At 70.3% G+C, this 55,147-nt stretch carries 54 protein-coding genes and 5 tRNA genes (1 of these 59 running past the window's edge); 41 read left to right on the top strand and 18 right to left on the bottom strand.

The annotated features are described in order from the left end of the window. The first annotated feature begins 124 nt into the window (after positions 1-124). From ACTMTI_RS43375 to ACTMTI_RS43360, 4 genes are all read left to right on the top strand, one after another. The gene (locus ACTMTI_RS43375) at positions 125-1,081 is read left to right on the top strand and encodes a hypothetical protein (protein WP_441126644.1); all 957 of its coding nucleotides are present in this window, start codon (positions 125-127) and stop codon (positions 1,079-1,081) included. 72 nt (positions 1,082-1,153) lie between these two features. Continuing rightward, positions 1,154-6,361, top strand: coding sequence for a DNRLRE domain-containing protein (locus ACTMTI_RS43370; protein ID WP_441126643.1), 5,208 nt, complete (start codon positions 1,154-1,156; stop codon positions 6,359-6,361). 172 nt (positions 6,362-6,533) lie between these two features. Beyond that, on the top strand, positions 6,534-7,706 hold the full coding sequence (locus ACTMTI_RS43365) for an FAD-dependent oxidoreductase (protein WP_441126642.1): 1,173 nt from the start codon (positions 6,534-6,536) through the stop codon (positions 7,704-7,706). A 65-nt stretch (positions 7,707-7,771) separates the two neighbouring features. Next, positions 7,772-8,530 (top strand): MerR family transcriptional regulator, encoded by a 759-nt coding sequence (locus ACTMTI_RS43360; protein ID WP_441126641.1) that lies wholly within the window; start codon positions 7,772-7,774, stop codon positions 8,528-8,530. Positions 8,531-8,742: 212 nt separating this feature from the next. Here the strand turns inward: ACTMTI_RS43360 and ACTMTI_RS43355 are convergent, their stop codons facing one another. The 4 genes from ACTMTI_RS43355 to ACTMTI_RS43340 are packed head-to-tail and all read right to left on the bottom strand — an operon-like array spanning position 8,743 to position 13,222. Next, positions 8,743-11,007 (bottom strand): FtsX-like permease family protein, encoded by a 2,265-nt coding sequence (locus tag ACTMTI_RS43355; RefSeq protein ID WP_441126640.1) that lies wholly within the window; start codon positions 11,005-11,007, stop codon positions 8,743-8,745. Next, on the bottom strand, positions 11,004-11,714 hold the full coding sequence (locus ACTMTI_RS43350) for an ABC transporter ATP-binding protein (protein WP_441126639.1): 711 nt from the start codon (positions 11,712-11,714) through the stop codon (positions 11,004-11,006). Before ACTMTI_RS43350 ends, ACTMTI_RS43355 begins: the two co-directional genes overlap by 4 nt. After that, positions 11,711-12,238: a PadR family transcriptional regulator gene (locus ACTMTI_RS43345; RefSeq protein WP_441126638.1), complete on the bottom strand. Its 528-nt coding sequence runs from the start codon at positions 12,236-12,238 to the stop codon at positions 11,711-11,713. The genes ACTMTI_RS43350 and ACTMTI_RS43345 overlap by 4 nt, the downstream gene beginning before the upstream one ends. Positions 12,239-12,274: 36 nt before the next feature. Continuing rightward, positions 12,275-13,222 (bottom strand): LysR family transcriptional regulator, encoded by a 948-nt coding sequence (locus tag ACTMTI_RS43340; RefSeq protein WP_441126637.1) that lies wholly within the window; start codon positions 13,220-13,222, stop codon positions 12,275-12,277. 115 nt (positions 13,223-13,337) lie between these two features. Between ACTMTI_RS43340 and dnaE the strand changes: the two genes are divergently transcribed. From dnaE to ACTMTI_RS43300, 8 genes are all read left to right on the top strand, one after another. Then, complete coding sequence (gene dnaE / locus ACTMTI_RS43335; RefSeq protein WP_441126636.1) at positions 13,338-16,874, top strand: DNA polymerase III subunit alpha; 3,537 nt, start codon at positions 13,338-13,340, stop codon at positions 16,872-16,874. After that, a complete protein-coding gene (locus ACTMTI_RS43330) occupies positions 16,871-17,155 on the top strand; it encodes a DUF6300 family protein (protein ID WP_441126634.1) in 285 nt (94 codons plus the stop codon). Before dnaE ends, ACTMTI_RS43330 begins: the two co-directional genes overlap by 4 nt. 379 nt (positions 17,156-17,534) lie before the next feature. Continuing rightward, positions 17,535-17,605 (top strand) — tRNA-Ala (locus tag ACTMTI_RS43325). Between the two features lie 22 nt (positions 17,606-17,627). Beyond that, positions 17,628-17,700: transfer RNA gene (locus ACTMTI_RS43320), tRNA-Leu, on the top strand. 21 nt (positions 17,701-17,721) lie between these two features. Then, a tRNA-Glu gene (locus ACTMTI_RS43315) sits at positions 17,722-17,794 on the top strand. Between the two features lie 14 nt (positions 17,795-17,808). Continuing rightward, positions 17,809-17,884, top strand: a tRNA-Arg gene (locus tag ACTMTI_RS43310). 13 nt (positions 17,885-17,897) lie between these two features. After that, positions 17,898-17,978 (top strand) — tRNA-Tyr (locus ACTMTI_RS43305). A 323-nt stretch (positions 17,979-18,301) separates the two neighbouring features. After that, positions 18,302-19,120 carry a nitroreductase/quinone reductase family protein gene (locus ACTMTI_RS43300; RefSeq protein ID WP_441126632.1) on the top strand — a complete coding sequence of 273 codons (819 nt, stop codon included), beginning with the start codon at positions 18,302-18,304 and terminating at the stop codon, positions 19,118-19,120. A gap of 42 nt (positions 19,121-19,162) precedes the next feature. Here the strand turns inward: ACTMTI_RS43300 and fdhA are convergent, their stop codons facing one another. Further along, on the bottom strand, positions 19,163-20,389 hold the full coding sequence (fdhA, locus tag ACTMTI_RS43295; RefSeq protein ID WP_441126631.1) for a formaldehyde dehydrogenase, glutathione-independent: 1,227 nt from the start codon (positions 20,387-20,389) through the stop codon (positions 19,163-19,165). 50 nt (positions 20,390-20,439) lie between these two features. Continuing rightward, positions 20,440-21,282, bottom strand: a complete 843-nt coding sequence (locus ACTMTI_RS43290) for an MIP/aquaporin family protein (protein WP_441126630.1) — start codon at positions 21,280-21,282, stop codon at positions 20,440-20,442. Positions 21,283-21,511: 229 nt separating this feature from the next. Between ACTMTI_RS43290 and ACTMTI_RS43285 the strand changes: the two genes are divergently transcribed. The 6 genes from ACTMTI_RS43285 to ACTMTI_RS43260 all read left to right on the top strand — a co-directional run bounded on the left by ACTMTI_RS43285 (position 21,512) and on the right by ACTMTI_RS43260 (position 25,156). Continuing rightward, positions 21,512-22,081 carry a helix-turn-helix domain-containing protein gene (locus ACTMTI_RS43285; protein WP_441126628.1) on the top strand — a complete coding sequence of 190 codons (570 nt, stop codon included), beginning with the start codon at positions 21,512-21,514 and terminating at the stop codon, positions 22,079-22,081. A gap of 25 nt (positions 22,082-22,106) precedes the next feature. Then, the gene (locus tag ACTMTI_RS43280) at positions 22,107-22,649 is read left to right on the top strand and encodes an N-acetyltransferase family protein (protein WP_441126627.1); all 543 of its coding nucleotides are present in this window, start codon (positions 22,107-22,109) and stop codon (positions 22,647-22,649) included. A gap of 149 nt (positions 22,650-22,798) precedes the next feature. Next, positions 22,799-23,371, top strand: a complete 573-nt coding sequence (locus ACTMTI_RS43275) for a DUF5994 family protein (protein ID WP_441126626.1) — start codon at positions 22,799-22,801, stop codon at positions 23,369-23,371. A gap of 142 nt (positions 23,372-23,513) precedes the next feature. Beyond that, complete coding sequence (locus tag ACTMTI_RS43270) at positions 23,514-23,837, top strand: STAS domain-containing protein (protein ID WP_441126625.1); 324 nt, start codon at positions 23,514-23,516, stop codon at positions 23,835-23,837. A 150-nt stretch (positions 23,838-23,987) separates the two neighbouring features. Further along, positions 23,988-24,239, top strand: a complete 252-nt coding sequence (locus ACTMTI_RS43265; RefSeq protein WP_441126624.1) for a hypothetical protein — start codon at positions 23,988-23,990, stop codon at positions 24,237-24,239. Beyond that, positions 24,236-25,156, top strand: a complete 921-nt coding sequence (locus ACTMTI_RS43260) for an RNA polymerase sigma-70 factor (RefSeq protein WP_441126623.1) — start codon at positions 24,236-24,238, stop codon at positions 25,154-25,156. The genes ACTMTI_RS43265 and ACTMTI_RS43260 overlap by 4 nt, the downstream gene beginning before the upstream one ends. A 359-nt stretch (positions 25,157-25,515) precedes the next feature. Here ACTMTI_RS43260 and ACTMTI_RS43255 read toward each other — a convergent pair whose 3' ends face one another. Beyond that, positions 25,516-26,148, bottom strand: coding sequence for a TetR/AcrR family transcriptional regulator (locus tag ACTMTI_RS43255; protein ID WP_441126622.1), 633 nt, complete (start codon positions 26,146-26,148; stop codon positions 25,516-25,518). Positions 26,149-26,268: 120 nt separating this feature from the next. Between ACTMTI_RS43255 and ACTMTI_RS43250 the strand changes: the two genes are divergently transcribed. After that, positions 26,269-27,294, top strand: coding sequence for a hypothetical protein (locus ACTMTI_RS43250; protein ID WP_441126621.1), 1,026 nt, complete (start codon positions 26,269-26,271; stop codon positions 27,292-27,294). Between the two features lie 111 nt (positions 27,295-27,405). Beyond that, positions 27,406-28,959, top strand: coding sequence for an FAD-dependent oxidoreductase (locus tag ACTMTI_RS43245; RefSeq protein ID WP_441126620.1), 1,554 nt, complete (start codon positions 27,406-27,408; stop codon positions 28,957-28,959). Between the two features lie 435 nt (positions 28,960-29,394). Here ACTMTI_RS43245 and ACTMTI_RS43240 read toward each other — a convergent pair whose 3' ends face one another. The 3 genes from ACTMTI_RS43240 to ACTMTI_RS43230 all read right to left on the bottom strand — a co-directional run bounded on the left by ACTMTI_RS43240 (position 29,395) and on the right by ACTMTI_RS43230 (position 31,706). Further along, positions 29,395-29,571, bottom strand: a complete 177-nt coding sequence (locus ACTMTI_RS43240) for a hypothetical protein (RefSeq protein WP_441126619.1) — start codon at positions 29,569-29,571, stop codon at positions 29,395-29,397. A 175-nt stretch (positions 29,572-29,746) separates the two neighbouring features. Beyond that, the gene (locus ACTMTI_RS43235; RefSeq protein ID WP_441126618.1) at positions 29,747-30,541 is read right to left on the bottom strand and encodes an SGNH/GDSL hydrolase family protein; all 795 of its coding nucleotides are present in this window, start codon (positions 30,539-30,541) and stop codon (positions 29,747-29,749) included. Positions 30,542-30,563: 22 nt separating this feature from the next. Then, positions 30,564-31,706, bottom strand: coding sequence for an acyl-CoA dehydrogenase family protein (locus tag ACTMTI_RS43230; protein ID WP_441126617.1), 1,143 nt, complete (start codon positions 31,704-31,706; stop codon positions 30,564-30,566). A 163-nt stretch (positions 31,707-31,869) separates the two neighbouring features. Here ACTMTI_RS43230 and ACTMTI_RS43225 point away from each other — a divergent pair, with 163 nt between their 5' ends. Next, positions 31,870-32,448, top strand: a complete 579-nt coding sequence (locus ACTMTI_RS43225; protein WP_441126616.1) for a TetR/AcrR family transcriptional regulator — start codon at positions 31,870-31,872, stop codon at positions 32,446-32,448. Between the two features lie 46 nt (positions 32,449-32,494). Continuing rightward, positions 32,495-33,106, top strand: coding sequence for a recombinase family protein (locus tag ACTMTI_RS43220; RefSeq protein WP_441126615.1), 612 nt, complete (start codon positions 32,495-32,497; stop codon positions 33,104-33,106). A 50-nt stretch (positions 33,107-33,156) separates the two neighbouring features. Here ACTMTI_RS43220 and ACTMTI_RS43215 read toward each other — a convergent pair whose 3' ends face one another. Beyond that, positions 33,157-33,270: a zinc finger domain-containing protein gene (locus ACTMTI_RS43215; RefSeq protein ID WP_441126613.1), complete on the bottom strand. Its 114-nt coding sequence runs from the start codon at positions 33,268-33,270 to the stop codon at positions 33,157-33,159. 46 nt (positions 33,271-33,316) lie between these two features. Further along, positions 33,317-34,924, bottom strand: coding sequence for a cytochrome bc1 complex cytochrome b subunit (qcrB, locus tag ACTMTI_RS43210; protein ID WP_441126612.1), 1,608 nt, complete (start codon positions 34,922-34,924; stop codon positions 33,317-33,319). Between the two features lie 158 nt (positions 34,925-35,082). Between qcrB and ACTMTI_RS43205 the strand changes: the two genes are divergently transcribed. Beyond that, complete coding sequence (locus ACTMTI_RS43205) at positions 35,083-35,565, top strand: hypothetical protein (RefSeq protein ID WP_441126611.1); 483 nt, start codon at positions 35,083-35,085, stop codon at positions 35,563-35,565. A 142-nt stretch (positions 35,566-35,707) separates the two neighbouring features. Here ACTMTI_RS43205 and ACTMTI_RS43200 read toward each other — a convergent pair whose 3' ends face one another. Beyond that, the gene (locus tag ACTMTI_RS43200; RefSeq protein WP_441126610.1) at positions 35,708-36,433 is read right to left on the bottom strand and encodes a dienelactone hydrolase family protein; all 726 of its coding nucleotides are present in this window, start codon (positions 36,431-36,433) and stop codon (positions 35,708-35,710) included. Between the two features lie 313 nt (positions 36,434-36,746). Here ACTMTI_RS43200 and ACTMTI_RS43195 point away from each other — a divergent pair, with 313 nt between their 5' ends. From ACTMTI_RS43195 to ACTMTI_RS43185, 3 genes are all read left to right on the top strand, one after another. After that, the gene (locus ACTMTI_RS43195; protein WP_441126609.1) at positions 36,747-37,490 is read left to right on the top strand and encodes an SDR family oxidoreductase; all 744 of its coding nucleotides are present in this window, start codon (positions 36,747-36,749) and stop codon (positions 37,488-37,490) included. Positions 37,491-37,619: 129 nt separating this feature from the next. Beyond that, positions 37,620-38,054: an ester cyclase gene (locus tag ACTMTI_RS43190; RefSeq protein WP_441126608.1), complete on the top strand. Its 435-nt coding sequence runs from the start codon at positions 37,620-37,622 to the stop codon at positions 38,052-38,054. Positions 38,055-38,348: 294 nt separating this feature from the next. Then, positions 38,349-39,239: an SDR family NAD(P)-dependent oxidoreductase gene (locus ACTMTI_RS43185; protein WP_441126607.1), complete on the top strand. Its 891-nt coding sequence runs from the start codon at positions 38,349-38,351 to the stop codon at positions 39,237-39,239. A 212-nt stretch (positions 39,240-39,451) separates the two neighbouring features. Here ACTMTI_RS43185 and ACTMTI_RS43180 read toward each other — a convergent pair whose 3' ends face one another. After that, positions 39,452-40,354, bottom strand: coding sequence for a MurR/RpiR family transcriptional regulator (locus ACTMTI_RS43180; protein WP_441126606.1), 903 nt, complete (start codon positions 40,352-40,354; stop codon positions 39,452-39,454). A 65-nt stretch (positions 40,355-40,419) separates the two neighbouring features. Here ACTMTI_RS43180 and thrC point away from each other — a divergent pair, with 65 nt between their 5' ends. The 8 genes from thrC to ACTMTI_RS43140 all read left to right on the top strand — a co-directional run bounded on the left by thrC (position 40,420) and on the right by ACTMTI_RS43140 (position 47,216). Continuing rightward, positions 40,420-41,484 (top strand): threonine synthase, encoded by a 1,065-nt coding sequence (gene thrC / locus ACTMTI_RS43175; protein ID WP_441126605.1) that lies wholly within the window; start codon positions 40,420-40,422, stop codon positions 41,482-41,484. 188 nt (positions 41,485-41,672) lie between these two features. Beyond that, positions 41,673-42,281 carry a biotin transporter BioY gene (locus tag ACTMTI_RS43170; protein ID WP_441126604.1) on the top strand — a complete coding sequence of 203 codons (609 nt, stop codon included), beginning with the start codon at positions 41,673-41,675 and terminating at the stop codon, positions 42,279-42,281. Between the two features lie 7 nt (positions 42,282-42,288). Beyond that, on the top strand, positions 42,289-43,647 hold the full coding sequence (locus tag ACTMTI_RS43165; RefSeq protein WP_441126603.1) for a class I adenylate-forming enzyme family protein: 1,359 nt from the start codon (positions 42,289-42,291) through the stop codon (positions 43,645-43,647). Between the two features lie 91 nt (positions 43,648-43,738). After that, the gene (locus tag ACTMTI_RS43160; protein ID WP_441126602.1) at positions 43,739-44,857 is read left to right on the top strand and encodes a thiolase family protein; all 1,119 of its coding nucleotides are present in this window, start codon (positions 43,739-43,741) and stop codon (positions 44,855-44,857) included. A gap of 73 nt (positions 44,858-44,930) precedes the next feature. Then, entirely contained in the window at positions 44,931-45,605 is a 675-nt protein-coding gene (locus tag ACTMTI_RS43155) for an energy-coupling factor ABC transporter ATP-binding protein (protein WP_441126601.1), read from the top strand. Then, positions 45,602-46,207 carry an energy-coupling factor transporter transmembrane component T family protein gene (locus tag ACTMTI_RS43150; protein WP_441126599.1) on the top strand — a complete coding sequence of 202 codons (606 nt, stop codon included), beginning with the start codon at positions 45,602-45,604 and terminating at the stop codon, positions 46,205-46,207. The genes ACTMTI_RS43155 and ACTMTI_RS43150 overlap by 4 nt, the downstream gene beginning before the upstream one ends. 50 nt (positions 46,208-46,257) lie before the next feature. Continuing rightward, on the top strand, positions 46,258-46,608 hold the full coding sequence (locus ACTMTI_RS43145; protein ID WP_441126598.1) for an ArsR/SmtB family transcription factor: 351 nt from the start codon (positions 46,258-46,260) through the stop codon (positions 46,606-46,608). Beyond that, positions 46,608-47,216: an SRPBCC family protein gene (locus tag ACTMTI_RS43140; RefSeq protein WP_441126597.1), complete on the top strand. Its 609-nt coding sequence runs from the start codon at positions 46,608-46,610 to the stop codon at positions 47,214-47,216. The genes ACTMTI_RS43145 and ACTMTI_RS43140 overlap by 1 nt, the downstream gene beginning before the upstream one ends. A 66-nt stretch (positions 47,217-47,282) precedes the next feature. On the opposite strand, the gene ACTMTI_RS43135 is transcribed toward ACTMTI_RS43140, so the two are convergent. Continuing rightward, complete coding sequence (locus ACTMTI_RS43135) at positions 47,283-48,119, bottom strand: helix-turn-helix domain-containing protein (RefSeq protein WP_441126596.1); 837 nt, start codon at positions 48,117-48,119, stop codon at positions 47,283-47,285. A 103-nt stretch (positions 48,120-48,222) separates the two neighbouring features. On the opposite strand from ACTMTI_RS43135, the gene ACTMTI_RS43130 reads away from it, so the two are divergent. From ACTMTI_RS43130 to ACTMTI_RS43120, 3 genes are read left to right on the top strand one after another with little or no spacing between them, the layout of a single operon-like run. Beyond that, complete coding sequence (locus ACTMTI_RS43130) at positions 48,223-48,945, top strand: SDR family NAD(P)-dependent oxidoreductase (protein WP_441126595.1); 723 nt, start codon at positions 48,223-48,225, stop codon at positions 48,943-48,945. A gap of 8 nt (positions 48,946-48,953) precedes the next feature. Beyond that, positions 48,954-49,346 carry a hypothetical protein gene (locus ACTMTI_RS43125; RefSeq protein WP_441126594.1) on the top strand — a complete coding sequence of 131 codons (393 nt, stop codon included), beginning with the start codon at positions 48,954-48,956 and terminating at the stop codon, positions 49,344-49,346. Then, a complete protein-coding gene (locus tag ACTMTI_RS43120) occupies positions 49,339-49,887 on the top strand; it encodes a YceI family protein (protein WP_441126593.1) in 549 nt (182 codons plus the stop codon). Before ACTMTI_RS43125 ends, ACTMTI_RS43120 begins: the two co-directional genes overlap by 8 nt. A 242-nt stretch (positions 49,888-50,129) precedes the next feature. Here the strand turns inward: ACTMTI_RS43120 and ACTMTI_RS43115 are convergent, their stop codons facing one another. Continuing rightward, complete coding sequence (locus ACTMTI_RS43115) at positions 50,130-50,756, bottom strand: TetR/AcrR family transcriptional regulator (RefSeq protein ID WP_441126592.1); 627 nt, start codon at positions 50,754-50,756, stop codon at positions 50,130-50,132. A 117-nt stretch (positions 50,757-50,873) separates the two neighbouring features. Between ACTMTI_RS43115 and ACTMTI_RS43110 the strand changes: the two genes are divergently transcribed. Further along, a complete protein-coding gene (locus tag ACTMTI_RS43110) occupies positions 50,874-51,530 on the top strand; it encodes a maleylpyruvate isomerase family mycothiol-dependent enzyme (protein ID WP_441126591.1) in 657 nt (218 codons plus the stop codon). 170 nt (positions 51,531-51,700) lie between these two features. Here ACTMTI_RS43110 and ACTMTI_RS43105 read toward each other — a convergent pair whose 3' ends face one another. Together ACTMTI_RS43105 and ACTMTI_RS43100 are read right to left on the bottom strand one after the other, a co-directional pair. After that, entirely contained in the window at positions 51,701-51,859 is a 159-nt protein-coding gene (locus tag ACTMTI_RS43105) for a hypothetical protein (RefSeq protein WP_441126590.1), read from the bottom strand. A gap of 60 nt (positions 51,860-51,919) precedes the next feature. Continuing rightward, entirely contained in the window at positions 51,920-52,087 is a 168-nt protein-coding gene (locus tag ACTMTI_RS43100) for a WYL domain-containing protein (RefSeq protein WP_441126589.1), read from the bottom strand. A 421-nt stretch (positions 52,088-52,508) separates the two neighbouring features. Here ACTMTI_RS43100 and ACTMTI_RS43095 point away from each other — a divergent pair, with 421 nt between their 5' ends. The 3 genes in view from ACTMTI_RS43095 to ACTMTI_RS43085 are tightly spaced (at most 34 nt apart) and all read left to right on the top strand, a layout consistent with a single transcriptional unit that may run on beyond the window. Next, a complete protein-coding gene (locus ACTMTI_RS43095; RefSeq protein ID WP_441126588.1) occupies positions 52,509-53,276 on the top strand; it encodes an ABC transporter ATP-binding protein in 768 nt (255 codons plus the stop codon). Then, positions 53,261-55,078 carry a hypothetical protein gene (locus ACTMTI_RS43090; protein WP_441126587.1) on the top strand — a complete coding sequence of 606 codons (1,818 nt, stop codon included), beginning with the start codon at positions 53,261-53,263 and terminating at the stop codon, positions 55,076-55,078. The genes ACTMTI_RS43095 and ACTMTI_RS43090 overlap by 16 nt, the downstream gene beginning before the upstream one ends. 34 nt (positions 55,079-55,112) lie before the next feature. After that, positions 55,113-55,147, top strand: the beginning of a protein-coding gene (locus ACTMTI_RS43085) for a sensor histidine kinase (protein ID WP_441126586.1). The gene runs 1,174 nt beyond the window's last position; only the first 35 of its 1,209 coding nucleotides appear in the window; it begins with the start codon at positions 55,113-55,115; its stop codon lies off the right edge, out of view.

The following is a 55,147-nucleotide window of genomic DNA, read 5'->3' as shown; positions in this document are numbered from 1 at the left end:
ACGAGGCCCGGAAGACAGCAAACGTTTACGGGCCGTCCATTCAAGATCACCCGAATGGTTGCTGATGATCTTTACGTTTGCGGCGTTTGTGCAATGCCCCCCAACCGCACGTGGAAGGACATCCATGCGCACTTCCGCTCGGGCATTCGTCGTCGCGTTAGCGACAGCCCTGGCACTTAGCAGCGCGAACATCACCTCCACTCCCGCCGTTGCCGCCGATGACCCGGCGCTGGCAGCCCTCACCCAGGTCGTCCCCGAGATCGTCGAGGAGGCCAAGACCGTCCCGCCGACCGTGATCCCCGAGGGCGACGTCCAGCGGCCTTTCGCCGTCGCGACGGACCCCAACCGCACTCTGTCGGTGTCCGTCAGCGAGACCGAGATCGGCATCGGCATGCCCGACGCCACGGGGAACGCCAACCAGCCACTGCCCGGCCTGGTCACGTACACGGCCAAGCAGCCCACCGTGGCCTTCGCCCACCAGCGCACCGGCCAGATCGCCCGGGCCCTGACCATCATCAAGGACGCCTCGGCGCCGACGGAGTACCGCTTCCCGATCAGCGCGCCCGAGGGATCCATGCTGGAGGTCGAGGACGACGACGGCACCGTCCTGATCTACCAGGACGACTTCTACATCGGCGAGATCGACCTGCCCTGGGCCAAGGACGCCAACGGCAACGCGGTGCCGACCTCGTACCGGGTGGAGGGCATGACGCTCATCCAGACGGTCAACCACGCGGGTGCCGCTTACCCCGTGGTCGCCGACCCCGCGCTCAAGCTGCAGTGCGAGTGGTGGAAGGCCATGTGCCGGGTGATCTTCTCGAAGAAGCTCACGAAGAAGATCCACAACGCCTGGCTGTACGCCGGCGCGGCCGCCGCGGCCGAGGTGCTCAAGGCCGCCTGCGACAAGGCCAAGGGCAAGATCAAGCTGGGCTGCAGGGCGATCATCGTGGCCGGCGTCGCCCAGTACATCTACAAGATCCGGGAAGCCTCGAACAAGAACCAGTGCTTCGCGCTCCGCATCCAGCTGCCTGGACCCGTTTTCTGGGGCGAGGTCCGCAAGAAGAGCTGCCAGAGCAAGTAATCCCCGCACTACCCGACGCCCCCGCCGGCCCGGCGGGGGCGTCGCCCTACGCGCACACCTCCCGGAGCACCCATGCCTGCCCTCCTGCCACGGGCCCTCGCCGGCGGCCTCGCCCTGCTGCTTCTCCCGCTGGCCGCGCCCCCGTCACCCGCCGCCGCCGAACCACCCGCCACCTCGCCGTCCCCGTCCGCCGCCGCCGCGAAGCCGGTGGACGACCCGAGCGCCCCCGGCCGTCTCACGGCCGAGCCGAGCGCGCCCGATGAGCCCTCCGCCCGGCTGTCCGCCCGCCTGACCGGCAAGCGGGTCGAGGTCGCCGACGCCCGTACCGAGACCACCACCACCTACGCCAACCCGGACGGCACGCTGACGGTCGACTCGTTCGCCGGCCCGGTCAGGTTCCGCCGCGACGGCGCGTGGGCTCCGGTGGACATCTCGCTCACCAAGGCGCCGTCAGGCGAGATCGTGACCCGGGGCCACGGCCGGGCGCTCAGGTTCGGCGGCGGCCGCGCCGGCGTGGCCCGGCAGGCAGACGCGTCCGGGCCCGCCGATCTGATCACGATCGGCGAGGGCGCCGCCAAGGTGACCATGCAGTGGAAGGGCGCGCTGCCGACGCCGCGCCTGTCCGGTGAGACGGCCACGTACCCGGACGTCATGCCGGGTGCCGACCTGGTCGTCACCGCCACCAGGACGGGCGCCGAGCAGTTCCTGCTGCTCAAGTCGCGCCCGACCGCGCCGCTGACGTACACGCTGGGGCTGAAGGCGCCGGGCCTCAAGCCGCGCCAGGCCGCCGACGGCGGCGTGGAGCTGGTCGACGCCAAGGGCAAGACCGCCGTCACCATCCCCGCGCCGGTCATGTGGGACGCCAGCACGCATCCGATCTCCGGTGAGCACCTGCGCCGCGCCCCCGTGGACATGAAGGTCTCCAGCAACGACCTCGTCCTCACCCCGGACCCTGCCTTCCTGAACGACCCGGCCACGACGTATCCCGTCACCGTGGACCCGTCGCTCAACCTGGGCCAGGTCTTCGACACGTTCGTGCAGGAGGGCTACGGCACCGACCAGTCGGGCTCCACCGAGCTGAAGATCGGCAACAACGGCAGCGGCCAGGTCGCCCGGTCGTTCATCACGTGGAAGACCCCCGGCATCGCGGGCAAGAAGATCCTCTCGGCCACGCTGAAGCTGTGGAACTACCACTCGTGGTCGTGCGACGCCCGCTCGTGGGATGTCTGGTCGGCCGATCGCGCCACGACGGCGTCGCGCTGGCCGGGACCGCACTCGGCCGCCAAGTACGCCTCCTCCAGCCAGACGAAGGGTTATGGGAGCGGCTGCGCCGACGGCTGGGTCACCGCCAACGTCACCTCGCTGGTGCAGCACTACGCCACCCAGGGCTGGAAAGAATCCGGCATGGGCCTGCGGGCCGCCAACGAGTCGGACGAGTACGCCTGGAAGCGGTTCCACTCCGGCAACGCCTCGTCGAAGGTGCCGGTCATCTCGGTGACGTACAACTCCTACCCGAGCACGCCGGTCTCCACGTGGACCTCCCCGTGGACCGACTACAACGGCACCCGCTGGACCAACACGCTGACCCCGCAGCTGCGCAACCACGTGCGCGACCCCGACGGCGGGAACGTGCGCGGCCTGTTCGACGTGTACGCGGGCTCGACGCTGCTGATCGACAACCTCTACGGCGCGTACGTGGCCAGCAACGGCTTCTCCGGCGCGAACGTGCCCGCCGGCAAGCTCGCGAACGGCAAGACGTACACGATCCGGTCGTGGGCCAACGACGGCTCTCTGACCTCGAAGGCGTACCAGACGGCGACGTTCACCGTCGACACCACCAAGCCGCCCGCGCCCAAGGTGGCCTCGGCGGACTACCCGAACGACGGCGGCTGGCACGGCGACGCCGGCAAGGCGGGCACGTTCACCCTCACCCCGGCGAGCACCGACACCGGCTGGATCGCCTACAAGCTCGACAGCGGCGGCACCACGAAGGTGCTCACCACCGGCGCGGCCGTCACCGCCAAGCTGACGCCCGCCACGACCGGCGCGCACACGCTCAGCGTCCACACCATCGACAAGGCGGGCAACGCCTCGCCGGTCACCGCGTACACCTTCAACGTGGGCTCCGGCGCGGCAGTGGCCGTGCTCACCGCTCCGGCCGACGGCCTGCGCAGCACCGGCAGGGTGCCGCTCGCGGTGACGGGCAACGCCTTCACCCAGGCCAGGTTCCAGTACAGGCGGTCCGAGACCGACGCCTGGGCGGACCTGCCGGTGGCGAACGTGACCGGCGCGGACGGCAAGCCGCTGACCGCCTGGCCCGTCGCGGCCCCCAACGGGGTGTCCGGGCTGGTCTGGGACGCCGCGGCACACCTCGGCGGCGCCGCGGTCCAGGTGCGCGCGCTCGTCTCCGGCTCGTCCGGGACCACCGTGGAGTCCCGCCCGGCCGAGGTCGTCGTGGACCGCCGCGCCACCCGGGCCGCCACCAGCCAGGTCGGCCCCGGCGTGCTGAACCTGCTCACCGGTGACTACCGCCTCCAGACCGCGGCGGGCGGCCCCTTCGGCCTGACGCTCACCCGCGCGGCCTCCTCGCGTGACCCCGGCGCCGCGTGGACGCCCGCGCTGACGGTGCTCAAGGAGACCTCGCCCACCTCGGTCGAGCTGACCCGGGCCGACGGCACACCGGTGCAGTTCACCAAGACCAAGGACGGCTGGAAGCCGGAGCCCGGCGCCGAGGACCTGACCCTCACCGGCACGTACACGCTCACTGACTCCCGTGGCGAGGTCACCGCCTTCACCAAACAGGGGGACATCTACATACCTGCCGGCCACACCTACGAGCAGGGCCGTCCGAAGTCGATCACCCGGTCGGGGCACACGCTGGAGCTCGGCTACGACACCGCCGGCCGCCTGGCCACCGTCTCACTCAAGGGAGCGGTGATCGCCCAGTACGGCTACGACGGCGCGGGCCGGCTCTCCGAGGTGTGGGACCCGCGGATCAGCCCGCCGCTGAAGACGGTCTACGGCTACGACTCCGCCGGCCGCGTCACCACGCTCACCCCGCCCGGCGAGCTGCCGTGGACCTTCGGCTACGAGGCCGACGGCCGCCTGCGCTCGGTCACCCGCCCCACACTCAAGCCCGGCACCGCCGACCAGGTCGCGGGCGAGGCGAAGACCACGGTCGGCTACGGCGTCCCGCTCACCAAGGCCGCCGGCGGCCCGGCGGACATGACGGCCGGGCAGGTGGCGGCCTGGGGACAGGCGGCGGCACCCGTGACGGCCACTGCGGTCCACCCGCCGGGCTCCACGACCCGCCCCACCGTGACGTACCTGGACGAGTCGGGCCGGGCGGTCAACGTCCTGACGCCGGGCGGGCACCTGTCCGCCACCGACTACGACCGGTTCGGCCACGCGGTGCGGGTGCTCACCGCCGCGAACAGGGAGCTGTCGCAGCGTCCTGAGACCGACTACCGGCTCGTCGAGCTTGCCATCACCGGTTACGGCCCGGACGAGCGCGCCGAGATGCTGTCCACCCGCTCGATCTACGACGCCTCCGGCCGCCGCAAGCTGGAGGAGCTGAGCCCGGTCCACATCGTCAACCTGGAGTCCGATGTGGACGACCTGCCGGCCGGGTACGCCATCGGCGCCAGGACCCGCACCGTCAGCACGTACGACGAGGGCCGGCCGGCCTCCGCGACGGCCCGTGACCTGCCGACCACCGTCAAGGCCGGCGCCGTGATCGTCGGGCGCGAGTCCAAGCCCGACGTGGACGTCAGGACCACCACCATCACCTACGACTGGGCCACCGGCCGGCAGGTCAGGACGGTCCGCGACCCCGGCGGCAAGGCGGTCGCCGCCGACACCGCCGGGCCCGTCCTCTACGCGGCGGCCGGCGGCGCCCCGTGCGGCGGGCGGCCCGAGTGGGCCGGCCTGGTCTGCCAGGACGGCGGGCGCACCTACACCTACACCGCCTCCGGCCTGCCGCACACGGTGACCGAGGGAGGCACGGTCACCACGATCAAGCGCGACCCGGCCGGCCGGCCCATCGCGACGCAGTCCGGGGGAGAGGCCGAGATCGGCATCGGCTACAGCCGGGCCACCGGCCGGCCCACCGAGCGGTGGCGCGGCACGGAGAAGATCGTGACGGCCTATGACCGGCTGGGCCGGGTCATCTCCCACACCGACGCGGACGGCGGCCAGACCCGCACCGAGTACGACGACCTCGACCGCCCGGTCAAGGTCGCGGACTCGGCCCCGTCCACCAGGGTCTACGCCTACGACCACGCCGCCGAGCCGCGCGGCCTGCCCACCTCGGTCACCGACTCGGCCGCGGGCACCTTCACCGCCCGCTACGACGCCGACGGCCGCCAGATCGAGGGCGACCTGCCGGGCGGGCTGCACGTGCAGTCCCCGTACGACGAGCGCGGGCAGAACTACGGCCGCATCTACACCCGGGACGGCCTGGAGGGCCCGGTGATGATCGACCAGATCGGCCGGAACGTCCACGGGCAGGTGCTGCTGAACATGCGCACCGACATCGGGGCCGAACGGCAGCTCGGCTACGACAAGGCGGGCCAGCTCGCCTCGGCGCTGGACATGGCGTTCCCGGTGTGCACGCTGCGCCGCTACGGCCACGACGGCGCGGGCAACCGGGTCCGGCTGGCCGTGCAGGCGTCGGACGAGGACTGCCCGGTGGCCGACGACTCCACCGCGAGCATCACCACGTACACCTACTCCTCCGACGGCAGGCTGACCGGCGACGGCTACGGCTACGACCCGGCGGGCCGCACCACCTCCCTGCCGGGCGGGCGCACCGTCGCCTACTTCGCCGACGGCCTGCCGGCCAAGCAGACCTCCGGCGAGCGGAGCCTGACGTGGACGCGCGACCCGGCGGGCCGGATCAGGTCGGAGACCACCGAGGCGGGCGCGGTCACCGTCCACCACTACGGCTCCGACGGCGACCGGACCTCCTGGGTCGCCGAGAACGGCGCGGTCGTCCGTCACGTGGCCGGCGTCGGCGGCGACCTGGCCGCGCTGACGGGGGCGACCGGATCGGTGCGTGTCCTGCTGCTCACCGTCGAGGGTCACGTGGGCACCGAGCTGGAGCTCGACAGCGGCCTGGCCACCGTGGTCGGGTACGACGAATTCGGCGTGGCCTCCGCATCACGCCGCTACGGCTGGATGGGCGGCTCGTTCCACCCGACCATGCTGGACGGGACGGTCCTGGTGGAGGGCCGCCTGTACGACCCGTCGCTCGGCCGCTACCTCCAGCGGCCTTACTGAGCCGGCGCGGCCCCGCCTGGGTCTCCCAGGCGGGGCCGCTCGCCGTGTCGAGGGCACTGTTCCAGCGCGAGATGGGACTGTCCGTCATGGCCGGATGGGGCCGGATCTTGGCCTGGCATACCCCGCCCTTATGCTCTACAACTAGTAGTACTACTAGCCGTAGAGGACGGGCATGCGTGTTCTCATTGTGGGGGCCGGGATCGCAGGGCTGGCGGCGGCCAGAGGGCTTCTCGCGGCCGGACATGCGGTGACCGTGCTCGAACGGGCGCCGGCCCTGCGCGACAGCGGCTGCGCGATCACGCTCTGGAGCAACGGCACCGCGGTTCTCGGCGATCTCGGCGTGCGGATGGACGGGGCGGGGCAGCGCATCGAGGCCGTCGACGTCCGTAGCGCCCGGGGGCGCCCGGTGATGGTGGTGGACACCGAGCGGCTGGAGACCCGGTTCGGCGCTCCTGTGGTGGTGATCCCTCGCCGATTACTGCTGGCCCGGCTCGCCGAGGGGCTGCATGAGGGAGTCTTCCGGTTCGGCGCCCGCTTCACCCGCCTCCACGACGACGGCCGGTCGGTACGGATCGAGACCGAGGACGGCGCGGAGTACTCGGGGGACCTGCTCATCGGCGCCGACGGCGTGAACTCCCAGGTGCGCGCGGCGCTCTTCGGCCCCGGCGCAGGCACGGACGCGCTGCCGACCGGTGCGGCCACCTGGCAGGGCCTGATCCCGGCGCCTTTCGAGCTCGGCTCCCGCGCCCTGCTGTTCGTCGGGCGCGAGGGACTTGTCGGGTTGAGCCCCGCGGGCGACGGCCTGCTGCAGTGGCTCATCGACCTCAGGTGGCGGCCGGGCGACGGCTCCGACCACCCGGACCGGGCGCTCGCCGCCCTCCGGACGCAGTACGGGGCGTGGGCCCCGCCCGTCCCCGACCTGCTGGCGGCGCTGTCGGAGAAGGACCTCGAAGTCTTCCCGCACCGCCGGCACCGCGCCCCGCTCCGATGGCGGCGCGGCCGGTGCGTCCTGATCGGCGACGCGGTGCACGCCATGCCCCCCATCCTGGCGCAGGGCGCCGGCCAGGCGCTGGAAGACGTCGCGGCGCTGCTGCGCGGCCTGGCGGCGGCCGATCGTGCGCCAGGTCACGGTCCGGATCCGGCCACGGCGCTGCGCGCGTACGAGAAGAGCCGCCGGCGGCAGGCCATGCTGGCCTCTGCGGCGGCCACCCGGGGCGTCGCCACCGCCGGGCCGCGCACCGTGTTCCAGAGCGAGGCCGCACTGCGCGCGGCCGCTGCCATAACCCGCCGCCTGGCGACGGGGCTGTTCGGGATGCTGATCCGCGGCGTCAGCGGCCGGCTCTGAGACTGCGTCCCGTCCACGGAGACCGGTTTGACATGGACGTGACGTCAAGGTCTTAACTGTGGGGCATGCGGATCGGAGAGCTGGCCGCGCTGCTGGGAGTGTCGACCCGGACGGTGCGCTACTACCACCACCAGGGCGTGCTGCCCGAGCCACGCCGCCTGGCCAACGGCTACCGCGAGTACGGCATGCGCGACGTCATCGCCTTGGCCCGCGTGCGCCGCCTCATCACTCTCGGCCTGAGCCTGGACGAGGCACGCGACGTCATCGCCGAAGACCGCTCCAGGGAGCTGCCCGAGATCCTCGCCGAGATCGACGCGGACCTGGCCAGGCAGGAGGAGGAGATCCGGGTCAGGCGTCAGCGCCTGGCCGAGGTGCTCCAGCGGGCCGAGGCCGGCACGCTGGGACCGGAGGACACCGTCTCGCCCGACCTGCTGGCCTTCCTGCAGACGGTGGATCTGCCCGCGTCGAAGGCGGCGGCTTGGGACCGCGAGATGCTGATGCTGATGGACACCGTGGCGGCGACCCCGGAGCGGGAACGCGCCTTCGCGATGTTCGACACGCTCGCCGCCGATCCCGAGGTGGCGGCGCGCGGGCACGAGTTCTACCGGCGGCTCGACGAGCTGGCCGCCGCCGAGCCCGACGACCCGAGGATCGCGCCCTTGGCGGCGAGGCTCGCCGACTACAGCGTGCGGCACATGCTGGCCAAGCCCCACCCGGGCTGGCCCGAGTGGGACGCCGGGGTGATCGAGCCGTTCCTTGACGGGCTCGCTCCCGCCCAGGCAGAGGTGATCCGGCAGGCGGTCCGCCTCATCGCCGACCGCTGACTCACCACCCCCGCACCTGCCTACTACCGGTGCCCACACCCGGCTCCCGCCGGCCAGGCTGGAGGAGGTGCTGGCGAGCATCGGGGCCGCGATCGACGCGTTCGGGGGCAGCTTCACGAGGCGTTACGCCGCGGTGGTGGTCACCGCGGCGCGAACCGGCGCCGCCCGCTAGGAGCTGCCCCGGCTTGACCCTGCCGGTGGGGACGCCGGCTCTATTCGAAACGCACGTCGTCAGGCGCGGTCATGCGCTTGAGGAGCGGCAGTCCCGTGGCGATCAACAGCAGAGAGGCGAGCAGACCACCGCCGACGGTCAGAAAGTAGGCGGGCCCCGGCAACGCGGCCGGTGCGCTCCTGATCGCGATCTGGTCGATCAGCGGCTGCGCCACGCCGAGCCCCGCGCCCGCCGCGACCACGGCGGCCACCACCAGGGGCAGCGCCGATTCCAGCAGCACCACCTTGGACAAGGTGCGGGTCGGCGTGCCGCACAGTCTCAGCAGGGTGAACGGCTGCCTGCGCTCCATCAGGCCGCCGGCGACCGCCACCAGGAGGCCGCAGCCCGCGACGAGCAGGGTCAGCACCACGATGGCCAGCGCGATGCGCTCCGCCTGGTCCAGCAGGACCGCCCTGGCCTGGGCGACCTCGGCGAAGGTCTGCGGCGTTTCGGTGCTACCCGACCTGGCCAGGTACGTCGCCAGCAGCGTGCGGACCCGCTCGCGGACCGCCGGATCGGCCACGCCGATCAGCACCCCCGCCAGGCCCAGGCTCGTGGCGGGGGTGGAGGTGGCCGGGCTCTTCGCATGGACGAGCGGGAGCTCCCTGCCGATCGTCAGCATGTTGTCGCCGGTCAGCAGGCGCGAGAAGCGGGTCGCCACGGCCCCGGCGCCTGCGGGGCACCGCCCCAAGGCGGGGAAAAGCGCCAGGCTCTCGCACTCGACGACGCTTCTGAGCAGGAAATCCTGCTCGCACAAGACGCCGCGGGCGCATTCCGGCAGGAGCTCGAGGTTGGCCGGAGGCGCGGGGACGTCCGCGCGTGCGTAGACCGGCAGCACGGTGACGCCGGGGTGGGCGCGCAGCTTGGCGAGGAGCTCGGCCCCGGTCTTCGGCGACAGGGCTTGCTCGCCGCGACCGAACGAGGCACGCAGCACGTTGCTCAGCGTGCCGCCCCCTACCTCCTGCTGGCCCGACACGACCGCCGGCACGATCCCGGCGACCGCCGTGCCGATGAAGACCGCCAGCACGATGCCGTTCACGGAGCGGAAGGCCGCCTTCGGGTCGGCTGCCAGCCGCTGCGCGGCCAGCATCGTCGCCGCGCCGTGCGTGAACCGGGCGGCCAGCCGCGCGGCCAGCATCGTCAGCCAGGGCCCGCCCACCACCAGTCCCACCATGATCAGTGCGAGGCCGGTGTCGACCAGCACCGCGTTCGGTTCGTTGTCCGTGCCCCAGAACACCGGCCCCGCGAACAGGCCCAGGCCGGCCGGCAGTGGAAGCATCCGCCACCACCTGGGCGCGGACGCCGGCGCCTTCCGCGCCGCGCCGAGTGGTGAGATCCGTATCCGGCGCAGCGACCACAGGGCGGCGCAGGCGGCCGCGATCGGCACCCCGGCCAGGACGGCGGCGTACTGGAGCGCGGACGGGGCCACCGTCTCGGGGAAGAAACGGGACCCGGTGATCGTCACAGCGGCGACGGCCGGCCGTACCGCCTGGAAGATCGCGACCCCGGCCAGCGTGCCGAGCAGAGCCCCCGCCGCGGCGTCCACCGACGCGATGGCGTTGATCTGCCGGGACGTGGCGCCCACCAGCCTGATCGCGGCGAAACGCGCCTCGCGGCGGGCGGCGGCCAGGCGCGTGGCCGTGCCGATGAGCACGAGCAGCGGCACGATCAGGCCGATCGCGGCCAGGCCGAACCCCTGCCGGTAGAGCGCCGTGGTGTCGTCGGCGACGGGCCCGGTGGCGATGGTGCCGGCCACGACGGTGCCGGCCATGGCGGCGACCTGCTCCGGGGCCTGCCCGATGACGACCACCAGGTCGTCTGGGCCGGACAGCGCCGCCGGGCCGATGAGGCCGGCCCGCGTGCCGGGGAACCGGTCGGCGAGTTGCCCGCGCGGCACCGAGTCCAGCAGCTCGGCAAGGGCGGGGGAGGCGTAGTACCGGCCCGCATCGGGCATTTCCGGGATGCCCGGGATGGCGGGCGCTTGAGGGCCGGGCGCGGCCACGTCCAGCCGCTTGATCGTCCGGCCGGAGTAGGAGTCCCGGCGGTAGTTCCACAGCGTGGCGCCCTGAGCCGTGCCGCTGGGCGCCGAGCCGGTCGTGCACTCCCAGCACGGGCGGCTCGCGGTGGACTGGAAGGCGTTGAACAGCGACAGCGTGGACAGCAGCACCACGACGCCGGTCGCGACCGCCGCGGTGACGAGCGCCAGCCGGACGGCCGCGGCCCTGCCGCCGCGCAGCGACAGCCGCAGCCCCAGCCAGATCGTCATCGGGCGACCTCGCTGGCGTAGGGGTCGGTGACCCTGCCGTCGCGGACGATGACCTCCCGGCCGGCGCAGGCGGCCACGCGGGCTTCGTGGGTCACCACGATCACGGTCGTGCCCTCCTGGCGGGCCAGGCCGACCAGCAGCTCCATGACCTTCTCGCCGGTCAGGGAGTCCAGCGCGCCGGTCGGCTCGTCGGCGAAGACCACCTGGGGCCCGGTCACCAGCGCCCGGGCGATCGCCACCCGCTGCGCCTGGCCGCCCGACAACTCCCCGGTACGCCGGTCCCGTAGATCGGCCAGCTCCAGCCGGTCCAGCCAGGAAACGGCACGCCGGTAGGCCTGCCCGCGTCTGACCCGGCCGAGCAGCAGCGGCAGGGCGACGTTGTCGGCCACGGTCAGCTCCGGCACCAGCTGCCCGAACTGGAAGACGAAGCCGAACGCGGTGCGCCGCAGCTCCGACCGCCTGTGGTCGCTCAGCGTGTCCAGCCGCCGCCCGTCCAACCACACCTCGCCCGCGTCCGGGGTGAAGATCCCGGCCAGGCAGTGCAGCAGCGTCGACTTGCCCGAACCGCTCGGGCCCATGACGGCCACGATCTCGCCGGCCCTCACCGACAGGCTCGCCTCGCGCAGCGCGGGCGTGTGGCCGTACGAGCGCGAGATCCGGCGGGCCTCGATCAGCGGGCTCGGCACGGGAACGCCGTCGATCGTCATGAGCCGCGCACCGTTTCCGCCAGCGCCGCCAACCGGGCCGAGGTGACGTCGATCCAGCGCAGGTCGGCCTCCAGGTGGAACATGCCGTGATCGGCCAGCAGCGCGTCCACCAGCGCGCCGCCGCGCTTGATCTCCGACAGCTCGCGCATGCGCCGCAGGTGCGTGGCCCGCTGAGCGTCCAGGTAGCCCGCCGCATCCTGGCCCAGCATCAGCGCCAGGACGACCTTGGTGAACAGCACCGTCTGCAGGTACGGCTCCGCCGCGACCGGCTCGGCCAGCCACACCTCGACCTCCTGCTTGCCGACGGGCGTGATCGTGTAGCGCTTGCGGTCCGGGCCGGCGCCCGGCTCGCTCTGCCCGGCGATGACCTTGCCGTCCCTGGCCAGCCGGCCGAGCGTCGAGTAGACCTGGCCGAAGGGCAGCGGCTTGCCCCTGCCGAAGTAGGTGTCGTAGTCGCGCTTCAGGTCATATCCGTAGCTCGGCTCGCGATCGAGCAGGCCGAGCAGGGCAAGGGGAACACTCATGCCGGCGACTATATGCCCGGTGTATATACGTGGCGGTTAAGGCCTCGCCCGATCCCGGGTGAAGGCGGCGTGGTCGGCGTCGGGCAGCCACTGATGGGCCGGGTCAAGCGGTCGGCGGCGCGCCACGAGGTGGCGGGTGAGCAGGTCGAGCGCGGGATGCTGGTTCTGCCGGTGCCGCAGCAGCGACCACGGGTAGACGGGCACCGGGGCGGTGATCGGGATCTGGACGACGTCCGGATGCCAGGGCAGCCGCGTTCCCTCTCCGGCGAAGCCGATGCGCCCGCCGGAGCCGATCGTCTCCACATAGTGCTCGTAGCCGAAGTGCGGCCCGGAGGTGTCGATCCGGATGCCGAACGCGGCCCCCAGCAGCCGGTAGAACTCGGCCCACTCGCTGCCCTCGGCGTTGCCCGGCATCCACGCCGTCGCCCCCGCAAGCTCGGCCGTCTCCACGCGCTCCCGACCGGCGAACCGGTGCCCGCGGCCGGCCAGCAGGTGCACCGGCTCCAGGTGCACCGGCACGCAGTCGATCATGTCGTCCAGCGGCCCGGGCACCCGGCACAGGACCGCGTCCACCGCTCCGCGGGCCAGCGCGTCACGCGCGCTCCTGAACCCGTCGGAGGTGACGATGTCGACCTCCACGCCGTCGACGGCCTGATGGAACCCCCTGATCAGATCGATGGAGGCGAGCCGGGTGTCCAGCACGTCCACCCGCAGCGCGCGGCGCCGGCCGCGAAGCAGCTCCACCGCCTGGTCCGCGATGCCGACCAGGGCGCGGGCGTGGACCAGGAACGCCCGGCCGTCCTCGGTGAGATCGGCGCCGTTGCGCGACCGGTAGAACAGCGTCAGCCCCAGGTCGGACTCCAGCCGCGCGATCCGCTTGGAGACCGCCTGCTGGCTGATCCCCAGCCGGATCGCCGCCTCGCCGAAATAGCGGTCCTCGGCGACGGCCACGAAGGCGCGCACCGCGCCCAGCTCAAGCTCCATTCCACCACCAACGGTTGTGGCCGGCCAGCGTGTCGGTTGTTGGACAGCCCCTCCCAAGCTCGGGTCGAATGCTCGGGTTGCCGCAAGAGACTACAACCATGAGGGGTGGAAGCCGGTGGGGTCCTTCGTACACCTGCACGTGCACACCGAGTACAGCATGCTCGACGGCGCGGCCAAGGTCGGCCCGCTCATGGACGAGGTGTCCAGGCTGAGGATGCCGGCCGTGGCGATGAGCGACCACGGGAACGTGCACGGCGCGTACGAGTTCTACCAGCAGGCCCGCAAGCAGGGCGTCAAGCCGATCATCGGCATCGAGGCGTACGTGGCGCCGGGATCCCGGCACCGCCGGCAGCCGGTGTTCTACAGCGACAACCTGGCACTACGCAGGTCCGACGACGACACCGGCGAGGGCGGAGACGTCTCCGGGCGCGGCCTGTACACGCACATGACCATGTGGGCGGCCGACGCGCGGGGGCTGCGGAACCTGTTCCGGCTGCAGTCGCGCGCCTGGCTGGAGGGACACGTCCAGAAATATCCCCGCATGGATGATGAGCTGCTCGCCGCGCACGGCCAGAGCATCATCGCCACCACCGGCTGCCCCTCGGGCGAGGTGCAGACCAGGCTGCGGCTCGGCCAGTACGACCAGGCCGTCGCGGCCGCCGCCCGCTACCGCGACATCTTCGGCCCCGGCAACTACTTCCTGGAGCTGATGGACCACGGCCTGGCCATCGAGCGCCGGGTCCGCGACGACCTGCTGAAGCTCGGCAAGCACCTCGGGCTGCCGCCGCTGGCCACCAACGACTCCCACTACGTCACCGAGGACCAGGCCGCGGCGCACGACGCGCTGCTGTGCATCGGCACCGGCAAGCGGCTGGCCGACGCCGGCCGCTTCCGGTTCAGCGGCAGCGGCTACTACGTCAAGCCGGCCGCGGAGATGCGGGCGCTGTGGGACGCCGAGGTGCCGGGCGCGTGCGACAACACGCTGCTGGTGGCCGAGCGGGTCGGCGACTACGGGGAGGTGTTCGCGCACCGGGATCTGACGCCGCGCTTCCCCGTACCCGAAGGCGAGAGCGAGTCCAGCTGGCTGCGCGAGGAGACACTGCGGGGCGCACGCCGCCGCTACGGTGGCGACCCGCCTCAGGAGGTGCTGGACCGCATCGACTACGAGCTGGGCGTGATCGACGCGATGGGCTTTCCCGGCTACTTCCTGGTGGTCTCCGACATCTGCCGGTACGCCCGCGAGCACGGCATCGGCCTCGGCCCCGGACGTGGCTCGGCCACCGGGTCGATGGTCGCGTACTGCACGGGCATCACCGAGCTCGACCCCATCGAGCACAAGCTGATCTTCGAGCGGTTCCTCAACCCCGAGCGGATCACGATGCCCGACGTCGACCTGGACTTCGACGACCGCCGCCGGGACGAGATGATCGACTATGTCACCCGCAGGTACGGCGAGGACCGGGTCTGCCAGATCGTCACGTTCGGCACGATCAAGGCCAAGGCCGCCATCAAGGACTCCTGCCGGGTTCTCGGCCTGCCGTACGCGCTGGGCGACCGCATCACCAAGGCGTTCCCCGCCGCGGTCGGCGGCAAGGAGATCCCGCTGGCCGCCATCCACGACGAAAGCCACCCACGCCACGGTGAGGCGGCCGAGCTGCGCGCCATGTACGAGCAGGACCCCGACGTCAAGCGGGTGATCGACACCGCGGCCGGCGTCGAGGGCCTCACCCGCGGCACCGGCATCCACGCGGCCGGCGTGATCTTGTCGGCCGAGCCGCTGATCGACGTGCTGCCGCTGGTCAAGCCCAAGGCGGACGGCCCGGTCATCACCGGTTTCCCCTTCACGCAGGCCGAGGACATGGGCCTGCTGAAGATGGACTTCCTGGGCCTGCGCAACCTCACCGTCATCGGCGACGCGATCGCGAACGTCCGCGCCAACAAGGGCGTCGACATCGACATCCTGAACGTGCCGCTCGACGACGCGAAGACGTACGAGCTGCTGGCACGCGGCGACACACTCGGCGTGTTCCAGCTCGACGGCGGCGGCATGCGCACGCTGCTGAAGCTGATGCGGCCCACCGAGTTCACCGACATCGCGGCCGTCTCCGCGCTCTACCGTCCGGGCCCGATGGAGATGAACGCCCACACCAACTACGCCCTGCGCAAGACCGGCAGGCAGCGGGTCGAGCCGATCCACCCGGAGCTGGCCGAGGCGCTGGAACCCATCCTGGGCGACACCTACCACCTGGTCGTCTTCCAGGAGCAGGTCATGGCCATCGCCCAGCAGCTGGCCGGCTACTCCCTCGGCGGCGCCGACATGCTGCGCAGGGCCATGGGCAAGAAGAAGAAGGAGGTCCTGGACGCCGAGTGGGACCGGTTCGCGGCGGGCATGCGTGAGCGCGGCTTCTCCGGCGAGGCGATCAAGGCGGTCTGGGACGTCCTGGTCCCCTTCAGCGGCTACGGCTTCAACAAGTCGCACACCGCCGGATACGGCCTGGTGTCGTACTGGACGGCGTACCTCAAGGCGAACCACCCCTGCGAATACCTGGCCGCGCTGCTCACCTCCGTCGGCGACGACAAGGACAAGATGGCGGTCTACCTGTCGGACTGCCGCCGCCTGGGCATCCGGGTGCTGCCGCCCGACGTCAACGCCAGCGGTCTGGATTTCGCCGCGGTCGGCGCCGACATCCGTTTCGGCCTGGGCGCGGTACGCAACGTCGGCGCCAACGTCGTCGACGCCATCGTCACCACCCGCGCCGCCAAGGGCCGTTACACCGGCTTCAACGACTTCCTGGACAAGGTCCCGTCCGTCGTCTGCAACAAACGCGTCATCGAGTCGCTGGCCAAGGCGGGGGCGTTCGACAGCCTGGGGCATCACCGCGCGGCCCTGGTCGCCGTCCACGAGCAGGCCGTCGACGCAGTCGTCGACGTCAAGCGCAACGCGGCCCACGGCCAGGACTCGCTGTTCGGCGAGCCCGGCCAGGCCGGCGCCTTCTCGATCGCCATCCCGGAGGGGGAGTGGGACAAGGCGACGCTGCTGGCGTTCGAGCGGGAGATGCTCGGCCTGTACGTCTCCAGCCATCCGCTCGACGGCGCGGAACACGTCCTGGACGCCAACCGCGACACCACGATCGCGGGCCTGCTGGCCTCCGGGCGGCCCGAGGGCCCGGCGCGGATCAGCGGCATCATCTCCGGCCTGCAGCGCAAGGTCACCAAGCAGGGCAGCCCGTGGGCGATCGTCACCCTGGAAGACCACGACGCCTCCGTGGAGTGCCTGGTCTTCCCCAAGAGCTACATCCTGTACGGCGAGGTGCTGGCCGAGGACCGGGTGGTGGCCGTCCGCGGCCGGATCAACGTACGTGACGAGACGATGAGCGTGTACGCCGAGGACGTCACCCCGCTCTCCGTGACCACCGCCGAGCCGCCCGTGGTGATCTCGATCCAGGAGAACCGCTTGAGCCCGCGCCTGGTCCGGGAGTTCAAGCACATCCTCACCGCCCATCCCGGCGGCGCCCCCGTTCACCTGCGGCTGCACCGCCAGCGCGGCAAGGGCGTGCTGCTGGATCTGGAACCGTTCCGGGTCAGCGCGGAGCCCGCGTTCTACGGCGATGTCAAGGCGTTGCTGGGCCTCAACGCGATCGGCACGTCATGACGGCCTGTCCGCGCTGCCGTGGCGGCGACGTGCTGGCCGTCGCACGGGTCCCGCACGGCTGGACGACGGCGACGGGCAAGCGCGTGCGGGGGAGCGCCGAGGTCGTTCTGTGCGCCCGCTGCGACGCCGCCGACCCGGTCGTGGCGCGGCTCCTCAACGCAGTGACGGTGGAGGACCTGGCCGGCCCGCTGCGTTGCTGGCTGGCGCGGGCCCGGCCTCCGGCACTGGACGAGGAAGCGCTGGAGGCCGAGATCGAGGCCTCACGCCGGGGCGAGCTGTGACGCTGCCTGCACCTCCCTCCTCCCGATCATCGTGTCCCCGTAGCGCGCCCGCGTGGCCGGGGAACGTGGAATGAGCCCGATAAATGAGTGGCATCCGCCGGATGCCGCCGGTTACGGTTGACCACGTCGAACGAAAAGGGGCGGATTCCAGCCGCCCCCGCAACGCAAAGAGAAAGGCCAGTCATGCGCTTCGCAGCCGCCGCACTTGAGCAGGAACGGCGCTTTTATCGCCGCCCTGCGGCGCTCGGCTGCGCCCGCGCCGGGCGGGCCTCCGGATAATCCTCGCGCAAGGAGCATCCGAAGGCCGCCGGGACCCACCCAGGCGGCCTTTCTCTTTCCTGCGCACACTTCTGACAACTCCACAGCGGAAGACATTCATGGGCTGATGGTGAAAAGGCATCACACCTGCCTTGCAAGCAGGAGTTCGGGTTTCGAGATCCCGTCGGTCCACGCGGCAGATGCCCGATCTCAAGCGTCCGTAGCCCAATGGGAGAGGCACCGGCCTAAGGAGCCGGACGGTGCGGGTTCGAATCCCGCCGGACGTACGATCCTCCTTTTCGAGGAATGCCCCGTTGGTCTAGCGGTCAGGACGCCCGGCTTTCAACCGGGAAATCGCCGGTTCGAGTCCGGTACGGGGTACGACTACCATTTTTGGCCTTATAGCTCAATGGGATAGAGCGCCGGCCTACGAAGCCGGGTCTGTTGCAGGTTCGAGTCCTGCTGGGGCCACCTGTCATTTCTCGCGCGAGCCGGGCACGTGGCGAGCCCATCCGCCTGTAAAGCGGACGCTTCGGCTGTGGCGGTTCGACTCCGTCCTCGCGCACGATCCGCCTCGATCCGGCGGGGGCCGGGGCGGCCCCGGTGTCTTCCGCTGTGGAGCCGGAGGGGTTGACAGCTCTCGCGAAGATCACGTTTAATAGCGGCCGCGTCGCGTGACGCCGGCCTGGAGAACGGCGGCGGCATGGAGGCGCCGACTCAAAGGAGATGACGCTGTGACCACTCACATCATCGGTCGTGCCTGAGCGCATAGCGCCCGCGCGTCATCTCATGCCATCGGCGGTGTAGTCGACCCGTCGAGCCTCCGGCATGCCGTGCGGGTTTCCCCTTGTCATCGACACCCATCCCGCCTGGAGTGCGAAAACCCGTATGCCCATTGACTTCAACCAGCAGATCATCGAGAAGTTCCGTGCCAACGCGGGCGAGGTCGGCGCCCCCTTCGAGGGAGCCAGGCTGCTCCTGCTGACGACCATCGGAGCGAGGACGGGCGCGCCCCGTACGACCCCGCTCGGCTACCTGCCCGACGGCGACCGCATCCTCATCATCGCCTCGGCGGGCGGCTCGCCCAGGCATCCGGCCTGGTACCACAACCTGCTCGCCAACCCGGACGTCACCGTGGAGGACGGCGTCTTCACCTATCCGGCGAGGGCGGTCGTGCTGGCGGGCGAGGAGCGTGAGCGTGTGTTCGCCCGCGCCGTGGAGGCCGACCCCGGCTGGGGCGAGTACGAGACCAGGTCGGGCCGGGCCCTGCCGGTGGTCGCGCTGGTCCCGGGCGACGCCGGGCCGCCCTCGGGCCCCATCGGAGACCTGCTCAAACAGCTGCACGACGGCTTCCGCAAGGAGCTGGCCCGGATCCGCGGGGAGGTCGCCGCCTCGGGGCCGCGGGTGGTCGCGCAGCTGCGCGTCAACTGCCTGACCATGTGCCACAACCTGCACGTGCATCATTCGCATGAGGACAACGGCATGTTGCCCGGGTTGGAGAGGCGCTATCCGGAGCTGGCGCCGGTCCTGGAACGGCTGCGTGCCGAGCACGTGGTCGTCCAGCGGCTGCTCGAGCAGCTCAAGACCCTCCTGGGCGCCGACGACGTGGCTCCTGAGGCGCTCCTGAGCGAGGTGGACCGGCTCATCGGTGAGCTCGAGGCCCATCTGGACTACGAGGAGGAGCAGCTCGTACCGCTGCTGAACTGACCCATGGCCCCGCGGCGTCCGCGGGGCCATGGACAGCGCGGGCTAGGCCGCCGCCCTGGTGAGCATGCCGTGCGGGTCGAGCACGTACTTGCGGGCGGCTCCCTCGTCGAACTCGTGGTACCCCTGCGGCGCCTGGTCCAGCGGGATCGCTGTGGCGTTGACCGCCTTCGCGATCTGCACCCGGTCGTGCAGGATCGCCTGCATGAGCTGGCGGTTGTAGCGCATGACCGGGCACTGGCCGGTGACGAAGCTGTGCGACTTCGCCCAGCCGAGGCCGATCCGGATGGACAGCGACCCCTGTTTGGCGGCCTCGTCCGGCGCGCCCGGGTCTCCGGTCACGTACAGACCGGGGATGCCGAGGCCGCCACCGGCCCTGGTGACATCCATGAGCGTGTTGAGCACGGTGGCCGGGCGCTCCATCTCCGACTCGCGGCCGTGCCCGCGCGCCTCGAAGCCGACCGCGTCGACTGCGCAGTCCACTTCCGGCTCGCCGAGGATGTGCATGATCTGCTCCTTCGGCTCGCCCAGGGCGACGTTGATGGTCTCGCAGCCGAAGCTGTGAGCCTGGTCGAGGCGTTCTTTGTTCAGGTCGGCGACGATGACCACGGCGGCGCCGAGCAGGAACGCCGAGGCGGCCGCGGCCAGGCCGACCGGGCCGGCGCCGGCGATGTAGACGCTCAATCCCGGCTTCACCCCCGCGCTCACACAGCCGTGGAACCCCGTCGGGAAGATGTCCGCGAGCATGGCCAGGTCGAGGATCTTCTCCATCGCCCGGTCCTTGTCGGGGAACTTCAGCAGGTTCCAGTCGGCGTACGGGACCAGGACGTACTGGGCCTGCCCGCCGACCCAGCCGCCCATGTCGACGTAGCCGTACGCCGAGCCGGGCCGGTCCGGGTTGACGTTCTCGCAGACTCCGGTCTTGCCCTCCTTGCAGTTGCGGCAGCGGCCGCAGGCGATGTTGAACGGTACGGACACCAGGTCGCCGATCTTGATGTACTCCACGTCGGGACCTGTCTCGACGACCTCGCCGGTGATCTCATGGCCGAGGATGAGACCCTGGGGCGCTGTGGTGCGGCCGCGGACCATGTGCTGGTCGCTGCCGCAGATGTTCGTCGCGACCGTCTTGAGGATCGCGGCGTGCGGCAGCTTGCGGCCGACGTTGGCCGGGTTGACTCCGGGGCCGTCCTGGAGCTCGAACGTGGGATAGTCGGTTTCGCGTACGTCGACCATGCCTGGACCGTTGTAGACGACTCCCTTATTGCCGGGCATGACGATCCCTTCCTTGCTCGAAAGCGGCGGGCGAACGGTCGTTCACGGCTTCATCGATCACCTCCCCGGCCGAGATGCCAGTGCCGGCGGGCGTGCCCGACGCGGTCGCGGATCTGTTCGTCGTGCGGCACGCGGGCCTCGGGCACCTGAAGCGCCTTCCGGGCGCCGGGTATCTCCGGTGTCTCACGGGCCGGGCGGGCGACCAGGTCGTACACGACGACGGCCAGGACCGCACCGATGATGGGACCGGCGAGGTACACGCCGATCTGCGCCCATGGCGTGTCACCGCCGAACAGGCTGTTCACCAGATAGGGCCCGAAGGTGCGGGCCGGGTTGACCGAGCCGTTCGTCGCCGGGCCGAGCACGAAGATCTCGCCGGCCACCGCCAGCCCGATCATCAGCCCGGCCCAGCCGGTCGGCGCCCGCCGGTCGACCGCCAGGGCCATGATCGTCAGCACCAGGAGGAACGTGCCGAGTGCCTCGAGCAGGATGCCCTGTGCGTAGTTCACGCCCACGCCGAGCTGGGTCAGGCCGACGCCGCCGGGCTTGATGGCCTCCCGGCCGAAACCGCCCACGATGAACAGCCCGCCGACGACCGCACCGGCGAACTGGGCGATGATGTAGAGCGGCACCTCGGCCCACGGGAATCGGCGTCCCGCGGCGAGCGCGATGGTGACCGCTGGGTTGATGTGCGCCCCTGAGACGGGGCCGAACGCGTAGATGACGATCGCGACGACCACGGCGAAAGACAGCGAGATGATGCCGAGCCCGGCGTAGTCCAGGCGGCCGCTGCCGAAGACGAGTGCCGCCACGACCGAACCGGCGCCGAAGAGGACCAGCAACATCGTTCCGATGGCTTCCGCGGCGAGCCGGCGCGGAAGGTCTCCAACCATCGCTCCCCCCGAGTGACGATGGTTTGTCCCCTAAGTCTGAATTTACTCGGGGTTCCCGCTACCTCCTGCCGACCAAGCCCCTGCGCCGGTAAAACCCCGGAAACAGATGTCCCGTGCGGCTCGGCGCCCCGTCCCGGCCCGCCGGATTCACCTCAGGAGCGCTCGGCAGCCACTCGCGCACGGCTCTCAGCGATCCCAAACATCTCACATTCGGGATAAACTCCCAAATATGAGAGACACTATGGCGGAGTTGGACGTCCGGCTGGCCGAGCGGCTGGCGGAGCTGCGTGTCGATCGTGGCTGGTCGCTGGAGGAGCTGGCGAGCCGGTCGGGGATCAGCCGTTCGACGCTGTCCCGCCTGGAGCGCGGGGAGATCAGCCCGACCGCGGCCCTGCTCAACAAGCTCTGCGCGGCCTATGAGCGGACGATGTCGTGGCTGCTGGCCGAGGTGGAGTCCGAGCCGCCGCAGCTGGTACGGGCCGAGGCCCAGCCGGTGTGGCGCGACGAGGAGTCCGGTTTCGTACGCCGCTCGGTGTCCCCGCCCCACCCGGGCCTGCGTGGCGAGGTCATCGAGGCGACCCTGGAGGCCGGCGCGGACATCGCCTACGACGCGCCGCCGGTCGCCGGGCTCGAGCAGCACATCTGGGTGCTGGAGGGGAGCCTGGAGATCACCGCGAACGGCCGCGGGCACACCGTCGAGGCGGGCGACTGCCTGCGCTTCCGGCTGTGGGGCGCCTCGCGTTTCCGCTGCCCGGGACCGGCCCCGGTACGTTACGCGCTGCTGGTCGTCCTGCCCTGACCGGCACGGAAAGCTGAGGAAACGCATGCACACCATCGATCGCCTGCCCGCGGACGAGTTCGACGCCGGCGTCAAGGAGCTGGCCGAACTCCTGGTCGACGCCGTGGACAGCGGCGCCTCCGTGGGCTTCCTGGCGCCGTTCGATCACGAGGAGGCCGCCGCCTGGTGGCGCGCCCAAGCTCCCGCGGTGGCCGACGGCAGCCACATGGTCTGGGTCTGCCGCGACGACACCGGCATCAGCGCCACCGTCAGCCTGGTCCTGGCCGCCAAGCCGAACGCCCGGCACCGGGCCGAGATCGTCAAGCTGATGGTCCACCGTGACGCCCGTGGGCGCGGCCTGTCGCGTGCCCTGCTGGCCACCGCCGAGCGGGCCGCCCTGGAGGCGGGGGCCGATCTGCTGCTCCTGGACACCGAGACCGGGAGCACCGCTGAGCACGTCTACCTCACCGGCGGCTGGACGCGCTACGGCATCGTCCCGGACTACGCGGGCTCACCGGACGGCACGCTGCGGGATTGCAGCTTCTTCTACAAGCGGCTCCGGCCCGCGCCTCTTCACCCGGTCACCTGAGCGGAACGCCGTCAACCGCACCGGCATCGAGTCGCTGGAGGTAGTCTGAAGGTACCGAGGACTTTTCGTGCGTTGGCATTCAAGTCGGCGTCGCCCACGGCGATAGATCATTCGGGGCCCCTGCCCGGGTCCGGTCAGGCCAGGCAGCCATGACGCCGAAACTTCTGTCCCACCTCAAGCCGCTGAGCGTCACCGCCCGCGCGATTCCCACCATCGACTCCGTGGTCCGGCTCAGCCTCAATCCCGTGCTGGACCGGCGAGCCACCGTGGACGGGGCGTGGTGGCCCCGTTCCCGCGATGCCTCCGCCGAACTCCCCGGCCTCATCGCCGCCGTCGACCAGCGACTCGGCCGGACCACACTGCGAGTCGGCGTGTACCGGGACGCATGGGGCCATATCCCGCGTCGTATTCCGGCCCGGGGGCGTCAGATCCGGGTCAGCTGGTTCCGCAGCAGCGACCCCCGCGTGATCACTCTGATGTCCGCAGCCGGCGAACCCATCGTCCTGCTCGTCATCGACCCGGACACCGCAAGCGGTCCCGCCAAGGCCGCGCTCACGCTCACCGCCCAGGACACCACCGGCCTGCATCCGGCCGGCATCCTCACCATCGCGCACCTCCCGCCGTCCCCAGCCCGCCGCCCGGCAGACGCCGACAGCTCAGCCAGATGGGAGAACGAGGGTGGGCCCAGCGTCGATCGCGGGGCCGCTCGCCCCACCGGCTAGCCGGCCGTTTCGACGGGGCCCTTGCGCTGCCTGCCGGCCGGATCGAGTGGTCCTGACACCGCCCTTCCGGCGGCTGACCGATCTCTGGTCGGCAGGCGCCTCATCCAGTCTCATTTCTGATCGTCTCCCATTGGAGAACCTCATGACCGTCATTGACACAGTCCCGCTCGGCGTGACCGGCCGATCGATGCCCACCACCGTCTACCTGTCTGGTGAGATCGACATCTTCACCAGCGCAGCGCTTCGCCGGAAGCTGCTGCACACGCTGCGCTCCAGCACGGACCTGCTCGTCCTCGACCTATCCCAGGTGACGTTCTGCGACGCCGGCGGCCTGAGCGTCCTGGTCGGCATCCATCACCGCGCCCGAGCGCAAGGCATCACCCTCGCCCTGACCGGGCTCCGCCCGTGCGTCTCCCGGCTCCTGCACATCACCGGCCTGGATCGCAGCCTGCCGATGATGGCGTGACCGGAGGCCCACCCAGGTGCCCGGGTCTCAGCGCTCGTGGGAGTCCCGATCGCACCCGAGCCCCCACTCTCTTCGGTTGGGATGTCACAAATCGGCCGGCTTTCTCGTCTCGTGTAGGGGAATCAGAGATCCGGAGTCGGAAAGGGCGACGTGGCGGTGCGGGTTTTCGTGGCCGGTGGGGCCGGAGTCATCGGGCGGCGGCTGACCGCGATCGCCGCCGACAGACCCGACAGGAAACACATAGACAGGTGGTTCGCCACCACCAACCGGTTGCGCGCGGAGGGGACAGATCGTCTGTCGGCCGCCGCCGAGGCGACCGGTGTCTCCAACTTCGTTGCGCAGAGTTATGCAGATTGGAACGGGACCTCGTGGCGTCAGAACTTCAAGGGCGGGCTGGGATGACGCTCGAGGAGGAATTCGAGGAACTGCGACCGCTGTTGTTCTCGATCTCTTACCGGATCTTGGGCAGCGTGACCGAGGCCGAGGACGCCGTCCAGGAGACCTGGCTGCGCTACGCGACGACCTCGACGCAACCGCGATCCACCAAGAACTTTCTCTCGGCGACAGTCACCAGGATCTCGATCGACGTGCTGCGCTCTGCCCGGGTTCGCCGGGAGGAGTACGTCGGGCCGTGGTTCCCCGAACCACTGCTCACCGACCCCTACCAGGACCCGGAACGCGCCGCGGAACTGGCCGACTCGGTGTCGATGGCGGCACTACTGCTGCTGGAGCGACTCAGCCCGCTCGAACGCGCCGTCTTCGTGCTCCGGGAGGTGTTCAGGTTCGAGTTCGAGGAGGTCGCCTCGGCAGTGGGCCGCTCGGAGGCAGCATGCCGCCAGCTCGCGTCACGGGCACGCCGCCACATGCAGGATGGCCGGCCCCGGTTCGAGTCCGACCGAAGCAAGCGCGAGAAACTCGCCGAGCGATTCTTCGACGCGCTCAGGGGAGGGGACGTCGACGGGCTGCGCGAGCTCCTCGCCGCCGACGCGCAATTGGTCAATGACGGCGGCGGCGAGATCGGGGGTAAGGGCCGCGTCTACGGCGTCGAGACGGTCGCCCGGGTGCTGGGTGCGGCCATGCCTTCGTTCGCCCAGATCGGCGCCGTGCTGGAGGCACACGAGGTGAACGGCCAGCCGGGAGCGATCCTCCGCGACCGCGATGGCAGGGTCATCAGCACCTGGACGCTCGACATCCTCGACGGACGCATCCAGACCATCCGCTCGGTGATCAACCCAGACAAGCTCGGGCACCTGGGCCCCGTCGCAGACGCCCGCGCGGTCATCCGCGAAAAGAACCGGGCTCGCCGGCGACTGACATGACCCGCAGAGCCGCGATCGGAGCGAACCAGCCCCGCTGTCAGATGCCCGCGGGGGAGTACCGGCCATGACCGATCCCCGTCCTCATGCGTCCCTCTCCTCCGTCGCCTCGGCCAACGCCACCGAGCCGGCGTCGTGGCCGCCTGGGCCGACGACCGGCTCCGGCCGGCCGAGATCGCGCGAAAGGCGTCGCAGCACGCGGTGACGAGACGTCGTCCGTTGAAGGCCGGGTTGGCGTAGCGGGCTGAGGCGTCCTGCACGACCGCGTGAATCCCGGCGTCTTCTTCGATCACCGTGCCGCACCAGTCGCACACCTCAGAGGGTATTCACAAGTGGCTGTGAGCGCCCTTGAGACGGGGAGCTCACTGATGCCGGCGGCGGCGCGCTCGTTGCTCAGCGGCGTCGAGTGCGGGTGTGAGTGGTGCGAGCGCGGTGCGGAGTAGGTCCGGTAGCGAGCCGGACGGCACGACGAGCCCGCCGGTCGTGGCGGACGCGGCGGTCGCTTGCAGCCACTGTTCGAGCGCCAAGCGAACTGCGGCGGCCACGCTCGCCGCGAGCACACGGGCGGTGCGTGGGTCGGCATCGCCGAGGCGTTCGGCAATCGCGTCGGTGAGGGGATGTTCGATCGCGGTAGTGGAATCGACGAATGCGTCGCGCAGCGCGGGGCGGGTGGTGATCAGCAGCAGCGCGTCGCGACCGGGTTCGTCCGGGGCGGTGTACTGACCCACGATCGCCTCGATGACGGCGTCGGCGAGGCCGACGTCGGCGGGACGGTCGGCCACTGCCGCCGCGACCCGTGCTTCCCGTTCGCTGGTGACGGCGGCGACGATCGCCTGTTCCCGACTGGAGAAGTAGTTGTTGTACGTCCTCGGGGAGACGCCGGCGGCTTCGGCGATGTCGTCGACGCGCACGTTGTCCGGTCCACGCTCAAGAGCCAGCCGCAATGCCGCCGCGCTCAATGCCTCTCGGGTGGCCCGCTTCTTCTGCTCGCGCAACCCCGTTCGCCTTGTCGTCACCGTCTCAGCATCCCAGTTTTAATGCGTGCGCGCAAACTTGCGTGCACGCATTTTTCTTCCTAGTCTGGCGTCCTCCACCTGACAGGAAGGATCCGAGTAATGAGGGCTAAGGGGATCAGCTACGACACCGGCTTCGTCCGCAATGGAGAGTTCTCCCGCGAGCGCTTCGACCCGGACGTGGTCAAGCGCGAGCTGAGCATCATCGGGGACGACCTTCACTGCACCGCGGTCCGCATCATCGGCGGTGATCCCGAGCGGCTGGAGCTGGCCGCGACGTACGCCGCCGACCTCGGCCTGGAGGTCTGGTTCTCGCCCTACCCTCTGGAGCTGACCACCGAGGAGATGCTGTCGCTGTTCACCGACTGCGCTGAGCGGGCCGAGCGGCTCCGGCAGCGGGGCGTCGAGGTCGTGTTCGTTGCCGGCGCCGAGCTGAGCCTGATGAACAAGGGATTCCTGCCGGGCGACACCCAGGAGGACCGGCTCGAACTGCTGCTGAACCAGCGGGATCGTCTGGCCGAGCGGGTCGGCGAGCTCAGCGCACGGGTCAACGACTTTCTCGGCGACGCCGTGGCACTCATTCGCGAGCGATTCGGTGGCAGGGTCACCTACGCCGCGATACCACTCGAGCGCGTCGACTGGGCACCCTTCGACATCCTGGGCGTGGATCCCTACCGGTCGGCCGAGGTCGCCGATCAATTCACCGACGGCGTCCGCGCCCTCGTCGCGCAGGGAAAGCCGGTGGCGATCACCGAGTTCGGCACCGCGGCCTACCGCGGCGCGGGCGACAGGGGTGGCCGTGTTCTGGAGGTTGTCGAGTTCAGCAAGGACACCGGCGCGCCGGTCCGATTGAACAGCGAGTACGTCCGCGACGAGTCTGGCCAGGCCACATACCTGCGGGAGCTGTTGGAGATCTACGACGCCGCAGGTGTCGACAGCACCTTTGTATTCCTCTTCGCGCTCGACAACTTTCCGCACCGCCCCGACGGCGATCCCCGCGACGACCTTGACCTGGCCAGCCCTGGCATCGTCAAAGTCCTCGACAACCGTCGCGGAGACACCTACCCCGACATGCCCTGGGAACCTAAGGCTGCCTTCACCACCCTTGCCGAGTACTACCGCGGCTGACCACGTCACAAAGACCGCACCCTGAAGCGAGCCGCATCGGCACCGCCCACCGGCCAGGCGTTTCAGCGCTCCATCCGTCCTGCCCTTTTCCGCGCGAACAAAGGAGTACACGTGATCGTAGATGTCGTCATCGCCGGCGGCGGTCCGAACGGGCTGATGCTGGCCTGCGAACTGAGCCTGGCAGGGGTCCGCCCAGTCGTGCTGGAGCGGCTACCGGAGCCGAGCGAGGAACCCAAAGCGAACGGATTGCTCGGCCAGGTCGTGAAAATGCTCGACCGCCGGGGGCTGTACGAACGTCTCAGTGGTAGCTCAGAACCGCCGCAGCCGAACGCCGCGTACTTCATGTTCGGCGCGATGGGCCTGGACCTGAGCCTGCTGGAGGACAGCCCCATCTATGCCCTGCCGGTGCCGCAGCGACGCATAGTGCAGGTCCTGCAGGAGCGCGCCATCGAACTGGGCGTGGAAATCCGGCGGGGACATGAGGTCGTCGGCCTGTCGCAGGACGACAACGCAGTCACCATCGACGTCGCGAGTCCGGGCGGGGCGTACCATCTGCGGGCCCGGTACCTCATCGGTGCGGATGGAGCCCACAGCACCACGCGCAAGCTCTCCGGCATCGGATTCCCCGGCATCACCTACGACCGAATGACTGTGCGTTCAGCGCACGCGACGGTCCCGGCGGACTGGGTCGATCCCGCGATCGGTGCGCTGAACGTGCCTGGCTACGGCACTATTTTGCCGTTCATGCCCCACCGCACCGAGCACGGAGGGTTCTCCTACGCGCCGATGCCTGGCCACCCGCCGCTGGTCAGCACCACAGAGTGGGACCAGCCCGCGACCGACACTCCGATGAGCCTCGACGAATTGCGGGCGAGCATCCGCCGCGTGCTCGGCGCCGACGTGCCACTTGGTCCGCCCGACGGCGAAGGACCGCACGCGCTGCGTCGGCTGACCGGCGGTAACACCCGGGTCGCCGAACGGTTCGCGGACGGCCGGGTGTTCCTGATCGGTGACGCCGCCCACGTGTACGCCGCCACGGGGGGCGGTCCAGGGCTCAACCTCGGCCTGCAGGACGCGATCAATCTCGGCTGGAAACTGGCCGCCGAGATCCGAGGAAGCGCCCCGCCCGGACTGCTGAACAGTTACGAGACGGAGCGGCGATCGGCCGCCCACCGCATGGTATTGAACGCGCAGGCGCAGTCGGCCCTGATCGCCCCCGGCAGCGACGTCACCGGACTGCGCGAACTGTTCACAGAACTGCTCCGCGACCCGAGCACCGTGCAGCGCCTGGCCGAACTCACCGCGGGCGCCGACGTCCGCTACGACACGGGCGAACCCGAGGCGCACCCGCTGATCGGCCGGTTCGCCCCGGACATGGAACTGCACACCCCGACCGGGCCGGTCCGGCTGGCCGAGCTGACCGGAACCGCACGCCCCCTGCTGCTCGACCTGACCGAAGAAGCATCGCTAGCGGAGACACTTGCCCCGCGGCACGACCAAGTCGATATCGTCACCGCGCGCCCCCAGACCCCCGCACCCACAGCCCTGCTCCTTCGACCGGACTGCTATGTGGCCTGGGCATCCGAATCACCCCAACCAGGTCCCATGGAGATCGAAACACTCCGGGCAGCCTTGCAGCGGTGGTTCGGTGTCATCGACCTGTGACGTTCCACGGTTGATGTCGCTGTTTCTGCCGCGCTCTTGTCGTGGTGGTTCGGCAGCTGGTTGATGGGAGTGGCGATCACGCGCAGCCCCCCGCCCAGCGTGGCGCACGGCCACGATGGGTGTGCTCCGGAGCTGACGATGGCCCGACACGATGCGTGGGCCATTCGTCGTGGTGGCGGATCGATGGTGTCTCAGTCCTTCTCGGGGCCGTAGATTCTGCGGATGTTTGGCCAGTTGTTGCTCGCGGGGGCTGTCGGGGTTGACGTTGGCCGCGCCTTCGGCGTCGAGCATCTCTTCGAAGCTGACATAGCAGGTCACCCGTTCGACGCGGATAAGGGCGTTCCGGTCGTCGGCGGTGTCCTCGGCCAGCAGTACGACCAGGTGACTCTTCCACGCTTCGGTGAAGGCGGCGGGCCGGCGACGCTCGCTGTCTTCCTAGGTCAGCACCTGTTGGTAGGCCTTGCGCACGATCGTTTGGGTCGCTGCCCGCCGTGGCCGCCCGGCGATCTCCAGCACCCGGGCGAGCCCGCTGCGCAGTCCTGAGGGCCGCGGGGGAGGTGCCGCGGGCCAGGACTCCGGGAGAGGCTCCCACAGCAGGCGGCGCATCACCATGCGAGCACCGTAACGCCGGCCGTCGCGGAATGCGGAAGTCGCGTCAGGGCGACCGCAGATCTGGACAGGAGCCGACGGCGATGTTCGACCGGCTCGGAGGTGAGCGGTTGGCATGCACGTCCCGGCCGACGGACAGAGACGCCTATTCGCGTCGCGACCGGTTTCGTCGCTGGGCTCATGACGTGGGCGGGATAGCTCGAAGGAGTGCCTCGGCCCAGCTCGTGTAGCCGATCTGGCTGGGATGGAAGCGGTCAGGGGAGAACTTGTCGTTCCATGGCGGGATGAAATGGGTGGAGACCTCGGCGATGGGCAGTCCTCGTTGGCGTGCGGCTGCGTGGATCACGTGGTTCGTCTGTCTGACATAGGTGGTGCTGAGCCGGCCGACGATTCCCCAGAAGCCGGTGGGAAGGGGCAGGTCGAGGATGATGGTGCCGTCGGGGACGGCGTGGATGAGGGCGCGCAGATCGGCGCGGAGCCGGGGTGGCGGGGCGTGCAGGATGTCGTTGGCGCCGATGCCGCAGGTGATGAGCTGCGGGGTGGTGGGCAGCTCGGCGAGCCGGGGAAGCTGTTCGTTGAGTACGTCGCGGGTGAGCGCGCCCGAGCGTGACAGATTGAGCACTCTCCAGTGGAAGCCGCTGCGGCGGTGGAGTTCGGTCAGGGTCTGGCCGACGTAGCCGTGCCACGGGTCTGGGGGGCCGAGTCCCTGGGCGGTGGAGTCGCCGAGTACGACCCACAGCGGCCCGCTGTCGGCCAGGGCTTGGGCGTTGTGGCGGCGCCAATGTGCGGCGAATGTTCTGCGCTGCGTGTGGATCTCGGTGACACCCCGGCACCAGCTCTCCAATCGGCTATCTGGGGCGGCGAGACCTGTCTGGGCGAATCGGGCGGCGGCAGTGGCCAGGAGTTCGATCGCCGTGCGGTGCTTGCCGCAAGTGGTCGTGGTTCTCCGTGCCTGGCGGTGGGACGGGGGCATCGTTCGGCTCCTCACAGACAGGTCAGGCGGTCACCGTGCGGCCGATGATCTCTTTCATGATCTCGTTGGTTCCGGCGTAGATGGACTGCACGCGGGCGTCGACGAAGGCCCTGGCGATGGGATGTTCGCGCATGTAGCCGTATCCGCCATGGAGTTGCAGGCAGCGGTCGACGACCCGGTTGAGCAGGTCGGTGGTCCACCATTTCGCCATGGCCGCTTCGGTGACGCCGAACTCGCCCGTCAAATGCGCGGTGATGCAGCGGTCGACGAACACGCGAGCGATCTCCACCTCGGTGTGCATCTCGGCGAGCGTGAATCGGGAATGCTGGAACGTGCCGATCGGTCGTCCGAACGCGGTGCGTTCCCGGCAGTACCCAGTGGTCCGCTCCAGGACGGCCTCGGCGAGCGCAACGGAGCCGACGGCCACCACCAGGCGCTCTTGGGGCAGGCTGTTCACCATGTAGGCGAACCCTTGCCCCTCCTGTCCCACCAGGTTCGTCGCGGGGATGCGCACCTGGTCGAAGAACAGCTCGGCCGTGTCTTGGGCGTGCATGCCGATCTTGTCAAGATTGCGGCCCCGGGTGAAGCCCTCCATGCCGCGCTCGACCACGAACAGGCTCAGCCCGTCGTGCCGCTCGTCGGGGTCGGTGCGGGCCGCGACCAGTACCAGATCGGCGTTGATGCCGTTGGTGATGAAGGTCTTCTGCCCGCTGAGCACGTAGTGGTCGCCGTCGCGCAGTGCGGTCGTGCGAATCCCGGCCAGGTCCGAGCCCGCGCCGGGCTCGGTCATGGCAAGGGCGCCGATCGCCTTGCCGGCGGCCATCCCGGGAAGCCAGCGGCGCTTCTGCTCCTCGGTGCCGTAGGCGAGCAGGTAGGGCACGACGATGTCGGTGTGCATGGGGAACCCGACGCCGGACGCGCCGGCGCGGGCCAGTTCCTCGCTCACCACGGCGAGGAAGCGATAATCGTCGCTGCCACCGCCGCCGTAGGCCTCGGGCACGTTCATACACAGAAACCCGTGTGCCCCTGCCGTCTCCCATACGTCACGGGGCACGATCTTCGCTTGCTCCCACGTGTCGTGGCGGGGCCCGATCTCCTTGTTCACGAATTCGCGGAAGGCCGATCGGAACGCTTCGTGATCGGCTTCCATGACCGTACGGCGCATGCTCACTCTCCTGGCTCTCCAACCGTCCTATACTTACGTTCGAGGCCTAAACGTAAACGGCTGCGCGGACCGCCGTCAATGGCAGCGTTTACATAATGGCGGAATTTGTAAGCGCTGAGCAGGCACGATGACCGCACGCCTGATTCAGGAGTCGAGACATCAGATGACCGACGAAGAGATCCAGCAGCGCATCCTGGACGCGGCCGAAGAGTGCCTGCTGCAGGCTGGGCCGACGGCCCGGATCCACCACCTGATCGCCGAGCGGGCGGGGGTGTCCCGCCCGACCGTCTACAAACACATCGGCGACCAGAAGGCGGTCATCGAGGCGCTGCTGCACCGCGAACTCGACCGGTTTCTCACCGCAGCACAGTCCGTGCTCGCCCGCCACGGCTCGCTACGCGAGCGATTCATCGAGACGGTCGTGTACGCCGTCACCTACGCACGGGAACACGCGCTGCTGCAGAAGATCCTGCACGAGGAACCACAGATCGCGCTCCCCTGGCTCACCACGAACGCCGACGCCGTGTTCGAGCGCGTCGTGGCGTTCATGAGCCCGCACATCAAACGCGGCGAACGTGACCACGTCAATGCGATCAATCCGAAGATCGTCGTGGAGTGGCAGGCCAGACTCGCGATCTCGCTGCTCATCACGCCCAGCGTCACTTCGCGATTGGACGACCCGCGCAAACTCCGCCGGTACGTTTCCGACCTCCTCGACATCGGACTCACGCCAGACCGATGACCACAGCCGTCGGCACTGAGGGCGACCAGGGAGGGGTGATCGTCCAGTGGAAGCCTCCGACTGCCCGATGTCCTCCTGCGCCGTCCCGGCCGGCTCGCCCTGCCGCACCGGCCGGGGCAAGGTGGCCGCCCAGTACCACACCGCGCGCTTCCGGCTGGTGCCCTCCCTGGCCAAGGCGCTCAACGTGCCGACCCCCGCGCTACGCAAACCCGGGTCGGCCTGGATCGAGCTGCCCCGCCCCGCCGCATCCGGCGCCACCTCCGGGCATGCCAAGATCGGCTACGCCCGCGCCTCGACGCTCCGCCAATCGCTGGACACCCAACTCGACTCCCTCAAGGCGGCCGGGGTAAGCCAGATCTTCTCGGAGAAGACCTCCACCCGCGCCACGAGGCGCCCAGAACTCGAACGCGCCGTCGCTCTGGCCCGGGAACTACGCGCCACCGGCGTCGCGGTCACCCTCGTGGTGCACGAGCACAAGCGCCTGGGCCGCGGCATCCACCTGGCCACCCTCGCCGAAGAGCTGAAGGCGGCCGGCGTCGGCCTGGAGTTCCTCACCGGGGAACTGCAAGGCTCCCACGACCCGTCCGGCGTGGTGTTCACGCCGTCGGCGTCCAACCCCTCCACCAGGCGGTCATCGGTACGACAATCAACCCTCTGAGCATCGCCTCTACACCCCACTGTCCCTTTCTCTCGTACTTGGTCTGCCCCCTACTCCGGCGCGACCTTGCCGCCCCGCGTACGGCAAACACTGCCCGCCGGCGCCTGACACATCGGACAGTCGAAGGCCTCGACGACGGCCGCCCGATCGGCAAGATCACTCATGTCGCAAAACCTACCGCGAGCCGTGTTCTGAGAACACACGTGACAGTCAGTGCGTCAGGGACCGGTCGTGCTCCTCGTCCAGGGCGACCTTCTGCCCGCCGTATGCAACGGACATCCGGGCCCGTAGTCTGCCGAGAGGGCTGCGCATGCGTGCAGGCGGGACGCCGGAACCGTTGTGGGCGGTGAGCACCGGCACGGCTTCCTTGGCGCGCAGGTGTGCCTCGATGTCCTCGCTCAGCGGTGTGTGCGTTTCGGTGAACGCGCCGCTGGGCAGGCGCTTGATCACGCCGGTGGGCACACCGTGTCCGATGAGATCGGCGTCGGAGCGTTGCAGGCCGAGGCAGATCCGGTAGGTGATGAGGTAGGCGAGCGCGGGTCCGGCGATCACCAGGACGCGTCCGGCGTAGGTGGTGGCGTTCAGGCTGATGTGGAAGGTGGACGCGATCTCGTCGTTGGCCCCCAGCAGCCACAGCACGCCGTAGAAAACGACGGTGGTCATGCCGATCGAGGTGCGGTGCGGGTTGTTGCGGGGGCGCTCCAGGATGTGGTGCTCACGCTTGTCGCCGGTGATCCACTGTTCGATGAACGGGTAGAGCAGCATCCCGGTGAGGATGACGCCCAGCGGCACCAGCGCCGGGATGACCACGCTCAACGGCACCGTGCCCGCTTGGGCGGTGCCGAGGAGGTTGACCTCCCAGGCGGGCATCAGGCGCAGCGCGCCCTCCAGGAAGCCCAGGTAGAAGTCGGGCTGGGAGCCGGCCGAGATGTCGGCCGGGCTGTAAGGGCCGTACAGCCACACGGGGTTGATCTGGGCGAAGGTGCCCAGCCCCGCCACCGCGCCCAGGGTGAACAGGAAGAACGCACTGGTCTTGGCCATGAACGACGGATACAGCGGGGCGCCTACCACGTTCGTGCGGGTGCGGGCCTTGCCCGGCATCTGGGTGTGTTTCTGCACCCACATCAGCACCAGATGCGCCGACATCAGCGCCACCAGCGTCCCCGGAATCAGCAGGATGTGCAGCGAGTAGAACCGGGAGACGACGTCCTCGCCCGGATACTCCCCGCCGAACAAGAAGAAGGTCACGTAGGTGCCGACCAGTGGCAGCGACATGAGCACGCCCTCGGTGACCCGCAGGCCGGCACCCGACAGCAGATCATCCGGCAGTGAATAGCCCGTCAGCCCCTCCAGCAGGGCCAGCGCGAGCATCGTGACCCCGATGACCCAGGTGAGCTCGCGCGGCTTGCGGTAGGCGCCGGTGAAGAACACACGCAGTGCGTGGATCATCATGCCGCCGATGAACAGCAGCGCCGACCAGTGGTGGATCTGCCTGATGAGCAGCCCGCCGCGCACCTCGAAGCTGATCTCCAGCGTGGAGGCGTACGCCTGCGACATCTGCACGCCCTTCAACGGCGCATAGACGCCGTCGTAGACCACGTGGCCCATGCTCGGCTTGAACCAGAACGTCAAGAACGTGCCGGTGAGCAGCAGGATGACGAACGAATAGAGCGCGATCTCGCCCAGCAGGAAAGACCAGTGATCGGGGAAGATCTTGCGTAGGTTGCGGTTCAGGAAACGGGCCGCTCCCAGGCGCTCGTCAAGGAACGATGGTGTCCGGGCGATGGTGCCGGGGACCGCCTTCGGTCCGGTTTGCATGGGCGACTCCCTTTCTGTCCGCGTCTTCACTAGGACGACCGAGGGCGCGGGATTGTGACATCCCCGGAAGCCCTCCACAGCGGCGGGATGTCACATTCGCGGGGTGCCTTGCGTCTTAGGAGTGACTGGCGCACGTTTGAACCACGGCGAGGTGATCCATGGCGACGTCCTCACATATCGGCCCCGGCTCATGGCGGATCGTCCTGGAGGCGACCGAAGCGAGGCTGACGACGAGCAGGCGGAAAGGCCCTCGGCTCCTGTACGCGCCGCCACGCCTCGACGGCGCCTTCTACCTGCGGCCCAACGCTGCCTTGGCGGGATTCGCCCTGCGGCTCCCCCTGCCGTCGCACCGCGCCGAGCCATCGGTGCTGCACTGGGAGTCGGCAGAACTCGACCGCGACGCACACGCGTGGCTGCGATTCGGACGCCAGGCGGTGCGCTCACCCGTCTCGGTCGTGTGCGCCGAGATCCCCGGTGAGCGCCCGTACGTCAAGATCGTCCTGGAGACGGTGTTCTCCTCGACAAGCTTGCGCCTGCCCGCCTTGGCGTGGCTTCGGCCGCGGCCGGTGACGCTCAGGCTGTTCAGCGAGATCCGGCCGACGGACAGGTCCCCTGGCTCGAGCCGGGACCAGGCGCCCTGAGACTCCGAACGCAGCGGGAACGTCACCCCCTCCGCCACCAGGAGTCCGCCAACTTCGACAGGCTCCACGTGGAGAACGCACCTGCACCCGCTCGGCCATGCCGAACAGGTCCGGCTCGAACGCGCGCTACAAGGCAGTGGCCTTATCCAAAGTGCCGGGCGAAGAACTGCAGCGCATTGTCGGTTTCGTACGAGGGAATTCCCCCGTGGTCGCCGGGGTTCGCGTGCAGCGTCTTGTCGCTCGAGCCCAGGGCATCGAACAGCGCCAAGGCCTGGTCCCGGGGCACCCGCGTATCGTCCCATTGGAGCAGGAACTGCACCGGCACGGTGACCTGGGCGGCGGTCGCGGCCAGCCCGTGCACGCCGAGCAGGCCCAGCACCGCGGCGCGGACCCGGGGTTCGGCGGCGAGTAGCGGCACACCGAGCCCGCAACCCATCGACACACCCCAATAGCCGACCGGGCCGGCGCCCACGTGGTCGAGTTCCTGGACCGCGGTCACAACGGCCTGCCAGTCGGCGACGGCCTGCCCGGCCAGCAGGTCGTGCATGGCCGCGACCAGCTCGGCCGGATCCTCTCCGGCGGCCATGCGGGCCCGCATGTCGCCCGCGAACTGGATGAACTGTTCGTCTTTCGGCCGGTCGCCGTGGTTAGGGGCATCGATCGCGACGACGGCGAAATCCCCCTCGGCGGCGAACCGGCGAGCGCCGGTCAGGACGCCGGGGGCCTTCTTGTGCTGGCCGCCGCCGTGTCCCATCAGGATCAGCGGGCGGGGGGCGGTGGGGCCTTGCGGCGTGAACAGCACGCCGGGGATCTCGCCGAGGGTGAAGGACTGTTCAGTGACGCCGTCGGCCGACGTCTGAGAGGTCATGCTGAAGCGCATAGCGTTCAAAGCCTTTCGGGGTGCCTTGTGCGGGCGCTCCCTAGACCATGCACGGGAGGGAGCCCCGACCTGTCATCACAGCGTTGATCGGTCTCACCTCCTCCAGTCGTAGTGCTGCACAGCGTCGCTGAAGATATCACACAGACCTTTGCCTGACACGGCACTGGCCAATGATCACGCCATGATCCTCATCTCCGAACGCGGACCGCTTGCTACGGCTGCGCCACGGCGCGACGGGCTCCCGGTGGTGACGTCGCTCACACCGTGTCACAGCCGAGCGGGGCACATCGTCTTAGAGGGCATGACGAACTTGGAGCAGACCTCAGTGTTGATCACCGGAGGCAACCAGGGACTTGGCTTTGAGGCAGCCCGGCGGCTCGGGGAACAGGGCTGGACGATCTTTCTCGGCTCGCGCGATGAAGGTCGAGGACGGGCAGCCGCCGACAAGCTGACCGCCGGTGGCGCGAACGTGGTCGTGGTCCCGCTGGACGTGACCTCGGAGGAGTCGGTGGCCGACGCTGTACGGCTCGTCCGCGAGCACACCGACCGGCTCGACGTCCTGATCAACAACGCCGGCGCGCCAGGAAAGGGTATTGCGCCGGCAGCCGCGACGGCCGACGAGATCCATTCCGTCTACGACACCAACGTGTACGGGCCGATCAGGGTCACGCACGCGTTCCTTCCCTTGCTGCAGGCGGCGGACCATCCGCGGGTGGTGATGGTGTCCAGCGGCGGCGGTTCCTTCTCGGTCGTGACCGATCCGGAGCAGCCCTTCTCGCAATTCCATGAGCTCGCCTACAGCTCGTCGAAAGCGGCGCTGAACATGATCACCGTCCGGTACGCCCAGGCGCTCCCGAAGATCAAATTCAACATCGCCACTCCCGGAGAAGTCGCCAATCGCAAATTCGCCGCCACCGACATGAACAATCACACCGGCGAGCTGACGGTCACCGAGGGCACCGACTCGATCCTGAGACTCGCGATGATCGACGCCGACGGGCCGACAGGGATCTTCGTCGATCGCCTTGGCCCCGTTGCCTGGTGACCGCCGCGCAACCAACCTGCGGTCGACGCCGGAGACCCGGCAAGAGGGCTGTCGCACGCCGGCGGCCGAGTCCCCCGCTGTGAACAGTGATAACCACCCGAATGGTCATGTCGGCCAAGGAGGAACCACATGTCAACAGCCCAGGCAACAAGCAACAAAGCGACGTTCAGCCGCTTCCATGACGCCCTCAACAGCGGCGATGCGGAGGTCATCTCGAAGACGATCGACGAGGTCGTCGAGCCGGACGTGCTGTTCCACGCGCCAGTGCCGATGGATGCGACGGGGGCGCAGGCACTCAAGCAGGTGTGGGCGGCGCTCCTTCGCGCGTTCCCCGACATTCACGTCACGGTCGAGGATGTGATCGCGGAGGGGGACAAGGTCGTCTTCAGGAACACGGTCACCGGAACCCACCAGGGCGAGTACAGGGGCCTGCCACCAACCGGCAAATCCGTCACGTACCGCGAGATCTTCATCTTCCGCTTCGCCGGCGGCCGAATCGCTGAGATCTGGGGGGTCGTGGACGTCTTCTCACAGCTGCGACAGCTCGGCGTCATTCCGGCCTAGCGAAGCCGTACTCAGCGGCCGGCTCATTTTCGGCGAGCACAGCACTCTCGTCCAGTACGGCGGCCGGCACCACGCACCGATCGACCAGGTATCGACCGTGGCGTCCTCAGATCGTAGGGCGGTGCCGGCCGCCGAGCGCGACGGCTTTGGCGACCTGGACAACGGTCCGGCCGAGAGGCGTCGGCGAGCCGACCAGCCACGCGAAGGCATGCGCCGCAGGCTTCTTACCGCAACTTTCGGTCGAATGCCCGTCAACCCCGCATAACAGCCCACAACGGCAACAAGGTGTCCGCCATGGACAATCCGCCACTGCAGAAAGAACGGAAAGACATCATGAGCAAGGTCTGGTTCGTCACCGGTTCGTCCCGCGGCCTCGGCCGCAACTTCGTCGAGGCCGCCCTGTCCCGCGGCGACAAGGTGGCCGCGACCGCCCGGGACACCGAAAGCCTTGACGAGCTGGCCGCCACCTATGGCGACGCGGTGCTCCCGCTCGAGATGGACGTGACCGACAAGGCCGCCGTCTTCGAGAGCGTCAAGCGGGCCAAGGAGCACTTCGGCCGTCTCGACGTCATCGTGAACAACGCCGGCTACGCCCAGATCGGCGCGATCGAGGAGCTGACCGAGCAGCAACTGCGCGACCAGCTGGAGACCAACCTGTTCGGCGCGGTGTGGGTCATCCAGGCCACCCTGCCCCACCTGCGCGAGCAGGGCGCAGGACACATCATCCAGATCTCCTCGGCCGCCGGGCTCATCGCAATGCCGCTCGGCGGCGCATACCAGGCCTCCAAGTGGGCCCTGGAAGGCCTGAATGAAACCCTCGCCCGAGAGGTGGCCGACTTCGGCATCAAGGTGACCGTGGTCGAGCCCGGCGGCTTCGCCACCAGGTCCGGCAAGAACCCCGATCCGCTCAACAACGGCCACCTGGCCGAGCCCAGCCCGATCTACGACGGCCTCCGCCGGCGCCTCGCCGGGTTCATGGGAAAGCAGCCCGCCGGCGACCCGGCCGCCGCGGCCCAGGCACTCCTCAAGATCGTCGACTCCGACAACCCGCCCCTGCGGGTGCTCTTCGGCCAGGGCTTCTACCCGATGCTCCAGCAGGTCTACGCCGACCGGCTCAAGACCTGGGCCGACTGGCAGGACCTTTCGGCGGAGGCTCACGGCAACCTCGATCAAGAAGATCGGTGACCCCCGGTCTGAGCTTTCCAGACCTGAGCCGCGTCGTTCTTCTCGGCCCGATGCACGCCCCCGCCTGGAGTCCGGCACTCGATCGGAAAGCCGTGACCACGGCGTTGACCGTTGCGACACCATCGGGTCGCGCCATCATCATGACGCGCTCGTTCAACGCTCCGCGCCACCTGGTCTTCGCCGCCTGCACCGCCACGATGGCCGTACATCCCTCACAGTGATCGGGTGAGCTCGTCGAGGTCGGCCAGGCGCTGGGCGGGCGCCAGGCGCGAGGCCGTGGCGACGAGCATCAGCTCGGTGACGGCGATCTCGTGCGCCAGCGGCGCGATCGGGCCGGCCGCCTCGCGTGGCAGCCTGACCAGCACCTCCGCCTGCGCGGCCAGCGGCGACACCCAGGCGTCGGTGACGAGCAGCAGCCGTGCGCCGCGCGAGCGCGCGGCGTGCACGAAACGGGCGGTGTCGGGGGAGTAGCGGCGGAAGTCGTAGGCCACGATCGCGTCTGAAGGCCCCAGATCCAGCACGGTACGGGCTCGGGCCTGCGCCGCTTCCGGCACGCGGTGCGCGCCCGGCCGCAGGCTGGCGAGCTGGCGGATCAGGTATTCGGCGGCCAGCTCGCTCAGCGGCCCGCCCAGCGCCCACACGGTACGAGCCTCGGAGAGCAGGGCCGACGCGGCTTCGAGCAGCGGTTCGGTGAAGGCGGCGAGGGTGCCGTCGAGCCCCGAACGCAGGCTTTCGGCGGCCCGCCGCAGCTCGGGGGACGCGGTCGCGGGGGACGCGGCGTCCGGGGAGCCCCGCCCGGCGGATCCGGCTGCGGCGGGGCCGGGCGGACGGCGGAGGGCACCTGGAGAGCGGGTGACGAATTCCAGCAGCTGCGACCGGTCCCGAGCCCCGTCCCTGACGGCGGCCTGGAAGTCGGCGAACCCGCCGTATCCGAGCCGGTCGAACAGCCGCGACGCGGTCGGCGGGCTGACCCCGGCGCGTTCGGCCAGCGCGCGCAGCGAGCCGAGCGCAGCGAAGGGATAGTCGTCGAGCAGCACCCGTACGATCGCCCGCTCGCCGGGCGGCAGCTCGGGATAGACGGCACTGAGGCGGGCCGCCACCGGGTCGGTCTCCATGATGACAAATGTTACATCGACCTAGACTTGCCCATGGACTTGGAACAAGTGTTACGGTGCCGGGCATGAGTATCTGGCATGGTCTGATCGACAGCGACTACCGGCGCTGGCTGCCCGTCACCCGCGACACCCCGGCCATTTCGCTGAACGAGGGCAACACCCCGCTGCTGCGCTCAGCGCACCTGTCCGAGCTGACCGGCTGCGAGGTGTGGCTGAAGGTCGAGGGCGCCAACCCGACGGGATCGTTCAAGGACCGCGGGATGACCGTGGCGATCAGCAGGGCGGCCGAGCGCGGCGCCGAGTCCGTCATCTGCGCCTCCACCGGCAACACCAGCGCCTCGGCCGCCGCGTACGCCGCCCGCGCCGGCATGACGGCCGCCGTGCTCGTTCCCAAGGGCGGGGTCGCGCCGGTCAAGCTCGCTCAGGGCGTACGCTACGGCGCCCGCGTCGTCGAGATCGACGGCACCTTCGACGACTGCCTGCGAGTCGCCCGCGAGCTGGCCGGCCACCACCCGGTCGCGCTGGTCAACTCCGTCGGCAACGAGCTGCGCCTGGCCGGGCAGCGGACCGTCGCCTACGAGATCGTCGACGCCCTGGGCGACGCGCCCGACGTGCACTGTCTGCCGGTGGGCAACGGCGGCAACATCACCGCCACCTGGGGCGGCTACCGCACCTACGCGGACGCGGGCCTGGCCACCCGGCTGCCGCGCATGTGGGGCTTCCAGGCGGCGGGATCGGCGCCGCTGGTCCACGGCGCGCCGGTCGCCGATCCGCAGACGGCGGCCAGCGCGATCCGCATCGGCAACCCGGCCACCTGGGACGGCGCCATCGCCGCCCGCGAGGAGTCGGGCGGGCTGATCGCCGCGGTGACCGACGAGCAGATCTTCGCGGCGTACCGGATGCTGGCCCGCCGCGACGGCGTCTTCGCCGAGCCCGCGTCGGCGGCCGGGGTGGCGGGGCTGCTCGACCAGCACGCGCGGGGCCGGCTGGAGCCCGGCCTGCGAATCGTGATCACGATCAGCGGCAACGGGCTCAAGGACCTGGACGCCTCCCTGCACGACGGCTACACCCCGGCCGAGACCTCCGCGGCGGCCGCCGACGTGGCCCGCGTCCTGCGCCTGGCCGCCTGATCTCCATGACCGCCGCGGTGAGCGTACTCGTGGCCGTCAGGCCCGCGCCACGTACCGAATGCCCACGTCGTGGATGCGTTCCCGGTGGCGGGCCGCAGGTCGGTATCGGCCGGTCGCAGATGATCGCATGGAAAGTTGTGGGATATCTCCATGCCTGAACCGGGCCGTTGTGGTGTGGGATCGTCCCCATGAAGGATGCAGGCAAACAGCGCAGGTTCCCCACCGCAGACCTGGCGAGGGTGGCAGTCTTCGCCGCGCTGATCGCGGTGCTCGGGCTACCGGGCTCGGTGAACGTCTTCGGCAACGCGACCCCGATCACGCTGCAGACGCTGGGCGTGATGCTGGCGGGAGCGATCCTCGGCACGTGGCGGGCCGCGCTGGCCGTCGCGGTGCTGCTCGTCCTGGTCGCCGCCGGGCTGCCGCTGCTGGCGGGCGGGCGCGGCGGGCTGGGTGTGTTCTTCGGGCCTTCGGCGGGGTTCCTGATCGGCTGGATCCCGGGCGCGGCGCTGACCGGCTGGCTCGTCGAACGCGCGGGCCGCAACCCGGGGATCGTCCAGCTCGTGGTGGCCTGCCTGGTGGGCGGCGTCGGGGTGGTCTACCTGTTCGGCATTCCCGTGCAGGCCCTGATCACGGGGGTGCCGCTGGGCACGACGGCGCTGCTCAGCACCGCCTTCCTGCCCGGCGACCTGGCCAAGGCGGTGGTGGCCTCCATCGTGGCCAGGGGCACGCAGCGGGCCTACCCGGACGCGGTGCCCACCGTGCACCGCGAGCGGATGCGCATCGGCGGGGAGCGTTGACCCCTTCATGCCGGTAGCCGACTACGTGATCAGGCACGCCGCCGAGCACCCGGCCAGGCCGGCGGTACGCGGCCCGCGCGGCGAGCTGAGCTACGGCGAGCTCGCCGACGCCCTCAATGGCGCCGCCCGGCACCTGCTCGGCCGCGGAGCCGGCCCGGGGTCGCTGGTCGCGGTCGGGGTGGCCGACCCGGTCGCGCTGCTGATCGCCGTGCTGGCCGCGGATCTGGCCGGCGCCACGCCGCTGGTGGGCGACCCCTCCTGGGACCGGACGCGGTGGGTCAGGATGGGCGGCGCAGTGGACGCACTCGTCGACGCGCCGCTCCCGTACGTGAAGGGGCCGGTCGTGGACCGCGCGCCGGCGCCGGGGGATCGGGCGTGGGCGTGCTTCAGCTCGGGCAGCACCGGCCGGCCGCGCGCCGTGGTGCGCACCCGCGCCTCGTGGACGGCCTCGTTTCCGCACCTCAGCGACCTGGCCGGGATCGGCCCCGGCGACGTCGTCCTGGTCCCGGGCCCGCTGTTCTCCTCCCTGTACGCCTTCGCGGCCGTGCACGCCCTGGCCGCCGGCGCGACGGCGGTCGTACCGGGCCGCTGGCCCGCGGGCGCGCTGGCCGGCCACCTCGCCCAGGCGACGGTCGTCCACCTGGTGCCGCATCTGCTGCCGGCCGTGCTCCAGCGTCCAGGGGCGCTGCGCACGGCCGTGGTGGGCGGCGCGGCGCTCGGCCCGCAGGCGCGGGCGGCGGCGGAGCAGGCCGGGGTGCGGGTGGTGTCCTATTACGGGGCGACCGAGCTGTCGTTCGTGGCCGTGGACGCCGACGGGGCGGGGTTGCGCCCTTTTCCCGGCGTGGAGATCGAGGTCAGGACCTCGCCGGGGGCCGTGCTCGGCGAGGTGTGGGCGCGTTCGCCCTGGCTGGCCGAGGGCTACCTGGGCAGGGCGGCGGGTCCGCTGCACCGCGACGAGGACGGCTGGATGACCGTGGGTGACGTGGCGCACCCGTACCGGGGAGGGGAAGTGCTGCGGCTGCGCGGCCGCGGCGACGGCGCGATCCAGACCGGCGGCGCCACCGTCGTGCCCGAGGACGTCGAGGAAGTGCTCAGGAAGGTGCCCGGTGTGGGGGACATCGTGGTGATCGGCTCGCCGCATCCGTCTCTGGGCTCGGTGGTCACGGCCATCCTCGAGGCCGACGGCGCCCCGCCGCCGCGCGCGCTGCTGGAGGCGGTGGCCAGGAGCGGGCTGGATGTGGCGCAGCGGCCGCGCCTGTGGTACGCGGTGCCGAGCCTGCCGCGCACGCAGGCGGGCAAGCCGGCACGCGCCCTGGTCGCGGCCTGGCTGGCCGGCGGCGGCCCGGACATCCAGCGGCTGGCCTGACATGCGCGACGAGCCTTCTACCGCGCCTGGCACGCGCGATGAGCCTTCTACCGCGCCTGGCTCGCGCGACCGGCCCGCCATCGCGCCTGGTGTGCGCGACCAGCCCGTCGTCGTGGCGGCTCGGCGCACCCCCATCGGTACGGCCGGGCACGCGTTCAAGCAGGTCACCGTCGACCGGCTGGCCGCCCCCGTGATCGCCGCCGTGGCCGGGGACGTCGCCGGGCGGCAGGTCGACGACGTGGTGCTGGGCAACTGCATGGGCCCGGGCGGGAACATGGCCCGGGTCGCCGCGCTGGCCGCCGGCCTCGGGCCTGGCGTGCCCGGGGTCACCGTGGACCGGCAGTGCGGCAGCGGCCTGGCCGCGATCCTGCTCGCCGCGCAGGCGGTACGCGCGGGGGAGATGGACCTGGTGATCGCCGGGGGCGCGGAGAGCGCCTCGACGGCGCCGCTGCGTACCCATCGGGGGGCGGCGCAGCCGTACGCCAGAGCGCCTTTCACCCCCGATGGCCACCCCGACCCCGACATGGGGCCGGCCGCCGAGGCGCTGGCGGCGGCTTACGGCATCAGCAGGCTGCGGCAGGACGCCTACGCCTGCCGCAGCCACGCCAGAGCCCTGGCCGCCCGCTTCGACGCCGAGATCGTCCCCATCGAGGGACGGGCCGCCGACCAGCGGCCGCGCCCGCTTCGGCCCGCCACGCTGGCCCGGCTGCCCGCGGCGTTCGTAGCGGGAGGTACAGTGACGGCCGGCAACTCCTCACCGGTCAGCGATGGCGCCGCGGCCGTGGCCATCGTGCCCGAGCGGCTGCGCGCGGGCCTGCCGGGGATGCGGCTGGTGGCCGGGTCCGTCGTCGGGTGCGATCCCGAGCTGCCCGGGTGGGGGCCGGTGCCGGCGGTGCGGCGGGTGCTGGCGCGGGCGGGGGTGGACATGGGGCGGATCGCGGCGGTGGAGATCGTGGAGGCCTTCGCGGCGCAGGTGCTGGCCGTCACCGACGCGCTCGGGCTCGATCCCCTCGAAGCCGACGACGAGCGGGTCTGCGCCGGTGGGGGCGCACTGGCGCTGGGCCATCCGTGGGGCGCCACCGGCGCGGTCGTGGTGACCCGGTTGTTCACCCGGCTCGTACGCGCCTCGTCCCCGCCCGGCACACTCGGCCTGGCCGCGGCCGCGGTCGGCGGCGGGCTCGGCGTGGCGGCCCTGTTCGAGGTGGTTTGACGTGATCGTGTTCGCCGACATGGCCAGGATGGTCTGACGTGATCGAGTTCGCCGACGTGGCCGGGGGTCTGACGTGATCGAGTTCGCCGACGTGCATGTCCGGCTCGGCTCGCGGGACGTGCTGTGCGGCATCTCCGCTCGCCTGCCCGAGCGGCGCGTGGGCGTGGTCGGCGCCAACGGTTCGGGCAAGAGCACGCTGGCCCGCCTGGTCAACGGCCTGGCGCTGCCGACTTCGGGCGGCGTCACCGTGCTCGGCCTCGACACCCGCCGGCACGCCGCGAAGATCAGGCGCGCCGTCGGGTTCCTGTTCACCGACCCGGACGCGCAGATCGTCATGCCGACGGTGGCCGAGGACGTGGCCTTCTCGCTGCGCCGCAGAGGACTGCCCCGCGAGGAGGTCGAGCGGCGCGTCGGCGAGGTCCTGACCCGGTACGGCCTGGCCGGGCACGCCGACCATCCCGCCCACCACCTGTCGGGCGGCCAGAAGCAGCTCCTGGCCCTGTGTTCGGTACTGGTCCTCGAACCGGACATCCTGGTCATGGACGAGCCGACCACGCTGCTGGACCTGCGTCACTCCCGCCAGGTCGCCGACCTGCTGCGCGAGCTGCCGCAGCAGGTGCTGGTCGTCAGCCACGACCTGCCGCTGCTGGCCGGCTTCGACCGGGTGCTGGTGCTCGATCAGGGCCGCGTCGTCGCCGACGGCACACCGGAGGAGGCCATCGGCCACTACCGGAAGATGATGGCGTGAACGGCCTCACCGGCGCCTACGTCCCCGGCGCCTCGCCGCTGCACCGGCTGCCCGCCGGCGTCAAGCTGGCCGGGCTCGCCGTCGCCTGCGCGGCGCTGGTGCTGCTGCGCTCGCCTCTGGCGCTGGCCGCGGCGGGCGTGGCCGTGGCGGGGCTGTATGCGCTGTCCCGCGTCGGCATCGCGGCGGCCTGGGCGCAGATCAGGCCGGTGCGCTGGTTCGCGGTGGCGCTGTTCGCCCTGCAATGGGTGTTCGCCGGCCTGGAGCCGGCGGCCGTCACGACGTTGCGCGTGGTCCTGGCCGTCGCGCTGGCCGGCCTGGTCACGCTCACCACCCGCACGTCCGCGATGATGGCCACGCTGGAGCGCGGCCTGGCGCCGGCCAGGCATGTCGGCCTGGACCCGTTCCGGGTGTCGCTGCTGCTGTCGCTGACCATCCGCAGCGTGCCGGTGCTGGCGGCGCTCGCCACTCGCGTCAGGGAGGCCCAGCGGGCCAGAGGCGTGGAGCGCAGTCTGCGGGCCTTCGCCGTGCCGCTGGTGGTCAGCGCGCTCCGGCACGCCGACACTCTCGGCGAGGCGCTCAGCGCCCGCGGCCTGGACGACTGACCCTTCCACCAGGTTTGACTTATATAAGCATTGCCTGAAATACTCGGGCCGTGCACGCGTTCGACGTTCTCGGCGATCCGGTCCGGCGCCGGATCCTGGAGTTGCTGGCCGGCGGCGAGCAGAGTTCCGGCGAGGTCACCGCCGTCATCCAGCGCGAGTTCGGGATCTCCCAGCCGGCCGTTTCCCAGCACCTGCGGGTGCTGCGCGACAACGGGTTCGCCAGCGTGCGGGCCCAGGGCACGCGCCGGCTCTACGCCGTCGAGCCGGGGCCGCTGCAGGAGGTCGACCAGTGGCTGGAGCGGTTCAGAGGCTTCTGGACCCAGCGTCTGGACGCGCTGGCGACGGAGCTGGCCCGCGGCAAGCGCGAGCGCCGCTCGACAGACATGACGGAGGAGACCTGATGGACATCGTCGACGAGATCAACCAGGCGCATCGCGAGCTGATCGACGGCGAGCGCAAGACCATCGTGCTGCGCCGGCACTACGACGCCGAGGTCGAGGACGTGTGGGATGCCTGCACCAACGCCGAACGCCTGTCCCGCTGGATGTTGCCCGTCACCGGAGACCTGCGGCTCGGGGGCACGTACCAGCTCAAAGGCAACGCCGGCGGTGAGATCCTGCGCTGCGAGCCGCCCAGCCTGCTGAAGGTCAGCTGGCTGTTCGGTGACAACCCCGGCTTCTCCGAGGTGGAGGTGCGCCTGTCCGCCAAGGACGGCGGCACCCTGTTCGAACTGCACCACACGGCCGAGGTGCCGCCGGACATGTGGTCGGGCTTCGGCCCCGGCGCGGTCGGCGTGGGCTGGGATCTGGCCCTGCTGGGCCTGAGCCTGCATCTGTCGGGCGCCCCGCAGGTCGACGAGAACACCTTCCACCAGACCGACGAGGGCCGGCGCTTCATCACCTCCAGCAGCCAGGCCTGGGGTGAGGCTCACAAGGCCGCGGGCGGCGATCCGGAGCAGGTCGCCGCCACCGTCGCCGGCGTCACCGCCTTCTACGCCCCCCAAGAATAGGGGCTTGCGCGTGGCCCAGAAGATCTTCCGTTTCTGATGTTCTCATCAGCGGCGATGCTCAGCACCTCACACCTGCTGCAGCCCGAGCACTCGCAGCATGTCGAGCACCGTCGCTTCGGGAGATCCCGGCTCAGCCGAGTACATGAGCACGGTCTGGTAGCCGTCCGGGAGCAGCATGGTGTCGCAGTCGAGCGAGATCGTGCCCAGGCTGGGATGCCTGATGCTCTTGGTGGCGGTACGCCATGGGGAGGAGTGCCCCTCCCGCCAGAGCTCGTCGAATCGCGAGCTGCCACGACGTAGTTCCGCGATCAGCCGGACCAAGTCGGGGTCGTCGGGGTAACGGGCCTGTGCGGCACGCAGCGTGCCGACCGAGGCGCGGGCAGCCGCGTCGTCTTCGTCCGGGCCTGCGGCGACCTGGCAGCGGCTGCTGCCGAGAAAACGCTGCCAGATGAGGTTGCGTTGCCGCTGCGGCCACGCGGACATGTCGCCTTGAAGCGCTGCCCCGAGGGGGTTCCAGGCCAGCACGTCGCCCTTGGCCGACAGCACCAGCACGGGCAGATCCGCCATGCGGTCCAACAGCCGAAGCACGCTCGGCCGTACGACCATCGCGATGCGCCCGGCCCGTGGCGGCTCGTGGCCGGCGAGCCGGAATACCAGGTCGCGATCATCGTCGTCGAGCCGCAGGGCCTGGGCCAATGCGGCGATGACCTGACTCGAGGGTCGCGGTCCGCGCCCCTGCTCGAGCCGGACCACGTAATCGACGCTCAGGCCTGCGAGCATGGCCAGTTCCTCTCGGCGCAGACCCGGCACCTGGCGACGCGTTCCCGCCGGCAGTCCGACATCGTGCGGTCGTACACGAGCTCGGGCTGTGCGGAGTATTTCGGCGAGTTCGGCACGGTTCACTCGTCAATCATGCCTCGTAGATCGCCTCCGCCGGGTGGTACCGCAGGTCCTATGCCTCAGCGGTCCTGGTGGGCCCCGGGCGTGCGCATGGAGGATCGGCTCCATGACAGAGGTGAAGACGGTGGCGTTGGTCACCGGAGCGAACAAGGGGCTGGGCCGGGAGACCGTACGCCGCCTGGCCGGCAAGGGGTGGCAGGTCTTCCTGGCCGCGCGGGACCGGGGACGCGGCATCGAAGCCGCGGACACGCTGGCGGGTGAGGGACTCGAGGTGGAGTTCGTCGAGCTTGACGTGACCTCGGACGAGTCCGTGGCGGCGGCCGTGAAGGCCGTCGCCGAGCGCGCGGATCGCCTGGACGTGCTCGTCAACAACGCCGGAGTCGGTGGCCCGCTGCTGGACCCGGCCGACATGGACGCCGACGCGCTACGTGCGCTGTACGAGGTGAACGTGTTCGGTCAGGTGCGGGTCACACACGCGTTCCTGCCGTTGCTCCGCAGGTCGCAGCAGCCCCGCATCGTCATGGTGTCCAGCGCTCTCGCCTCGCTGGCACACGCCGGTGACCCCGCCCGCCCCGAGTACGGCTTTCTGAGCCTGGACTATGCCTCGTCGAAGGCAGCGCTCAATATGATCGTCTCCCAGTACGCCCGGGCGCTGCCCGGGTTCAAGGTCAACGCTGCGGATCCGGGCAACCCCGCCACCGACATGAACCATCACACGGGTATCCACACCGTCGCGGAGGGAGCCGCTGCGATCATCAGGTTGGCCACTTTGGACCCCGGCGGTCCGACGGGAGGCTTCTTCGGCAGTGACGGCCCCGTCCCATGGTAGGAGTGAAGATGACCAAGATCCTGACGATCGGGCTGCATCCGAGCACGATCGACTACACCGGATTTCCCGGCCTTGACGAGGCGACGCTCACCGCACGAATCGAGCAGGGCAACGCGGCTCTGCGGGCGGCGGGCTTCGACGCGGTGCCGTGCCTGATCGGTACCGACCCGGACGAGGCAGAGAAGACCGTCCGTGAACTGTTGCCGGAGGGGCCCTTCGGCGTGGTCATGATCGGAGGTGGCGTGCGCATGGCCCCTGAGCACACCCTCCTGTTCGAACGGCTGATCAACGTTCTGGCGGCGACGACTCCCGGAATTCGGTTCTGCTTCAACACCTCACCGGAAACGACGATCGACGCCATTCGCCGTGTCTGGCACCGGACAGGCCCCGTGCATGGCTGAGCAGCGCACCAGCTCTCCGGCCCCGGCCGGCCGGGGACCCTCCCCGATCGTGGGCGACTATCACATAGACCCCGGCAGATCCACGATCCGGTTCAGGACCCGCGCCCTGTTCGGGCTGCTTCCGGTACGTGGGACGTTCATGATCGGAAGGGGAACGATCAGCGTCCGGGATCCGCTGGCGGACTCGGCCGTCGTGGTGGAGATCCCCGCGGGCAGCTTCACCAGTGGACTGCGGATGCGCGACCGGCACGTGCGTGCGGCCGACTTCCTCGACGTGCACTCCCACCCGACGATGTCCTTTCGAGGGAGGCTGCCCGATCAGGGGGAAGCACCAACGGCGCTGCACGGGGACCTGACCGTGCGGGGGGTCGGTCAACCGCTCAGCCTGACCCTCCTCTCCGTGACAAACACCGATACCCTCCTTACGGCCGACGCCACGGTCACGATCGACCGCTACGCCTTCGGTCTGACGAAAGGCCGGGGCATGGCCGCCAGGTATCTCAAGATCGCGATCGAGATCGTGGCCACCCGCGACACCTGATTGCCGTAACCAACAGGCTCAGGCCGTATCGGCGCCGTCCAGGGCGAGCTGAGCCATGTGTCCAGGTGGTGCAGAATGCTCAGCCATGACGGCTTTGCGTGCTGGCCGGCGGGATGGACGCGCCTCCTCGGGATGGGGAGTCCGAGGTCTGGTACGTCGCTGAGGGCGGCAGGCTGTGCCGTATCTCGTTGGATGAGGCGGGTGCGGTGCGGTTCGATGTCCACTGACACCACTGCCCTTGATCATGATTTCGCGGTCAGGCCCAGGATGAGGGTGTCCAGCGCGAGGCGGGCCAGGCGGACGGACTCCTCCCCGGACAGCGCCTGGAGCGGCCCATGGACGCGCAACTCGGCGAGTCCGTGAACGGTGGCCCAGCATGACCACTCGGCATCGGTACGGCGAGTCGATGCCATGACTCCTGCCCGCGTCATCTCGTCGAGGATGCCGAGCAGGACGAGATGGGGCGGGGGCGGGCCGCCCTCCTCGGCGCCGTCCGGCGGCGCTTCCTGCGAGGCGCACGCCAGCTCGTACCAGCCGGGAGTGGCCTGGGCGTACTCCACATACGCCAGCCCGAAGGCGCGCAGCCGTTCGGTGGATCGCGGCCCCACATCGAGGCCGGGCGTGATCGTGTCGAGCCGGTCGAGGATGGCGTGCGCGAGGCGGTGCCGGGCCTCCAGGGCGACGGTGAGGACGAGTGCCCGCAGGTCGGCGAAGTGCCGGTAGGCGGCGTTCGGGCTCACCCCGACCGCGCGGGTCACCTCGCGTAGGCCCAGAGCACCGACACCCTTGTCTCTGGCGAGGTCGAGAGCGGCCTCGATCAGGGCCGAGCGCAGGTTGCCGTGGTGGTAGCCCGGCGAGGTTCTCTTCATGCTTGCCCAACGCCTCCGTGGATGTCTACACTGTGCACATCATCCATGTTCACAGTGTAGACATCATGGGCGGGTCAGCGCCAGCAGCCCGTCGACACGGGACGGAAGGAGCGGCGGATGGACACCGATGCCGCGCGCGACGCAGTCACCAACGAGCGGATGAGCCTGTGCGACCTGCTGGAACAGCTGGACGACGCCGAGTGGGCAACCCCCTCACTGTGCGCGGGCTGGACGGTGAAGGACGTGGTGGCCCACCTGACGACCACCACCCGCACCACGGCGCTGGACATGGTGACCGGCATGGCCCGCGCCCGCGGCGACTTCCACCGCATGACCGACAGGCGTGCCCGCAAACGCTCACAGACGCTCACCCCGGCCGAGCTCATCGCGCAGCTGCGCCAGAGCGCGACGTCGCCGCGCCGCATGCCTGGCAGCGGACCGCTGGATCCGCTGGTGGACCTGCTGGTACACGGGCAGGACATCGCCCGTCCGCTACACCGTGACCGGCCGCTCCCGGAGGGCCCCGCGGTTGCGGCCCTGACCTACGTCGCCGGCAACCGCTTCTATGACGCGCCCGCACGCCTCGCAGACCTTCACCTCATCGCCACCGATGTGGACTGGACGTCCGGCCGCGGGCAGGAGATCAGGGGCACGGCCGGCGACCTGCTCCTGGTCGCGACGGGGCGTCCGGCCGGTCTAGCCGGCCTGTCCGGTCCCGGGATGGACGTCCTGACCGCACGAATGCACGGCCTTGAGCCCCGGCCCGGCCAATGAGCGTCGACGACCGGGCCAGAAGCCGGGACCAACGCGATCGGCCCAGCCGAGTGGGGGTCGGGGGTCAGAGAGATTTGGAATGGAATCCGGCGTTAACGCGGTTTCCGTAGGTCGTGTAGCTGATCCAGTCGTCCTCCCCGGCAGCGGTTAACGCCGGATTCCATTCGATGTCACAGCGCGACAGAGACGCTGCCCAGGGCCTCGTGCCGGAGGCGGAAGCCGACGCCACGCTTGCGCAGCCCGGCCACGATCGAGATGAAGTGCTGCAGGGAACGGCCCAGCCGATTCAGCGAGGCGCTACGAGGTGTCGCGGGGCCGCGGAACTCCATGGGTTTGCCCTGCTGATTAGTTACGCGCCGTCGCTCCGATCTCGGCCGTGAGCGGCGGCCCTACCGGTAGTCGGTGTCGGCGGCGTAGCGAGCGGCGGCCTCGGCCGCCTTGCGGGCCAGGGCTTGGCGGAGTTCGGCCGGGGCGAGGACTTCGGCGTCGGCGCCGAAGGCCAGCAGTACCTCGGCTGCTGTCAGGGAGCGGAAGCGCACTCTCTCTTTTACGCTCATGAAGGAGGCGGCCGATCCGCCGCCGCCGGCATGTCTGCGCGGAAAATGCCGAGTCCTGTCGGAGGCGGCACTTTCCTTCCCCGAATCGGATCCCATCCTGGCCATACACGCTGGCGGTGTCCCAAGAACCCGCGAAGTGCCCACACCGATTGACAAGTCGGCACTTCGGTTCCGGCGGGTGGGTTGTGCGTGAGTCGCCCACGCCGAAAGCGGGCGCGACGCCATGGGCTTGACGCGGAGCTGCGCCTGTTCAGCGTCTGGTCGAGCCAGCCGACCAGGTGCCGGTGGACAGCGGCGCTGGGACCCGCACCACGGACCAGTCGCTCTCCCCGCATCAACCGATCGGTTGATGCCGGAATCCACCATCCCGCTCTCCGACCGGACGATCCGCCACCCCCTGCCCCCGCGCGATTCTCAAGGCATGCCAACACACCGGGAGCCCGCCCTCCGCACCATCGGACTCCGCAAAGCCTTCGGCGACCACGAGGCCGTCGACGACATCCACCTCACCGTCCCCGCCGGATCCTTCTACGGCCTGGTCGGCCCCAACGGCGCCGGCAAGACCACCACCCTGGCCATGGCCGTCGGCCTGCTCCGCCCCGACGCCGGCAGCGCCGAAATCTTCGGCGTCGACGTCTGGCGTGACACCGTCCAGGCCAAGGGGTTGATCGGCGTGCTGCCCGACGGCAACGCCATGCCGGAACGGCTCACCGGCCGCGAGGTCCTCACCTACCTCGGCCTGCTGCGCGGCCTGCCCCCCGCCGTCGTCGCCGAGCGCACCGACGAACTCCTCCAGGTCCTCGAACTCGACTCGGCAGAGCGGACCCTGGTGATCGAATACTCCACCGGCATGCGCAAGAAGATCGGCCTGGCCGTCGCCCTCCTGCACGCGCCCCGCCTGCTCGTCCTGGACGAGCCCTTCGAGGCCGTCGATCCCGTCTCCGCGGCCACGATCAGGACCATCCTGCGCAGGTTCGCAGCCAACGGCGGCTCCGTGATCATCTCCAGCCACGTCATGGCCCTCGTCGAGCAGCTCTGCGACCACGTGGGCGTCATCTCCGACGGCCGCGTCGTAGCCGCCGGCCCGCTGGCCGACGTACGCGGCGCCGGAACCCTGGAGGACGCCTTCGTCGACCTCGTCGGCGCCCGCACCGGCGGAACGGAGGGGCTGGCATGGCTCACCTCCTGACCTCCGGCCCGGTCGCCGCCCAGCACATGATCCGCATGCGGCTGGCGATCATGCGCAACTCCCTGCGCGGCGACAACGCCGCCAACCTCTACACCGGCGTCTCGGGCGGGCTGATCCTGGCCTTCGGAACGATCGCCGTCGCCGTCCTGTGGCCCGCCTACCTGCCCATCACCCTGGCCGTGTGGCTCTCCGGCTGGATCTTCGGCCCCATCTTCATCGGGGGCGGCAACGAGGCCCTGCGCCCCGAATACTTCTCCATGCTCCCGGCCACGCCGGGCCGGATCGCGGCGGCGCTGCTCGCCGGAGCTTTCGCGGGCCCCGCACCCGCGGTCAATCTCATCGCCCTACTGTCCCTGCCCGTGTACGGCTGGCGCTTCGGCCCGGCCGGAGTGCTCATCGGCCTGGTAGCAGCCGTCACCACGCTCATCACCATGGTGATGCTCTCCCGCGTCATCGTGGCGCTCATCGGCCTGTTCGTCAGATCCCGTGCCACCGCGGCAGCCGTCGGCATCGTGACCGGCACCGCCATCGCGCTGTGCAGCAACGGCTGGGCACCCGTCGCAGCTCTGGGCGGCTCCGACACCGCCGCCTGGTCCCACATTTTCGTCCGTGTCCTGCCCTCCGGATGGGGTGTGGCCGCCGTCGAAGCCCCCTGGCCTCTCGCCCTCGCCGTCCTCGCCGCCGGCGCCGGCGTGATCGCCCTCCTCCTGGCCGCCTGGGCCGGCCTGCTGTCGCGGCGCGTCGTCTCGGCAGCACGCGGCGGTGTGCCCCCTCGCCGCGGCACGCCCCGCCCCTTCCCCGCCACCAGCGGCGCCCGCCTCGCCGCCGCCAAGGAACTGCGTGCCTGGTGGCGCGACCTCGTCCGCATCCAGCTCCTCGCCACCGCCTTCTCCTACGCCATCGTCACCCCCCTCCTGCTCCTCGCCCTCGACGCCTGGATCATGGTTCCCTTCACGGGACTCATCGCGATCGTGATGGCCGCCGCGTCCTCGGCCAACCTCTACGGCGCCGACGGGACCGCCCTCTGGCTCACCCTCATGACCCCCGGCGCGGAACGCGCCGACGTACGCGGCCGCCAGCGGGCCTGGCTCCTCATCGTCGGCCCGGCCGCCGTCCTCCTCTCCCTGGCCGGCACCCTCGTCAGCGGCCAGACGTGGGCCTGGCCGTGGGTACTCGGCCTGCTCCCCGCCCTGCTCGGCGGAGGCGCCGGGCTCATCGTCCTGCTCGCCGTCACCTCGCTCGTCCCCGGCACCGACCCCCACAAACGCGGCGGCAACCCGCTCAGCACCGGCGCCGACGAAACCGCCGAAACCAGCCTCGCCTGGCTCGTGCTCGTCGCGGTCCCCGCCACCGCCCTGCCCGCGGCCGGTGCCATTCTCCTCAACCCCTGGGCCGGCATCGTCACCGGTGTGCTGACCGGCGCCCTCAGCGCCTGGGGACTCGGCAGGATCGCCTACCGCAGGCTCGAGAGCCACGGGATCGATCTGCTCAACCTCATGAAGCATGGCCCGGCACCCCAGGCCAGCAAACCCACCACCGCGGACCTGCCCATCCAGCACCGCATCGGCGTCACGATCAGCTACACCATCGCCTGGCTTCCTTTGTTCCCCCAGGGTCTCGTGCCCATGGTAATGAAGATCTTCGGCATCGAGAACCGCGCATGGTTCCTCGCCCTTCATCTCCCGCCGGTCTGGCAATGGCCCACCATCATCTTCATGATCGCCCTAGGGCTGCTCATGTACGGCTACGCCATCCTGATCCCCATGCGCCTAAACTCATCCTCATCTGCCGCGACCAGGTAAAACCCGTCCATACCGAGAGAAGGGGCAGGCCCGGATGAACGACCCCTTCCCGCCTTCGGTCTGGGAGCG

Source organism: Nonomuraea sp. H19 (assembly GCF_052068215.1).
Classification (GTDB): domain Bacteria; phylum Actinomycetota; class Actinomycetes; order Streptosporangiales; family Streptosporangiaceae; genus Nonomuraea.
This window is presented reverse-complemented; position numbering and strand designations above follow the sequence as displayed.

Bases quoted from the DNA above. Each gene is read 5' to 3' on its own strand.
- ACTMTI_RS43350 (WP_441126639.1), bottom strand. From the start codon at position 11,714: ATGACGATCGACGGCGTTCCCGTGCCGAGCCCGCTGATCGAGGCCCGC.
- ACTMTI_RS43100 (WP_441126589.1), bottom strand. From the start codon at position 52,087: ATGAGCGTAAAAGAGAGAGTGCGCTTCCGCTCCCTGACAGCAGCCGAG.
- ACTMTI_RS43110 (WP_441126591.1), top strand. From the start codon at position 50,874: ATGGACACCGATGCCGCGCGCGACGCAGTCACCAACGAGCGGATGAGC.
- ACTMTI_RS43090 (WP_441126587.1), top strand. From the start codon at position 53,261: ATGGCTCACCTCCTGACCTCCGGCCCGGTCGCCGCCCAGCACATGATC.
- ACTMTI_RS43125 (WP_441126594.1), top strand. From the start codon at position 48,954: ATGACCAAGATCCTGACGATCGGGCTGCATCCGAGCACGATCGACTAC.
- ACTMTI_RS43360 (WP_441126641.1), top strand. From the start codon at position 7,772: ATGCGGATCGGAGAGCTGGCCGCGCTGCTGGGAGTGTCGACCCGGACG.
- ACTMTI_RS43130 (WP_441126595.1), top strand. From the start codon at position 48,223: ATGACAGAGGTGAAGACGGTGGCGTTGGTCACCGGAGCGAACAAGGGG.
- ACTMTI_RS43200 (WP_441126610.1), bottom strand. From the start codon at position 36,433: ATGACCTCTCAGACGTCGGCCGACGGCGTCACTGAACAGTCCTTCACC.
- qcrB (WP_441126612.1), bottom strand. From the start codon at position 34,924: ATGCAAACCGGACCGAAGGCGGTCCCCGGCACCATCGCCCGGACACCA.
- ACTMTI_RS43140 (WP_441126597.1), top strand. From the start codon at position 46,608: ATGGACATCGTCGACGAGATCAACCAGGCGCATCGCGAGCTGATCGAC.
- ACTMTI_RS43370 (WP_441126643.1), top strand. From the start codon at position 1,154: ATGCCTGCCCTCCTGCCACGGGCCCTCGCCGGCGGCCTCGCCCTGCTG.
- ACTMTI_RS43275 (WP_441126626.1), top strand. From the start codon at position 22,799: ATGACGCCGAAACTTCTGTCCCACCTCAAGCCGCTGAGCGTCACCGCC.
- ACTMTI_RS43230 (WP_441126617.1), bottom strand. From the start codon at position 31,706: ATGCGCCGTACGGTCATGGAAGCCGATCACGAAGCGTTCCGATCGGCC.
- thrC (WP_441126605.1), top strand. From the start codon at position 40,420: ATGAGTATCTGGCATGGTCTGATCGACAGCGACTACCGGCGCTGGCTG.
- ACTMTI_RS43180 (WP_441126606.1), bottom strand. From the start codon at position 40,354: ATGGAGACCGACCCGGTGGCGGCCCGCCTCAGTGCCGTCTATCCCGAG.
- ACTMTI_RS43185 (WP_441126607.1), top strand. From the start codon at position 38,349: ATGGACAATCCGCCACTGCAGAAAGAACGGAAAGACATCATGAGCAAG.
- ACTMTI_RS43115 (WP_441126592.1), bottom strand. From the start codon at position 50,756: ATGAAGAGAACCTCGCCGGGCTACCACCACGGCAACCTGCGCTCGGCC.
- ACTMTI_RS43250 (WP_441126621.1), top strand. From the start codon at position 26,269: ATGAGGGCTAAGGGGATCAGCTACGACACCGGCTTCGTCCGCAATGGA.
- ACTMTI_RS43165 (WP_441126603.1), top strand. From the start codon at position 42,289: ATGCCGGTAGCCGACTACGTGATCAGGCACGCCGCCGAGCACCCGGCC.
- ACTMTI_RS43260 (WP_441126623.1), top strand. From the start codon at position 24,236: ATGACGCTCGAGGAGGAATTCGAGGAACTGCGACCGCTGTTGTTCTCG.
- ACTMTI_RS43240 (WP_441126619.1), bottom strand. From the start codon at position 29,571: ATGGTGATGCGCCGCCTGCTGTGGGAGCCTCTCCCGGAGTCCTGGCCC.
- ACTMTI_RS43285 (WP_441126628.1), top strand. From the start codon at position 21,512: ATGAGAGACACTATGGCGGAGTTGGACGTCCGGCTGGCCGAGCGGCTG.
- ACTMTI_RS43300 (WP_441126632.1), top strand. From the start codon at position 18,302: ATGCCCATTGACTTCAACCAGCAGATCATCGAGAAGTTCCGTGCCAAC.
- ACTMTI_RS43120 (WP_441126593.1), top strand. From the start codon at position 49,339: ATGGCTGAGCAGCGCACCAGCTCTCCGGCCCCGGCCGGCCGGGGACCC.
- ACTMTI_RS43270 (WP_441126625.1), top strand. From the start codon at position 23,514: ATGACCGTCATTGACACAGTCCCGCTCGGCGTGACCGGCCGATCGATG.
- ACTMTI_RS43215 (WP_441126613.1), bottom strand. From the start codon at position 33,270: ATGAGTGATCTTGCCGATCGGGCGGCCGTCGTCGAGGCCTTCGACTGT.
- ACTMTI_RS43195 (WP_441126609.1), top strand. From the start codon at position 36,747: ATGACGAACTTGGAGCAGACCTCAGTGTTGATCACCGGAGGCAACCAG.
- ACTMTI_RS43345 (WP_441126638.1), bottom strand. From the start codon at position 12,238: ATGAGTGTTCCCCTTGCCCTGCTCGGCCTGCTCGATCGCGAGCCGAGC.
- ACTMTI_RS43105 (WP_441126590.1), bottom strand. From the start codon at position 51,859: ATGGAGTTCCGCGGCCCCGCGACACCTCGTAGCGCCTCGCTGAATCGG.
- ACTMTI_RS43170 (WP_441126604.1), top strand. From the start codon at position 41,673: ATGAAGGATGCAGGCAAACAGCGCAGGTTCCCCACCGCAGACCTGGCG.
- fdhA (WP_441126631.1), bottom strand. From the start codon at position 20,389: ATGCCCGGCAATAAGGGAGTCGTCTACAACGGTCCAGGCATGGTCGAC.
- ACTMTI_RS43205 (WP_441126611.1), top strand. From the start codon at position 35,083: ATGGCGACGTCCTCACATATCGGCCCCGGCTCATGGCGGATCGTCCTG.
- ACTMTI_RS43365 (WP_441126642.1), top strand. From the start codon at position 6,534: ATGCGTGTTCTCATTGTGGGGGCCGGGATCGCAGGGCTGGCGGCGGCC.
- ACTMTI_RS43190 (WP_441126608.1), top strand. From the start codon at position 37,620: ATGTCAACAGCCCAGGCAACAAGCAACAAAGCGACGTTCAGCCGCTTC.
- ACTMTI_RS43375 (WP_441126644.1), top strand. From the start codon at position 125: ATGCGCACTTCCGCTCGGGCATTCGTCGTCGCGTTAGCGACAGCCCTG.
- ACTMTI_RS43355 (WP_441126640.1), bottom strand. From the start codon at position 11,007: ATGACGATCTGGCTGGGGCTGCGGCTGTCGCTGCGCGGCGGCAGGGCC.
- ACTMTI_RS43290 (WP_441126630.1), bottom strand. From the start codon at position 21,282: ATGGTTGGAGACCTTCCGCGCCGGCTCGCCGCGGAAGCCATCGGAACG.
- ACTMTI_RS43340 (WP_441126637.1), bottom strand. From the start codon at position 13,222: ATGGAGCTTGAGCTGGGCGCGGTGCGCGCCTTCGTGGCCGTCGCCGAG.
- ACTMTI_RS43225 (WP_441126616.1), top strand. From the start codon at position 31,870: ATGACCGACGAAGAGATCCAGCAGCGCATCCTGGACGCGGCCGAAGAG.
- ACTMTI_RS43280 (WP_441126627.1), top strand. From the start codon at position 22,107: ATGCACACCATCGATCGCCTGCCCGCGGACGAGTTCGACGCCGGCGTC.
- ACTMTI_RS43095 (WP_441126588.1), top strand. From the start codon at position 52,509: ATGCCAACACACCGGGAGCCCGCCCTCCGCACCATCGGACTCCGCAAA.
- ACTMTI_RS43330 (WP_441126634.1), top strand. From the start codon at position 16,871: ATGACGGCCTGTCCGCGCTGCCGTGGCGGCGACGTGCTGGCCGTCGCA.
- ACTMTI_RS43235 (WP_441126618.1), bottom strand. From the start codon at position 30,541: ATGCCCCCGTCCCACCGCCAGGCACGGAGAACCACGACCACTTGCGGC.